Source organism: Algoriphagus sp. AGSA1, assembly GCF_021390545.1.
Taxonomy (GTDB): Bacteria; Bacteroidota; Bacteroidia; order Cytophagales; family Cyclobacteriaceae; genus Algoriphagus.
In genome coordinates, this window is sequence record NZ_JAJUWR010000036.1 from 1 (window position 1) to 48,855 (window position 48,855).

A 48,855-nucleotide genomic window follows, 5' to 3' on the forward strand; every position below is an offset into this window, starting at 1 on the left:
GGGAGAATCCCGATTCCTATAAAATTAAACGGTATTCAAAAAAATAGAGGCCGAAATCAGGAAATCGGCCTCTATTGAATAAAAAAGGCTGTCTTCAATTATCAAACATCAATATGAGACAGCCTCCATTTTGAATTGGTTTAGCTTTACAGCTAGACTTATTTTTTCTCTTCTTCACTTACTTCTTCGTAATCTACGTCAGAGACCCCATCACCAGTTTCTGAAGAACCTGATGCACCAGTATCGGCCCCTTCAGCAGTGCCGGCTCCTTGGGCTCCGGCCGCATTATACATCTCTGTGGAAGCTGCCTCCCATGCTTTATTCAGCCCTTCCATTGCAGTATCGATTCCTTCAATGTTTTGGGATTGATGTGCGGATTTCAATGTTTCCAGTGCTGAACTGATTGCGGTTTTGTTTCCTTCGGAAAGCTTATCCCCGTATTCTTTCAACTGCTTTTCTGTCTGGAACACTAAACTGTCAGCTTGATTGAGTTTGTCTATTTTTTCTTTTTCAGCTTTATCGCTTGCTGCATTAGCTTCAGCTTCAGCTTTCATTCTGTCGATTTCCTCTTGGGAAAGTCCTGAAGAGGCCTCGATCTTGATCTTTTGTTCTTTGCCGGTACCTTTATCCTTTGCAGATACATTTAGGATACCATTGGCATCGATGTCAAAAGTCACTTCGATCTGAGGTACGCCTCTTTGTGCTGGTGGGATGTCAGAAAGTTGGAATCTACCAATCGTTCTGTTGTCCTTTGCCATAGGGCGCTCACCTTGCAGCACATGGATGTCCACAGCTGGCTGGTTGTCAGCCGCTGTAGAGAAGGTTTCAGACTTTTTGGTCGGGATAGTGGTATTGGATTCGATCAATTTGGTGAATACCCCGCCCATGGTTTCGATTCCCAATGAAAGTGGAGTCACGTCCAATAGTAGCACATCTTTCACTTCTCCTGTCAATACACCGCCTTGTATAGCTGCTCCGATAGCTACTACCTCATCAGGGTTTACACCTTTGGAAGGCTTCTTGCCAAAGAACTTCTCTACTTCTTCCTGGATCTTAGGTATTCTGGTAGAACCACCCACCAAGATTACTTCATCTATATCTGAAGGGCTCAAGCCAGCATCAGCCAAAGCTTTCTTGCAAGGCTCCATTGATCTTCTTACCAGGTCTTCGGAAAGTTGCTCGAATTTGGCTCGGCTAAGGGTTCTCACCAAGTGTTTAGGGCCAGTTTGAGTAGCTGTGATGTACGGCAAGTTGATTTCAGTGGATGCTGAACTGGAAAGCTCGATTTTCGCTTTTTCAGCTGCTTCTTTCAATCTCTGAAGAGCCATAGGATCTTGTCTCAAGTCTATTTGCTCTTCTCCTTTGAATTCATCTGCAAGCCAGTTGATGATCACTTGATCAAAGTCATCACCGCCTAAGTGCACATCACCATTGGTGGATTTCACCTCAAAAACGCCATCACCAAGCTCCAGTACAGAGATGTCAAATGTACCACCACCAAGGTCATACACGGCAATCTTCATATCTTGGTGCTTTTTGTCCATTCCGTATGCCAAAGCCGCAGCAGTAGGCTCATTGATGATACGCTTCACTTCTAAGCCGGCGATCTGACCTGCTTCTTTGGTGGCCTGACGCTCAGAGTCATTGAAGTACGCAGGCACAGTGATCACTGCTTCAGTGACTGTCTGTCCTAAAAAGTCTTCTGCAGTAGTCTTCATTTTCTGAAGGATCATGGCAGAAAGCTCCTGAGGAGTATAGGAACGGTCACCGATTTTAATGGCGACAGTATCGTTTGGTCCTTTTTCTACTTTATATGAAGCATGCTTCTTTTCTTCAGAAATCTCAGAGAATTTCTTGCCCATAAATCGCTTAACAGATGAAATTGTGTTAGCTGGGTTGGTTATTGCCTGACGCTTGGCAGGGTCGCCTACTTTACGTTCTCCGTTTCCGTTGTCAAGGAAAGCCACAATAGAAGGTGTGGTTCTTCTTCCCTCACTGTTTTGGATGACTACAGGTTCGTTACCCTCCATCACTGCCACGCAGGAGTTGGTTGTTCCTAAGTCAATGCCTATGATTTTTCCCATGATTATATGATTTTAAGTTTTTTCAGATTGAGACTCTCCCTGCCTTTCTTCAATGGATGTGCCATCTGGGATTTCGGACGTATTTGTGTCACATTGGCAGAAAGTTGACATGTTGTAGGGAGGAATAACACGGAATTGTCATTTTGCAATGGCTGTCATTATAAAAGCTGACATTTTTTATTGAATTCATTTGATGGTTGCAACCAAATGATCAGGATTTGCATCTATTGATTATAATGAAACCATTTTTTAGGGGAAATATGAATGAGAGATGCCGCTGGTGTCTGGTTGTTTTGCTAGGCTGGGGCATACTGGCTGTCAATAGGGAATTGGGAGTAGTGTGTTCGGTGTGGGGTTATCTGAAAGATTTGGCTTCTGTGGCCTTAAGTTTTTTATCTGAATAAAGCATTTTCTACTAGAGTGCATTATTTTTAGGCCATGCCAGAATCTCTAGTTATCCAAGACCTCTATGTTTATCCGATTAAATCTCTTGCCGGAATACGTCTCTCAAAAGCCAAAGTTGAAGAAAGGGGCTTCGAACTGGATCGACGATGGATGTTGGTGGACAAATCCGGTAAGTTTATCTCTCAGCGTAAACTCCCAATGATGGCGATGATACAGGTGGAAATCGGAGATGATTCCCTTAAGGCATATCACATTTCCCATCCGGAGGATAGGATTCGTATTCCCTTCGATGCTGATAGGGGAGAAATTTCTTCGGTAAAAGTATGGGACGATGAGATGCCTGCTAGATTGGTCAATTCCCAAATTGATGAATGGTTTAGTAAAAAGCTTGGAGTAAGCGTCCGTTTGGTGAAAATGCCTGATACTACAGAGAGGAAAGTGGATCCTAGGTATGCTGTGAATGGAGAATCGGTGAGTTTTGCCGATGGAATGCCTTATTTGATGATAGGCCAAAAATCCTTGGCAGATCTTAACTCCAGATTAGAAGTTCCTGTACCTATGAATCGCTTTCGACCAAACATTGTCTTTTCGGGGGGAAGACCTTTTGTTGAAGATTCTTGGGCTAAAATACAAATCGGCGAGGTGGGCTTTCAAGTATTAAAACCATGCGCCCGCTGTATTATGACTACAGTGGATCAAGACACCGGCATTAAAGCCGCTGAGCCTCTGAAAACTTTGGCCACTTATAGGAAAGTGGGTAACAAAATACTTTTTGGACAAAATATGGTGGCTTTGTCAACAGGGGCTATCAAGGTTGGAGACAAGCTTAAGTCAATGTGATTCTGGGTAGATATCCCTCAATGAAGTTGGGGTAGATTGGGGTGAAAAAGAGAAATCCTGCTTCTGGAGAAACAAGATGACTTTGTGTTTGTGGTTAACTCGTTTATTTGGACTAGTGGAAATCCTTCACCGTCTGAATAAACACCTTGACCATTTCTGGGTTGATATCGGGATATACCCCATGTCCTAGGTTGGCAATATGGCGGGTTCCTTTGAACTGCTCCATCATTTCAACAGTAGCCTCACGCACCTGGTCTGGAGTGCCATAGAGTGCGGCGGGATCCAGATTCCCCTGTAGCGTTTTTTCAGAGCCGATGAGTTTTCTCGACTCTTCGATTCCCATGTTCCAATCCAATCCGATTGTCTCACAATTTAATTTCCCCATTTCTTCTCTGGCAAAGAATGCGCCTTTGGCAAAAACAGTTTTAGGGACTGTGGTAATGGCTTCACAAATCTGTGATATATAAGGCAAAGAAAATTCGGAGTACTGTCTTGGCCCCAATATCCCAGCCCAGCTATCAAAAATCTGTACCAATTGTGCACCTGCTTCAATCTGGGCCTTTAGGTAATTGATCGTGCTGTCAGTGATCATCTGGAGTAGCGTATGAGAAAATCTCGGTTGGGTATAAAGCATTTCCCTGGCTGTGGAGAATGTTTTGCTTCCGTGTCCTTCCACCATATAAGAAAAAATAGTCCAAGGTGCTCCTGCGAACCCAATTATTGGTACCCGGCCGTTTAAAGCTGTCTTAGTGATACTGATCGCTTCAGTCACATACTTGAGTTCTGATCCGTCAGAGACATGTAGTTTTTTCAGGCCTGCCGCAGATCTGACGGTATCTGGGAAAAGAGGACCTCTTTTTTCTACCATTTCATAAGGTAATCCCATCGCTTCAGGTATCACCAGAATATCCGAAAAGATGATGGCCGCATCCACGCCCAACAAGTCCACGGGCTGAATAGTAACCTCAGCGGCAAGCTCCGGAGTCTGGGCAAGTTCTATAAACCCACTGACACTTTCCCTTACTTTTCTGTACTCAGGCAATATTCTGCCTGCTTGACGCATCAGCCAAACTGGAGTTCTTTCTATTGGTTCGCCTTTGGCGGCGCGAAGGAGGAGGTCATTTTTCAGCATGGTGCAAAGATAAGCTCCAATTTATTTTTGGAAGATATAAAATGGATATAAAAAACCGGATCCTGTCTGACAGAATCCGGTTATTCGAGGTAATCAGTTGGTTTAGTCTAATGCGTTATTTCCTAGACTCCACTCGGACGAAGTCTTCTTCGGAAATATTTAGTAGATCCATTGTTCCTTTATAGTCAGAGTAATCTATTCGGGCATTAATTAAATCCGAAGGAATAACGATCACCCTAAAAAGAACTCCATTGGTCCAGTAGGGGTCTAATGCTAAGAAATCTATCGGTGAGTTGTCTAGAAATATGCTGACGTCATTTAAAGTGTAGTCGAAATTATAGACCAATATACCGTCTTCAAAATAGAATGTCTGGGGTAATAGTCTCCACCCCGCTGCATCTTCGGTAGCAGGATTTTCTTCTAGCATATATACAAGTACACCATCCCCATCTTCCAGTGGTTCAGTGAATTCCAGAAAGTTTGCGAAATTATTTGCCTCCGTAAAGTCAACTTCAACTTCAAAAGTTTGGCCAACAATAATTATCCCAGGTTCTCCATCCATACCAGGAGGCCCTTGAGGGCCTGCAGGCCCTTCACAGGCCTGGAAAGCCAACATCCCTATTAGAGCTAGAATTACTAAGTTTATGTTTTTCATAGAATTAATTGTTAAAGAGAATATGGAGTTTCACGAATTGTGCCACTAAATGGTTGGATAAAAAATCCTTAACAAAATTTCACTTGATCGGCGCGATTACATGTACTTCCTCATCAGAGATAATCTTATCGATATAAACGCCGCTAAGCTCCAGTTTATTTTCTTTGGCGAATTCGGATAGTTTCTCCTTAACTGTTTCAGGGCTAGGCATGACCCATTTGTTGCGTTTGATGGTGGCTAGTAGGTGGCTTTTGTTTTCGAAAGTGCGAAATTCCAATTGGGGATCTGGGAGATGTTGGTTGATTCCCACGAAGACGATCATTGTGTCTAATTTGCCTGCAGGTTCTATTTCATATAGGGTATGAAGATGGCTTCCGGGATGAAAGCTCTTTTGTCTTTCCATTTTCTTAAAAACCTCACCCAACTCTTTGTTTTGAGGTGTTCCCCTATAGGTTATCCCAGCTAGATTATTTGGGGGTGATTCGAGCAGTTGTATCTCAATGGGTGTATTTCCACCTAGTTTGCCAAAGCCCCAGTACCCTACAAGACCCAGTATGGATAGGCATACAAGAATTATGGCTACGATTTTTTTCATTCTTAGAAAATATAACGTACTCCTATGCCTCCCTGGCCCTTGATATGCCCTATGCGATCAATCAATTCCAGGAAAAACCCTGCTTCGCCGAACAGAGCTATCGGGACATCATCAAAATAGTATTCGGCGCCTATAAACACTTCTGGGCCAAAATCCACATTGGTACGATTGTCATTTTTGATAATAGAGGAACTGAGCCTGTCAGTGTAGGAGTAGGTGACTCTTGTTGTCCTTAATTGAATGCCTGCTCCCCCGTAAGCTAGAAGATATCCTTCAGTGATCCCGAAAACATCGGTAATATCTTCATGATAGGCTGAGCGTACATTGAAAGAAACTCCTTTATTGGCTCTATGGGAAACATAAAATGCATTAGGCTCAGGCAGGTTACGCTCAAAATCCCTCTGGTAATAGCTTGCTCCGTTTATGCCCGCACTTCCGATCATGCCCTCAATAGAAATGTAATCGGTAAGAAAGTCCTTATAGGTTAAGGAAAGTGGTTCGCCAAGGCGAATTCCAATCCCTCTTTCTTGGGCAATGCTGATAAATGGTAAAATGGCTAAAAGAATGATTATGCTGTATTTCACTTGATATATGGGGTTGGTAATAGAGGTCAACAATAAGGCTAGATGGCCATAGTTTTGAGCTGCATCTGGTGGAGTTGCGTGTAATAGCCTCCTAGCTCCAATAAATAATCGTGGGTTCCGGTTTCTACGATTTCTCCTTTATGCAGGACTATTATTTTGTCTGCTTTTTGAATAGTGGATAGTCTATGGGCGATCACAATAGAAGTTCTTCCCGTCATCATGGTTTCAATAGATTCTTGGATCAGCTCTTCAGTTTCAGTGTCCACAGATGAAGTGGCTTCATCAAGAATGATGATTTCTGGGTTATAGACCATTGCTCTCACAAATGATATCAACTGCCGCTGTCCTACAGACAGTGTAGCTCCACGTTCCATTACATTATAATCCAAGCCTCCGGGAAGGCGTTCGATAAACTTTTTGGCACCGGCCAGTTCAGCGGCGTACATCACTTGTTCGCGGGTGATGTCTGGATTACCTAACGTGATATTGTAGAAAATTGTATTGGAAAAAAGGAAAACATCCTGAAGCACAACTCCGATATGTTTCCGCAGCATAGCTAGTTCAAACTCACGTATGTCGTACCCATCAATGGTGATAGCTCCCTTGTTGATTTCATAAAATCTGGAAATCAAATTAATTATGGATGATTTCCCTGCTCCTGTAGCGCCTACTAGCGCAACAGTCTGTCCGGACTCTACTTCAAAACTGATATCTTTAAGCACATAGTCTTCATCCACATAAGCAAACCAGACATTTGACAGTTTTATGTTTCCTTTGACTTTTGCTGGACTATAATTCCCTTCATTGGCGATATGTTCATCACTTTCGAGGAGTTTGAAAATCCTGGAAGAACTCACTACGCCCATTTGAAGTGTATTGAATCGATCTGCAATCATCCGTATTGGTCGGAAAAAAAGCTGCAAATACATAATGAACGAGATTAAGACACCGATTTCTATATCCATGCCCAATACTCCCACTGCTCCATACCAAACAACCAAGCCTATACCGATAGCCTGGATGATCTCCGCCACAGGAAAATAGATAGAGTAATAAAGTACAGAACGTATGTGTGCCCTTCTATGTTCTTTGTTGATTTCTTTGAACTTTTCGAATTCTCTTTCCTCACGGTTGAATATCTGCACAATGTTCATTCCGGTGATGTGCTCCTGAAGAAATGAATTTAGATTAGAAACCGCATTCCGCACATCATTGAAGGTCACTTTGATCTTTTCTTTGAAGACATAAGTGGATATAATCATTAGGGGCAGGGTGGAGAGGCTGACCAATGTGAGCTTCCAGTCAATGTAAAACATGACCCCAAGGATAGTCACCAACTGAAGCAAATCTCCTATGATAGCAGCCAGACCCTCAGAGAATACATCTGCCAAGGTTTCTATATCAGAGATATTTCTCGTGACCAATCTACCTATAGGTGTGTTGTCAAAGAATTTTAATCTAAGCTTCAGTAAATGCTTGTAGAGCTTCACCCGGATGTCCCGGATGATAACCTGCCCAATCCATCCTGAATAAAAAGTGTGAGCCCACTGCACGAAAGCCTGTAGAATCATCAGGCCGATCAACAGGTATATGATCTTCAAAAGGCCATCCACATCTCCCACTGCAATGTAATCATCTATGGCGACCTGGATGAAGTATGGACGTGTAGGAGCTAAAATAGCGAGTGCTACCGTGAGGAAGATCAGAAAATAGAACTGAACCTTGTAGGGTTTTACAAATCCGTATAGCTGCTTGAGTACTTTCGAATCAACGATTTCTCCGGATGATGATTTTTCTTGTTCTAAGCTCAAGGTAAACTAGTCTAAATATATGTCTTCTGAATATGCAATATGGCTCAAAAATAGCCCACACGCAGGAGCTGATTTTCCCGCCTTTTTCCGATTCCTGGATTCTATAATATCATTCAATTCCTCAGGGTTCATTTTTCCCAGCCCTATATCTACAAGTGTCCCTACGATTGCCCTTACCATTCCACGCAAAAATCGGTTTGCGGTTATATGAAATTGCAATTCACCGTCTTTTTGTTCCCAATGGGCTGATTTTATTTCACACCGAAAATGTTTCACCTCCGTATGTACTTTGCTGAAACATTCAAAGTCCTGATGAGCCATGAGCAATTGCGCGGCTGTATTCATGCGCTCCATATCAGGATTGAAGTAGTGCCTCCACGCAAAATCCTCAGTAAATGGATTTTTTTGTAAGATCATTCTATAGATGTAAGATCTGCTTACAGCACTGAATCGGGCATGTGCATCTGCCCTCACTTTACGAATAGAATTCACTGAAATATCTCTTGGCAATATGCCATTGATGCTCCGGATGAATTTTTCTTTCTCTATTTCCTGGTTTATATCAAAGTGGCAGACTTGCATGCTGGCATGTACACCTGTATCAGTCCTGCCACTGCCCATCACACTGACAGGGGATCTGAAATAGGTGGAGAGTGCGGTTTCCAAGGCTTCTTGTACGGTAAAGGCATTCTCTTGGATTTGCCATCCATGGAATCGGGTGCCTTTATAGCTTATATCCAGAAAATATCTAGTCGTTTCACTCATACGGGTGCAAAGATACTATTCCCATTCAAATCACATGGAGAATCCTACTTTCCTTGGTAATGATGCGATAAGACGTTTTCTTTGCCAAAAAAACTACTATAATGATTCAGCGCGTACAATCAATTTTCTTGCTTCTGGTGGCCATAGCTATGGGGTTGACTTTGGGAATGGGCCTCTGGGTACAGGATATTGGCAGCTCAGGAGGATCCTGGACACTCGATGCTTTTTTCATGAAGCAATTAGATGCTTCTGGAGAAATAATGATTTCTACGTCCAATTGGTATATTGGGGCAATAGCCGCTTTTGTGGGGCTTTTGGCCATTATTTCTATTTTCCAGTACCGTAACCGGGCCCGCCAGATGATGATCAATATGATCAATTCCTTATTTATGGTAGGACTGGTAGCCATTGTGTTTTTGACCACCAATGGTGTCAATAAAGATATAGGGGCTATGGATAATGGAACATATCAAGTTGGTTTCTGGGCGATTCTGGCCGCTATGGTCTGTAATATGCTGGCTAATCGATTTATCAGAAAAGACGAGGCACTGATCAAATCGGTGGATAGGATCAGGTGAAATAGAAGCTAGATCCAAGAATCAAGACATTAGACTTTTTCAGCTCCAAACCTAAAAAGTCAGCAATCGCTGGCTTTTTAGGTCGGCTAACCTGCTTCGCCAGAAGCGGGTTTTACAGTGTGATTTTCTACCAAAACCTTACCCCCACAGTAGGATAGAAAGTTTTGAAGTTTTCGGTACTGATCACTCCGACCTGAATGGAAATGTTTTTGCTCAACTTTCTATTGTAATACGTCTGCATAGTGGTTCCGCTGAATAGTTGGCTTCTGTTTTCATTGATCAAATAACCCACTCCGAAAATATTTCTTCTGGATCTCTCCAAGTTTCCAAATTCCCACGCAAATTCTGCATTTGCAAACCAGTTGCTGTTCACCTTGATGTTGTTTTCTATCCGCTCGGGAAAATAAACCGTATTGGTGATGGAGCCTCCAAGTGAGAAATTACGCCAATTGACAAGTGCTCTGAACCCGACTACAGGCGTAAAATCCCCTCCTGTATAGTCCAATCCGACTGGGAAGGTCAATTCCAGACTATCTATATAAGGCACATATTTTTTCTCAAGCTGATATTTCACATGTTTCAAACCCGTGGAGGAGAAGTTTTCACCAAGTCGGTACGCAATGGTAGTGAACTCTGGGAAATCGGTTGCTTTTCGAAGTAAGGGTTCAAATTCCTCAGCCAGCTCCTCTGCTGAGAATTCTCTGTTGTTAAAGTACAGAAGCAATTTACTTTCATTTGGAAAATCAAATACAAGTGTGTCTGTGATAGGCCAATCCCTGTCCAGCCATTCCTGATTGGAAGTGGAAAGTTTGTTTTCTATTGTCTGGGCGGAGGCTTGAAAAGCACATAGCATTGCCAGGAAAGGAACTAGTAGTAGTCGTTTCATGAGGTTTGTAGTTATAAGATTATGCTGAGTTAGTTTCTTTGAAATCTGATTTTGATGGAGTTACCGGTGGGGTTAGCTCGGCTGAATTGAGAATCCGTTGTGCTTTCTGGAATCTGAGATCCTATAGTAGTTTTAAGTTTTATCCTTTCTTGAAGCCCCCAGGAAATTTGAACTTTATGATAGGTTTGTTTTGGAGCCACATCGGGAGGGGGTGGGATGATGGCTTCTGTTATTAAGTTCTCTTCGATATGTACATCCGGTAATTCTACTGTAGGGACCTCGATTGTAGCGGGCGAAATTCTTGTGATTGATTTTTGTTCAGATACATTCGTAGGCGGTTTTATGGCTTCAGTTTGCTTTGTAGCTCCCACTGCTGGTTCAGTTTCAACAGGTGCGGTTAAGTTGCTGGAATTCAGTTCTGGAGCCTTCACGGTTATGCCAGTGGTCAATGGACTTGTCACATCATTATTATTCCCAAATTCTAGATAAGCTATGCCTATCAGGGCTAAAATCATCCCAATCGAGGCAGCTGCGATGCCGTATTTCCACAATGCAATCATCGGTTTTTTGCGATCCATCTCCTTTTGAATTGAACCCCATAGGTCTGCCTTAGGCATTTTCTCAGGTAGGTTTTTCGCATGCTCCCTTACCTGCGAATCGAAATCTTTCCGTTGCTGAATCTTGCTCCACAAATCCGGTTTTGGGCTATATTCTTTCATGCCTGAAGCAGTTTAGTGATGCGCTTTTTCAAGAGTGTTTTCGCATAATTCAACTGAGACTTCGAAGTGTTTTCTGAAATTCCCAGCATACTTGATGCTTCCCGGTGAGAGTATCCTTCTACAGATAAAAGAAGAAATACCGCTCTCGCTCCGGCAGGCAGGCTTGCTATAGCCTGATCCAGCATCTCAGTATCAAACCAAGAGTCAAAATCTTCACTTGACTCTATTTCTGCCTCTTCTATTGGATCAAAATAGATTTTCTTTTTACTGTATAGGATCGCTTTTCTCACCGTGATCGTTTTCATCCAACCGAGAATTGCTTCAGGTTGCTTCAGCGTATGTATTTTTTGGAAAATTTCCACATAGGCATCTTGAAGTGCATCGTTTGCCTCATCCTCATCGTTGACTATTCTGTAACAGGTTGAGTACAGCATTCCTTTGGTCAACTCAAAAAGCCGGAATTGCGCCGACCTGTCGCCGTATACGACATTTGTGATCAGGAGAGAATCTAGTTTTTGAGTATTCATAAAGGTGCTTCTGTCTTAAAGAGTTGGAAAGTGACAAAAAGGTTGGAATTGAAAATAATATTCTTCAGACTTTGAGGCATTTTAAAAATTCTTTTCGTGCTCTTAGGAAATAGTGTAATTTCATGCTCACCCATTTGAATGAAACTACTAGCATCCTAATTTATGAAATCGAGCATGACTCTAAGCGTCACTTATTTAATGCATGCGAGATTCCATCTACCTGCCGAATTTAGGTAGGTGTGGCTTTTGAAAGAAAAATTATAATCATATGAAACTTGAGACGCTCGCCATACACGGAGGAAATATAGTTACTGATTCTGAAAACCCTGTGATACAGCCAATAACGCTGAGCACGACTTTTATACATCAACCGGAATCCATGATCTATGCCAGAGCAAATAATCCAAACAGGAAGGCTTTGGAGCAGCTGTTGGCTGGATTGGAGAAAGGAGTAGATGCAGCGGCTTTCTCATCCGGGAATGCAGCAGGTGTGGCCGTGTTTCAGGCTTTGGAACCAGGTTCTCATATCATTGCCCCTGATGATATGTATCACGGGCTGAAAAACGCCATTCTATCTATGTTCAAAGGTATAGTGGAGGCCACCTTTGTGGATATGACCGATTTGGAAAAGGTAGCGGATGCTTTCAAGCCCAATACGAAGCTTGTTTGGGTGGAGACCCCATCTAACCCTCTTTTGAAGATTACGGATATAAGTGCTGTTGCTAACATTGCTAAAGAGAAGGGAGCCATACTCGCTTGTGATAATACCTTTGCCACTCCTGTTTTTCAGAATCCTATAGATTTCGGTGCGAACATTGTGATGCATTCCAGCACTAAATATTTTGGTGGGCACTCGGATATTATGGGAGGTGCGCTGATTACTAAAGAAAAGGATGAATTCTGGGAGAAGGTGAAAAATGTGCAGATAAGCGGAGGTGCAGTACCATCACCCATGGATTGTTATTATTTGTGCAGAAGTATCAAGACTTTGCCGTATCGAATGAAGGGCCATGCTGAGCACGCCATCGTCCTGGCTAATTTTCTTTCCACACATGAAGCTGTGGAGCAGGTTTACTATCCTGGTTTGAAAACCCATCCAGGTCATTTGATTGCCGCTAATCAGATGACGGGATTTGGAGGGGTATTATCTTTCCAGATAAAAGGAGAAGCGGCAGATGCAGACCGGGTGATCTCTAAATTGAGATATTTCACCAATGCTACGAGCCTGGGAGGAGTGGAAAGTCTGATAGAGCGGAGAGCTGCCTCAGAAGGGCCAGATACCCTGACTCCCCAGAATTTAATCCGGGTGTCAGTGGGGTTGGAGCATTTGTATGACTTGTTGGAGGACTTGGAAAACGGGCTGAAATAAAGGTGCATTTCTCAATTTTGAGGATTTTCTTTACTGGTTTTTCAAAAACTTCCTATTCCCTTTGCCATCAGTCCTGCCAACAGAGGAATGATAAACAAAAGTAAAAGCTCGATTCTAAGTAGCATTACAATAGCCTTTGGAATAGGCACAACTTCCTCGGGATTGCCTCTTCTGTTTTTGGTAAAAAACACGGTCGGGTAAATCGATAGAATTCCTATCGTCGCAAAAAGTGAGATTTTGATATGGAAGATGAAATTCTGGGTGTAAAATACCGATGGCTTACCAAATCCACCCAGCCAAAGAGTAAGTCCGGCAGCCAATAACGTCAATGCCCCCATACCATATACCCCGTCTATGGCAGCAATACGTTTGATTTCTCTTCGGCTCATTGTCTTCCTCAGCAGTAGATGTTCACATACCAAGGATCCTACGATTGCGAAAATACTGATAAAATGAAGGTAGCGGAGGATGATTTCTGTGGTCATATGATCTTAAATATTCTAGTGCCGTACCTAAAGGCGTGGCTGGTTAGTGTCTGCTTATAGTTTTGCCCAGAGCAAGCCCCTAGCGGGACTTGGGTTTAGGAGATGTTATCGTAAAGGTTAGCAAAGATCGGATTGGCAATAAACGAAAAGGCCCAGCATCGTAGCTTTTTAATCCCTGAACTTGTCTCTTATTGTGAATTTCCCCTTTTGGGGCTTACTAAATTTCAAACTTCATTCTCACCCCGCCCATCCTTCACGATCCAAACTTCTATACTGTATCGCCTCCGCCAGATGTTCAACTTTAATTTCCTCACTTCCAGAAATGTCGGCAATAGTCCGTGCCACTTTTAATATTCTGTCATAAGCTCTGGCAGATAATCCCAACCGTTCCATTGCTGTTTTCAATAGAACCTTGCCGGCTTCATTGATCTGACAGATTTGTTTGACCATATGGGAGGGCATCATGGCATTGCAAAATACCTCAGGGTTGTCCTGAAACCTGTCTTTTTGTCTCTCCCTACCTCTGATCACCCGCTCACGGATATCTTTGCTGGATTCAGTTTTGCGGGTAGAGGTCATTTCGTCAAACTTCACGGGAGTTACTTCCACATGCAGATCTATGCGATCCAGAAGTGGACCAGATACTTTATTCAGGTACCGCTGTACTATCCCCGGCCCGCACACACATTCTTTCTCAGGATGGTTGTAATACCCACAGGGGCATGGATTCATGGAGGCGATCAACATAAAATTGGCAGGGAAGTCCACGGATACTTTTGCCCTTGAGATGGTTACTCTTCGCTCTTCGAGTGGCTGTCGCATCACTTCCAGCACAGTACGCTTAAATTCAGGTAATTCATCCAAAAACAACACGCCGTTATGCGCCAAGGAGATTTCCCCAGGCTGCGGATTGCCGCCTCCTCCGACAAGGGCTACATCTGAAATGGTATGGTGGGGAGAACGAAACGGGCGGTTTGCCAGCAAGGAGCCGTTCTTTCCAAGTTTTCCGGCAACGGAATGGATCTTGGTTGTTTCCAGAGCTTCCACCAAAGTCAGTGGGGGCAGAATAGAGGGAAGGCGCTTAGCAAGCATGGTTTTTCCTGCTCCGGGTGGGCCTATCATGATTACATTGTGTCCACCTGCCGCGGCAATTTCCATTGCACGTTTGATGTTTTCCTGGCCTTGCACATCCGCAAAGTCAAATTCTATGTCATCCAGGGAATGATAAAATATCTCTCGCGTATCAGTCACCAAGGGAGAGATGTCAAGCTCTCCTGATAAAAAATCCACCGCCTGTTGTATAGTTTCCACCCCGATGATATCCAGGTTATTCACAATAGAAGCCTCTTTTGCGTTTTCCAGAGGTAGGATAAAGCCTTTGAAACCTTTTTTTCTAGCTTCAATTGCAATAGGCAAAACCCCCTTAATTGGCCTGAGATTTCCGTCAAGTGAGAGCTCGCCCATAATTACATATTCTCCCAATGCCGGGAATTCTACTTGCTCGGATGCCTGTAAGATACCCATCGCAATGGGTAGATCATACGCAGAACCTTCTTTGCGAACATCCGCAGGAGCTAGGTTGATGACAACTTTCTGCCGGGGCATTCTGAAGCTATAATACTTCAAGGAACTTTCTACCCGTTGCTGGGATTCCTTGACTGCAGAATCAGGAAGACCCACCATGTAGAAACTGGTTCCTTGTCCCACGTTGACTTCAATCGTGATAATATTCGCATCTACGCCTGATACCGCGCTTCCAAAAGTTTTAGCTACCATGTCTTATAAAAAAGAAAATCTGAATGGTTGCCTCAATATAAGGTTTTATGAAAATTAAAGCCTTATCAAAGCCTGAAAATTTACTTCTTCGGTCTCATCGTGAATAGGGTGGCTTAGGGTTTTGGGATTACTTTGTTGTTTTTTGCCCAGTTTTGCCATAGGCTATCCAGTTCTGCGACGATTCCAGGGTTGTCCTCTGCTATATTTTTTGTTTCTGTTTTATCTTCCTTGATAGCATAAAGCTGCCAAGGCTCACTGGCGTCCAAAGTCACTAGTTTCCAATCTTTCGTGCGGACAGATCTCCCCCCTTCATGTTCATTAAAAAGGATGGAGTGTCCTTCCCGTTCATGGCCCTGGAATACAGGAAGCAAACTCTTCCCTGCAATCGGTTTGATTTTATTTCCTGCAAAATCTGAGGGGTATTCAGCACCGGCAGCATCAATGAAAGTTGCCATGAAATCCATCACATGTCCTATTTGTTTGGAAATACTGCCTTTTTCAGTATTTATTCCTTTTGGCCAGAATGCAATCATTGGCGTGTTTGTCCCACCTTCGAAGGATTCCATTTTCCAATAACGAAATGGGGTATTGGAAACATTTGCCCACCGCTGGCCTATTGAGGCAAAAGTCGTTTGTGGGCCAGACATCACATTTTTTTCTACTGGGTAAGCGATTGGCTCACCTTTGCGGGTTTGGCTAGGCCGATCAAAACCTGGGCCGTATCGCATACTACTCTCGGAACTGGCACCATTGTCGCTCAGGAAAACAATCAAGGTATTGTCCAGCTCTCCGGTTTCTCTCAGAGTCTCGATGATTCTACCGATTCCCTGATCCATCCGGTCGATCATTGCGGCGTGCACAGCCATAGCTCTGGCATCAAATTCTTTGTCTGGGTTTTCTTCCCAGGTAAGCTCATCCCCCCATCTTTCAGAGAGGGAATAAGAAGCCTTATCGATAATGCCCAAATCAAGTAGTTTGTTGTAACGCTGCTCTCGGATCGCATCCCAGCCCACTTTGTAGGTGTCTTTGTATTTTTCTATATCCTCTGGCAAAGCATGAAGAGGCCAGTGTGGGGCAGTATGCGCCACGTAGAGGAAAAATGGTTTGTTTTGCTTGGTAAATTCCCTGATATATACTGAAGCCGTGTCATTGATAGCGTCGGTATGGTAATAGTTTTCCGGCACTGCTAGCACGGGTTCAGTGCCATTTACCAAGCTGAAAGGGTCGAAAAAATCCACTACTCCCCAGATGTTGCCGAAGTACTTTTCAAACCCGCGATTGGTGGGGTACTGCTCTATCGGCGAAAAAAGCGGATGCTGTTCCTGATGGTTTAGCCAAGCCAATTGCTTTTCCGGTGTGTCTTGAACAACTGTATTGGATACATGCCATTTTCCCACCATTCCTGTACGATAGCCTGAGCTTTTCAATACCTCAGCTATGGTGACTGCTGAGTTTGAAATATGGCCCCGATAGGCTTCCTGTCCGGTGTCAGTAGTCATATGCCCGATTCCAGCCTGATGGTTATATAGTCCTGTCAGCAAAGATGCACGCGTAGGACAACAGCGTGAGGTGTTGTAAAACTGGGTAAAGCGTATGCCCTGGCTTGCCAACCAATCCAGATTTGGGGTTTCTATTTCTCCTCCAAATGAACCCAAATCCGAAAATCCTAAATCATCTGCCAAGATCAGTATTATATTAGGCCGTTCACTTTCCTTTTCAACCGGTTTTGGGTTGCAGGAAAAAATAGAAATGGCTATAAAAATCAAAACAGGGAAACTATCAGAGTTGATTTTCAAAAATGAGAAACTGTCCATGTTTGTGGCGTTTTTGGGAAAATGTTATTCAGGCAAAGTTCAAAAAAACACGCTTGAGATGATGCTATTTTTTAGTCAATTTCTGAAAAGGAAACTCCAAAGTTTTCTGTTTTGGGAAAAATCCTGTTAAGATTTCCAGAAGGTGACAAAAAAAGGAAACTAATACAAGCTTCCTTTTTCACTGTAATTGAACGATACAAAATCTGGTCTAAGTGATGTTTTGTCTCGGGGGGAGATTGCTGGGATCTGTGTCCGATGGTTTTGTAGGTGATGGCTTTTCTGTAGGAGGCGACTTTTGAGAAGAGGGGATTCGAGGATGTTCGAAATCGTAAATTTTTGCCTTTAATGCATTGGTTTCACTTTCCATTTTTTTGATGGTGGAGGAAAGGCTGCTATAAGCAGCATAGCTACTTCCCCAGGCTGCCAGAAATAAAATCAGACCGATGAGAATGATTGTTACCATGGAATCTGATGTGATTTCTTCCATTCCGAAGAGTCCGCCTAAGGTGTCAAAGGCGATGAAGAAAATAAGAAAAGCACCAAAATAGACCAGTAAGGCTATTTGAAGGAATTGGTGAAGTTTTTTCATGGTTTTTAAAATTAGTTTCAACGAATATACTAAACGGACTGAATACTAGAAAGCTTCTGATATAAGCCTTCTGCTTGCATCAGTTCGCTATGGGTTCCGCGTTGCACAATTTTACCCTGCTCTATGACCAGGATTTCATCAGCATGCTGTATAGTGCTCAAGCGGTGGGCAATCACCAGCGTAGTCCGGTTGCTCATGAGTTTAGTCAATGCTTCTTGGACTAGGTGTTCAGATTCAGAGTCCAGTGCGGACGTAGCTTCATCCAATATCAAAATCGGAGGGTTTTTCAAAACTGCTCTGGCTATGCTTAGCCGTTGTCGTTGCCCGCCGGAAAGTTTAGAACCTCTTTCTCCGATAGATGTTTGGTAGCCTTTCTCCATTTTTATGATAAATTCATGGGCATTGGCAATTTTCGCCGCTTCAATCACCTGGTCTTCAGTAGCATGATTCACGCCAAAAGCGATGTTATTATAGACCGTGTCATTGAATAAAATTGATTCCTGGGTTACGATTCCCATCAGACTTCTCAACTCATGCAGATCAAAAGACTTCAGGCTCTTTCCGTCTAAAACTATTTCACCTTCTGTAGGATCATAAAATCGGGGGACTAGATCCGCGAGAGTGGATTTTCCTCCCCCGGAAGGCCCGACTAGGGCAATTGTTTTCCCTTTTTTCAGGGTGAAATCGATATCCTGTAAGACCAATGTGTCTTGATAAGCAAAACTCACATTCCTAAGCTCCACCGAATCGTTGAATTCGGATAAAGGCTGGGGGTTTTCTGGTGGGAAAATTTCGGTAGGAGTGTCCACTACTGTGAATATGCGTTCAGCCGAAGCGATACCCCGCTGAATGCTGCTCACTGCCCTTGAGATTTCCTTTGCGGGATTCAGCACCTGGGTGAAAATAATGATATAGGTAATGAAGTCAGAAGCACCCAGATCTGAATTTCCGCTAAGAACCAAACTGCCCCCATAGACCAGGATTCCCGCTACTACAAATACGCCTAAAAACTGGGAAATAGGTGAGGCTAACTCATTCTTTCGTGCCATATTTACATTCACCCCGGCATAGAAGTCGGTTTCCCCGTCAAACTTGGACTTCATAAAGCCCTCTGCATTGAATGCTTTGATCACGCGCATCCCTCCAAGTGTTTCATCCAGGATATTGACGATTCTTCCCAGAGATTGCTGACTTTGTACCGCTTTTTTCTTCAATCTTCTGGTAATGCCTCCTATGATGGCCCCAGAGATAGGGATGATCAAAATTGTGAAAAGGGTCAGTTTCACAGACATAAAGAAGAGCACTGAAAAATACAGGATAATGGTCGCAGGTTCCCGGAATACCACACGAAGTGACTGTACTATTGTGTTTTCCACTTCCTGCACATCATTGGTCATTTTTGACATGAGATCGCCTTTCCTTTCGTTTGAAAAGTACCCGATGTGAAGGCTACTTACCCGCTCAAAGATGTCCATTCTCATCCGCTTGATCACAGTAGCGCGGACTTTTGCCAAGACCACGCCTGCTAGATAAGTGAAGAGATTGGATAGGAACACCGAGATCACTATGATGGCACACACATAGTAAAGCGTGCCCATTTTCCCATATTCTTCGGCTACCTGTAGAAAATTGTAATTGAATAAGTGGGTGAAATAATCCACTGAAAAGCTAAAGTCAGGCTTGTTGGCATAGACTGTCAAAGATTCCGGATCTACCTGCTCAAAAATCACATCGAAAAGAGGCTTGAGCAAAGTGAAATTCAACAGGCCAAAAACGATGGAAAAGAAGGCGTAAAATATATAAACAGGCACGAATTTCCCGTAAGGTTTGGCATAGGAAAGAATCCGCAGATAGGTCTTCATAAACTAGTATTCTTGGAATAATCCCGCAAGTTACGCAAAAATGCCAGTGTGGTTTCCCGATTAGTAATTGTAATCCGGGCGGATAAAGTTCCAACGAAAAGCCAACTGAAGGTAATTTGTGGTCTCCGGACTGTCCAGATCCTGGGCGGTTCTCTTGCGGAAAGAAAGGGAAGCATCAATGAAGAAATTATGCTTCAGCATATAGCTGGCATTCAGGTTCGTTTGGATCACTCTGTTTTCTATGCCTTGCCCTATTTCATTCCCGAAAAGTCCTGTAGGACTGCCTTCAAGTCTGTTTTTCAATACATCACCACCCCAATTTGTCTCTGCGTCTGGATCTGCTCCGTGGAACTGATACATTCCCATGAGAGTCAGGTTCAGTCTCGGGAGAGGCTGGTATCGAACAATGCCTATCATTTCACGGAAATTGGCCCCTCTTGGATGAGTGAGCGGAGTACGCCAGTTGCTGTACGATTGGTAATCGACCTTTTCCTGAAAAGTATAAGGTCTTGCGGTGTTAAACTCCAACTGCAAATCCAGATTAGATACTTCAAATACATCCATGTACTTATAGCCGGTCTGAATTGCGTATTTGTTTCGTTTTGAGCCTTTGCCATCCTGCCCAAAAAACTCAGAAAACACGAATTCATCCAACGCAAACTGTCCATAAACCTGCATTCCGGGAAAGAAATTCCACTTCCCATCTATTCCTAACATGACTTTGTCAGGTGTTCCCAGTGACTGCTCCACCCAGCGGTAAAATACAATTGGATTGAAATAGTTGAAGTCGGCCTTATCGGTCATTACGGATTCAAAAAAACCTAGATTGATATTCTTTCCGATGTTGAATCCGAGGCGGTGAAAGGAAAACCACTTTTGGGGATATCTGCCATCAGTAGGGCGACCACGGTCGTAGTCCACATCAGCGGTCATTTGTGTCCAGATGTTGGTCAACTGGAACTTCCATACTCTTGTGTTGAATTTGACAAACATGTATGGATTGGAGAAGTCTGAAAGCAAGAAAGAGCGATAGCCCTCTCCTATGAAATTCCGGTCATGGCCTACTTCTACTTCTATGTGTTTGGTGATATTATAGCTCACATGTCCCAGAGCTGAGAAATAACTGTAGCCGTTATCATTGTATTGCTTCCAAAAACCTTCGCCTGGCACCGCACCGTTATGAACGGCATAGTCTTTTACCCAGCTGGGGAAAAATGCTTCTGAAGTGGTAAAATAAGTGTAGAAACCGACTTTTTTGTCAATAGAACCTCTTAGCACCAATCCTCTGGAAAGTCGGTTTGGATTCTGCTCATTGCTAGGCTCTACCCCCCCATTCAGGTAGATGACCGGACTCAGGTGAATATCAAAATCCTCGCTGTAATAATGTGCAAAATCCCCAGGCCTGCGGTAAAGACCTTTCAGGAATGGCTTTTTCGATTCCGGGGTTTCCTGGCTGACGAATTCCCAGTTGTCCTGACTAAGATAAGCCAGATTGAATTCATCGGATCTGGATCGGGACACAGGCTCATTTGCTATGCTGTCCAGAAACGCTGCCACGTCATCGCGCCGGTAAGGTTTTGTAGCTGTCCGGTACACCGGATTGTTTTGCCCTCGAAGAATGTCATAGCGATCAAGTATGTGATAATAGTCTCTATTATATGGTAAATAACTTCCTTGTGCTTGAGAAAAAAGGGGGATGAGGAATGCCGTTATGAAAAAGAGCAGTTTAAAGCTGATCTGTGGGGTATAAGGTGTTTGCATCAGCTAAATCTAAAAAAGATTCCTGAGATTGAAATACTGGCCAGGAAGTTTGGAAATAAGGAAGTGTAACTATACGATGAGATTCAAATCCCAAAAAGTAATCCTGAAGTTCGTGAAAAAGTGGGGTTTTAGAGGGGAAAGTTTCTTTAATTTGTCTTTCAGAAACTACTTTTAAAACCTTTTGATCAATTGAAATAGAAATACTTGTCAAAGATTTTGCGGATAATGTGAAAAAGGGTAACTTTGTGCCTCATTTGAAAAAGGTACTATATAACTAGCAATAATATGAAAGCTGATATCCATCCAAACTACAGAGACGTCGTTTTCTACGACACGTCAAGCGAGTTTAAATTTCTTACAAAATCGACTATCGAAACAAGCGAGACTATCACTTGGGAAGATGGAAAAGAATATCCTTTGTACAAAGTGGAAGTGAGCTCTCAGTCTCACCCGTTCTATACAGGTAAGAAAATGATGCTTGATACTGCGGGTCGTGTTGAGAAATTCAACAGAAGATACGCTAAGAAGTAATTCTTATAATCTCAGGCTAAAAAGTCTCCCGGAGCATGGATTCCGGGAGACTTTTTTATTTTTGCCTCATGGATTCAATTTTATTGTTCGATGATCCCGCCATCCGCGGTTCATTGCTTCCTTTTACTTTTACCAGACCTGTGGGGGATATCCGTGTAGGGATACTAAAAATAGCTGAGAAGTGGGAGTTGATTACAAAAAGTACTGTCTCTTACCTCACCCAGGATTACTTACAGAGCAAATTTCCTCGAAAATCGGGGAATGCTTTAGCGATAAACGGTGCATGGCTTCCAGACAGCCAAAGTCTGAGTATTATAAAAGCGCTTGCTCCGAATCAGGTACTTTATTCCGGAAAAACACTTATTGCCGCTTATATAGGTGAAACAGAAAAAAATCTGAGTGGGGTGAAGGGTAAAGAAGTCATTCAGATGGAGGCTACTCCTTCACTTCTGTTGAAGACCTGGAATATTTTTCAATGCAATGGGACTGAAATCCGAAAGGATTTTGAGCTGGTTACCAAAGGCAGGAAATCTGCACCAATCAATGATCCGCACACGAAATTGTATTCACCCCAAAACATATTTGTGGAGGAAGGAGCGGTCATCCGGGCCGCTGTTCTGAATGCCGATGGTGGACCAATCTATATCGGTAAGAATTCAGAAATCCAAGAAGGAAGCATTATCCGTGGCCCTTTTGCCCTTTGCGAGAGCTCCACAGTGAACATGGGGGCAAAAATAAAAGGGGATACTACCATAGGCCACCATTCCAAAGTAGGAGGGGAAGTGTCCAACTCTGTGATTTTGGGCTATAGTAACAAAGGGCATGACGGATTTCTCGGCAATTCCGTGATCGGTGAATGGTGTAATATGGGAGCGGATACCAATACCAGTAATTTAAAGAACAATTATTCTCCTGTGAAGCTATGGGATTATACCATTGGGAATTATTCCAACACGGGTTTGCAGTTCTGTGGGCTAATGATGGGGGATCATGCCAAATGCGGCATCAATACCATGTTCAATACAGGCACTGTGGTCGGAGTAGGTACCAATGTGTTTGGTCCGGGCTTTCCACGTAAATTTATACCTTCCTTTGCCTGGGGTGGAGAAGAAGGGTTCTCAACCTTTTTATTTCCGAAGTTTCTGGAGACGGCAAAAGCCGTAGTGGCAAGAAGAGGTTTGGAGCTGGATGCAGAAGAACAGAAAATCCTGCGGGCAATTTTCGAACTATCTAGAAACTATAGAATTTGGGAAACCACACCCTAATCAAATAATCCATGCAATTCGCAGCTATACCGGGACTGCCCGAAACCAAAGAGAACCTGATCAACGCCGTCAAGAACAATCATTTGGCGCATGCATTATTATTTCATGGGCCTGAGGGCTCGGCTAATTTGACGATGGCTTTAGCGCTGTGTACTTATTTGTACTGTGAAAATCCAGGGGTCACTGATTCATGTGGCACCTGTGTCTCCTGTCAGAGAATGAGCCGTTTGGTTTTGCCGGATCTTAATTTTGCCTTTCCCACCATCGCCACTACCAAGGAAGATGATAAGGAGGATGATGAAAAAGTGGATCTATTGACCAGCTGGAGAAAGTTTGCTACCGAACAGCCCTATGGCAATGTTCACGATTTTATCTATTTCAATAACTTCGAAAAGAAACAGCTGAATATTTCCAAGGGTGCGGCGCGCAAGATAATCCAGGCACTTTCGCTTAAGTCCTTCGAGGGAGGATATAAGATAATGATGATCTGGGCGCCGGAATTTCTTCACCCCTCAGCGGCAAATGCCCTGCTGAAGATCTTGGAGGAGCCTCAGCCAAAAACACTTTTTATACTGGTGACGGGCCATGCGGATCAGTTGCTGACGACGATCCTTTCCAGAACGCAAAAAGTGACCATACGTGGGTTTTCAGATGAAGAGGTTAAACACCATCTCCTGGAGAGAGGATTGTGTGATGAAGCCTCGGCAGATCAGATAGCCATGCTTGCAGACGGGAACTTACGCGAGGCTTATAGAATGGTGGATCAGGTGGAGGATCTGCAGGTGAAGAAAATCAGAGAATGGTTTTTGTTTTGTTATAAAGCGGACTTCAAAAGTATTTTTAGTCTAGCGGATGATTTTCATAAATCTGATAAAGAGGCTCAAAAATCACTTGTCTTGACAGGCTTAAATGTGCTTCGTGAGATTCTTTTGAAAAACGCGGGACTTGATGAGTTGCTACGGACACATGATGAGGATAGGACTTTTGTCAATAACATCAGCGGGAAAATCCTTAAAGAAGAGCACGTAGGCAAGCTTTACGGAGTTTTTAACATGGCACATTATCACTTGGAGAGAAATGGAAATGCCAAGTTTATCTTTACTGATCTATCCATGAATGTGACACGATTGATGGCGAAAATCAGCTGATATGGATCAAAAAATAATCGGAAGGAAAGAAAAAATCTCTCTCCCGGAGTTGGGGTTGAACCTAGTATGGGCCAAAGTGGATACTGGTGCCTACACTAGCAGTATTCACGCGGAGAATCTGGAAGTGGTGGAAGAAGAGGGTAAACGAGTGCTTAAGTTTCAGCCTTTGCTCCCCGGTCATAAATCCTACACAGGCCAAGTCGTGACTTTTGAGCATTTCAGGGAAAAAAAAGTGAAAAATTCCTTTGGGCAAGCTGAGGTTAGGTATTTGATCGAGACTACCTTTGAACTTGCCGGAGAAAGCTATTCTGCCGAATTTACACTTTCTGACCGCTCTAAAATGAGAAACGCTATCCTTCTCGGACGGAAAATCCTCAGAAATCGTTTTCTTGTAGATGTTTGTAAAGTCAATTTGGCTAGACCATATAGAAGTAAATAGACAACTACTGCCTTACTGATCAAGTCTTTTATCAGACTTACACCTTCAAATGATTTTCTTATGAAATCAAGCATGACTCAAGCTTCAAACATTGGTATGACTTTACGCCGCGCGAGATTCCACCTGCCGGCAGGCAGGCAGGTGTGATCATTGAAAAATAATTATAAACACATGAAAATTGCAATCCTTTCGAGGAACCCAAATTTATATTCTACCAAAAGACTCTTTGAGGCGATTCAGAAGGCTGGGCATGAGGCAATAATTGTAAATCACAGTATTTGCGATCTGATTATTGAGCAAGACGGGCCATCTATTATTTACAAAGGTGAAAAGCTTACAGATGTGGACGCTATCATCCCTAGAATCGGAGCTTCAGTTACTTTTTATGGTACTGCGGTAGTCCGACAGTTTGAGCTGATGGGGGCTTTTTCGGCCGTCCATTCCCAGGCCATCGTCAGAAGTAGGGATAAGCTCAGGAGCTTACAGATCCTCTCCAGCGCAGGACTTGGTATGCCAAAAACGGCATTTACCAACTTTTCCAAAGGAGGGGAAAAGCAAATCATCGAGCATGTGGGCGGAGCTCCCTTGATTATCAAATTGCTGGAAGGTACCCAGGGACTTGGGGTGGTTTTAGCCGAAACAAAGAAGGCCAGTCAATCTGTGATTGAAGCATTCCATGGGCTAAAGGCTAGAATAATTGTTCAGGAATTCATCAAAGAGGCCAAAGGAGCTGATATCCGCGCTTTTATCGTCAACGGCAAGGTGGTGGGAGCCATGAAGCGTCAAGGTGCTGAAGGGGAGTTTCGATCTAATCTGCACCGTGGGGGAAAAGCAACTATCATCAAACTCAGCCGAGCGGAAAGGCAAGCTGCACTTGGTGCCGCCAAAGCACTTGGCTTAGATGTGGCAGGGGTAGATATGCTTCAGTCAGCCAGAGGACCATTGATATTGGAAGTGAATAGCTCTCCTGGGTTGGAAGGTATAGAGAAAGCTACCGGGATAGATATTGCAGGTGCTATTGTGAAATTTATAGAAGAAGGGGTAAACAAGCGCCCTATGAAAATATCAAGTCAATGAGCCAGTTAGTGAAAATTGGAACCCGTGGAAGTAAGCTTGCGCTGTGGCAAGCCTATCATGTAGAGGAACTTCTCAATAGTGCGGGGCTTCAGACAGAGATTGTGATTATCGATACCAAAGGGGATCAGGTGCTGGATGTCTCAATAGCCAAAATCGGAAGCAAGGGGGTTTTTACCCAAGAACTGGAAGATCAGCTGATGGATGGGCGCATTGATATTGCGGTACACAGTGCAAAGGATATGCAGTCAAATCTTCCCGAAGGTTTCGAGATCATTGCCTTTACCGAGCGCGAAAAAGAGAATGACGTGATTGTGTCCCATGATCAAACGATTTCTCTGAAAAACAATATTGTTCTGGGAACTTCGTCCACACGGCGTGTTTCTACTTTAAAGCATTTTTATCCTCATGTAAAAACAGTGGAGGTTCGCGGGAATCTGCAAACCCGTATCCGTAAGATGGAAGAGGGACTTTGTGACGCGTTGCTGCTCGCTTATGCAGGTGCTCACCGTATGGAATATGATCATATGATCGTGGCAGAACTGGATTTGGATGAGTTCACGCCGGCTGTAGGACAGGGTTCTGTGGCCATAGAAATAGCGAGCAATTTGGATTCTGAGTTGAAATCAAAAATCACCGCAGCCTGTAATCATCATGAAACCTCCCTGAGGTTGCGTGCGGAGCGTGCCTACTTAAGGGTTTTGGAGGGAGGGTGTAGTATTCCTGTTTTTGCCTTGGCAGCACTCTCTGGAGATATGCTTACACTCAAAGGTGGGATAGTAAGTCTGGATGGGAAAGAACGAATCTCCATTCAGGTAGAAGGAAATGCCGAACAGCCTGAACAATTGGGTCAGGAGCTTGCGGACAAGGTGTTTTCCGCAGGTGGGAAAATAATACTGGAACAAATCAAAACAACCCTAAATAAATGAGAAGTTTAAGAAATTTACTTTTTATTGCCTTATGCGCCAGCTCATTTGCCTGCGCTGCAAAGAAAGATTATGTGGTCACCATAGAAACCAGTCATGGGGATATCGTGGCGTTATTGTTTGATGACACTCCCGAGCATAAGTCAAATTTTATCAAACTGGCAGAAGATGGGAGATTCGATTCCACCGAATTCCAGCGTGTGATCAAGGATTTTATGATCCAGGGTGGGGATGTGTTCACCAAAGAGGATATGCCTGCTCAGGAATGGCCGACTTTACCAGCTGAAATCAGACCAAACCACTACCATAGAAAAGGGGTGATTGCTGCCGCCAGACAAGGTGATGGGATCAACCCGGAGAGAAGATCCAGCGGTTCCCAATTTTATATAGTGCTTGGGAAAGTTTATGATGAGTTGGAGTTGACCACAGATATGGCCAAGCTTCAGAAGGCCTTTATGAAATATATGGAGCTGGTAAGTGAAGCTGACCTCAAAAAAGAATACACCAGGCTATATAATGAGCAGAAATATGACAGCCTGACTTCTTTGATCCTTTCCAAAAGGGATGAATTGGAGAATTCATTGAACCTAAATCTAAGGAAGGATTTTACCGCTGAACAGATAGCTACCTATACCACAGTAGGCGGTACCCCACACTTGGACAAAGAGTACACGGTTTTTGGGGAAGTGATCAGAGGGATCGAGGTCGCTGAGGAAATCTCAAAGCTGCCTACGCAGCGAGATCGTCCGATTGAGCCTGTTTTCATGAAGGTGACAGTGGATAAAAAGTCCCGTAAGAAAATTGAAAAGGAATATGACTACAGCTATACCGATGTCAAATAGAAGGAAAGTTTTTATCACAGGAGCAAATGGTTTGTTAGGCCAGAAGCTCGTTGCTCAATTACTGGAGAAGGATGGGTTTTTAGTGGTTGCCAGTGGGAGGGGAGAATGCAGGCTTCCGGGAAATGGATTTGACTATGTGTCCCTGGATATCTCTGATGAAAAAGAGGTAGAAAAAGTGTTGTCGGAGTTGTGTCCTGATATCATTATTCACGGTGCTGCCATGACGCATGTGGACGAGTGCGAGCTCAATCAGGAGGCTTGCTACGATGCCAATGTGAATGCAACCTCCTATTTGGTAAATGCCGCCGAAAAGATAAAAGCACATTTTATTTTTGTTTCAACTGACTTTATTTTCTCTGGAGAGGAAGGGCCTTTGGATGAAAATGCAGCACCGGCGCCGGTAAATTACTATGGGGAAACCAAGCTGGAATGTGAGCAGTTGGTCAAAGCCTGCAATACCAAATGGGCTATTGTGCGGACCGTATTGGTGTTTGGGATAGCTCATGATATGAGCCGGACTAACATTGTGCTGTGGGTGAAGTCATCACTGGAAGCAGGCAAGGAAATCCAAGTGGTAGATGATCAGTTTAGAACGCCTACTCTTGCGGAAGACCTTGCTACGGGATGTATTTTGATTGCGGAGAAGGAAGCGGAAGGGGTGTTTAATATCGCCGGCCCGGATTTTTTGACTCCTTATGAGATGGCCAATATCATTGCGGAATACTTTGGGCTTAACAAAGGATTAATCAAACGTGCTGATTCCAGCACCTTTTCCCAGCCCGCGAAAAGACCGCTGAAAACAGGCTTCCTTATTGATAAGGCACGGGAACAGCTTGGTTTTGAGCCGAAAACTTTCCAGACGGCAATTGGTATTTTGGCAAAACAAATTAACTTAGCCCGCGATTAAAAGCAGTTTATACACCCTTATAATTTAACTTTAAAATAATTTATGGCAGTTAGCAACAATACCGAAGAGAGAGGTCAATGGGGATCGAGTCTTGGGTTTATCATGGCCGCAGCGGGTTCCGCTGTAGGCTTGGGAAACATTTGGAGATTCCCTTATCTGGTCGGTGAATACGGAGGAGGAGCCTTCGTTTTTGTATATATAATATGTGTGTTGTTGATCGCGCTGCCTTTGTTGTTTAATGAAATAGCTATAGGGAGAAAGTCAGGGAAAAACCCAATTGGAGCTATCCGCCAGACTGGTGGAAACCGCTTTTGGCAGTCTGCGGGCGTACTTTGTGTATTGGTTTGTTTTTTTGTGTTCAGTTATTATTCCGTTATAGCAGGCTGGACTGTAGGTTATATTTTTACAGAGATTATCAACATACCAGTTGATTTTGCGGTGTTTGTAGAGACACCTATGTATGTCATTCCATTGACATTCATATTTATATTGATGACTATCTTGATTGTATTGGGAGGAGTCTCCGGTGGTATAGAAAAGGCATCTAAGTTTCTAATGCCTGTTTTATTTATTATTATCATTTTTATCGCTGGACGTTCTGTCACATTGGAAGGGGCTTCTGCGGGTATTGAATATTACCTAAAGCCAGATTTCAGTAAAATAGACGGAGGGGTAATCCTTCAGGCTCTTGGGCAGGCTTTCTTCTCCATGTCAGTGGGATGGGGGCTGATGATCACATTTGGCTCTTACTTGCCGAAGAAATCCAATGTGATCCAATCTGGTGGATGGATCGCAGGTATGGATACTTCTGTGGCTCTTTTGGGCGGTTTGATGATTTTCCCGGCTTTGTTTGCCTTACTTCCGGGGAAGGATCCTGCTGCCGGTCCTGCTTTGGTTTTTGATGTGCTTCCAAAAGTATTTGATGCTATGCCCGGTGGCAATATCGTCGGTGGGCTTTTCTTCATCCTGCTTATGGTAGCGGCTTTGACTTCCACGATTTCCATGCTGGAAGTACCGGTAGCATACCTGATTGATGACAGGAAGTGGAATAGGAAACGCGCTACCTGGACTGTGGGCATTGCCGCGATGGCACTGTCAGTACCTTCTGCACTTTCGCAGATTCAGGGTACGTTCTTTTCCAATTTACATATCAATTTCTTTGGGAACAGGTTAGAAGGCTTCTTTGGAATAATGGATTTTGTCTTTGGGACTTTCGCCGTTATAGTGATCTGCTTGATGCTGGCTTTGTACACGGGCTGGGCTTCCAAACTTTCGGATTATGCGGATGAGTTGGCTTCTGGTGCGCCGGGATTCAAAGGCCCATTTCGTGCAGGATGGATGTTTTTTATTAAGTACGTGTGTCCGATTGTAATCATCCTTCTGATATTGAATATGCTGGGCGTAATTGGTTTTGAGCAGGCAGCATAAATCCATTATTTAATTCATGTTGTAGTGTAAAAGGAAGTCTCCGGGCTTCCTTTTTTAGTTCCCATGTAGTGAGGTGGGGATTGAGTGTTTTGCTAAGCATGTTCTTTAGTTTAACATATGCAAGGGCATGTGTTATTACTCTTGGCAAGAGAATTGCTAATTTTTCTTAAATCCCTACGTTAGAGTGTTTACCGCATTGATAAAAACAAGACTAAACCATAAATCTTCATACCATGAAAAAACTCATTCTTTCTCTTGCCTTACTAGTGCTAGCCTTTTCAGGCTACTCTCAGGGAATTGCCTTTGGGCCTAAAGTAGGGCTAAGCCAGACCAAGCTAGACCTGAAAAGCGATGCTTTCAAAAATGGTGAATCCAAGTTTGGATACCATGTAGGGGTATTTGCCAGAATAGGACTTGGAGGCTTATATCTGCAACCTGAGCTTCTTTATACGCAGACTCAGGGTCAATTTTCATTTGATGAAGGTGTTGGAGACATGAATGAATACGAGGCGGATTTTAACCGCGTGGATATCCCGGTTATGGTAGGTTTTAAGATGTTTAACCTACTTCGTGTGCAAGCTGGGCCCATTGCGAGTATCAATGTGAATTCCGAGATAAAAGATGCAATGAATACAGTGCAGGACGTAGAATACAAAAATGCCACGATCGGATATCAGGCTGGTCTTGGAGTGGATATAGGCAATTTGTACATTGATGCCAAATATGAAAGTTCTCTGGATAAGATCTCAGATAATGTGGGGAACTTCAGTACTGATCAGCGAACTAATCAGTGGATTCTTTCTCTGGGATTTAGGTTGTTTTGAGCTGTCTCGGAGTATATAGAAAAGCCCGATTGATGAGATTATCAATCGGGCTTTTTAATGAATCATTTGGCGACCAACCGGGTTTCTTGTTGTGCTGCTTCTCCAGAAGCAGTACGGAAGTGGTAGTAGGACTGAGATCAATAATTTGTGTTTATTTGGTTACCAACCGTGTTTTATAGATCACCGAATAGTCGTTTTCCGCTTCTGAAAAATTAAGCGAAAACCAGATTTCATCTTTGGAGACGTATTTGTTCATATTGCCTAAAATAGTAGGCTTTTCTATCGGGGAACTGATCTGATTCCCGTCGAATAGTACGTGACCACCCGTGTTTAACTTTTCGGCAAAGGGCCAGATTTTATTAGGTTGACCTTCAGCTTCCTTGAGTGCTTGATCGTATTTTTCCTTAGTTAATCCTCCCGTATAATCGATCAAAAATCCCCCTTTTTGCAAAGGGATAATGTTATTGATAGTTCCTAGTACAAGATCTTCAAAATTAAAGCCATTAGAGAGTTCTTTTCCTTCTGATGACTTTTCTATGAATTCTCTGAAGGGAATATTTCGTACTGATGCAGGACTTGATAGGTCACTGACCGAGTAGGTGAAAATTTTCGGTTCATTTCTAAAACTCAGATACAAAGAATCACCGAGTATCCTGAAACTAGGATAGAAGAATAATTCTTGATAGGCAAGTTCTGAACTACTGAATTTTGAAGTTTCGGGAAATGGTATAACACCAGAAAAATCTCCAGTCTCTAGGTCTAACACTTCTAGTTGAGTGGATTTTTGTTGATAATCTATTCCGTTTCGTCCGAATTCATCATTATATCTTCCGCCATAATTGGTATATGCTTTTCCATCTTTGACCTGTAAACTATTTCCTGATGTAATAATCAGAGTTGGGAAATACTCAAATTCCGGCTTGTACTTCTTGACAAAATCTCCATTTAGCGAATATCTATAGATTCCCGAAGTACTTGGAATCAGGAATTCTTGATTGCTTGCAAACACAGCGACTCCATAGCGATCTCTAGTGTAATTACCTGGGGCGTCTCCGTATTTTTTAAATTTATAAAGGATTTTTCCAGACTTGTCACTGACAAAAATAGTATCCGTATTCATATCAATCATCAAGATTGAATTGCCGTCTGGACTGATATCCATCATCGATAGGCTCCCCAAATAATCCACCACAAGTGAATCATAAATCTCAAATTCTAAGGATTGCTCTGAGAGTGGGGTGGAGATTTCAGCTTCCTCCTTTTCACCTGAGCAGGCTAGTATGCTGAACGCTAGTGGAAGAAGGTATAGGTGGGTTAGGTTTTTCATTTCTGTACCAATTGAATTTTATAAAAAGTCAGATATTCCTGCTCTTCGCCTAGGTATTCGTCATTGCGGAGAGCGAAGAAGGGTCGGATAGGATCCTCAATAACAAAGATTTTATCTATTTTTTTAGGAAGGGGTATCTCATTAGACCAGCCTTTCTTTGTGTTATAGATTTTAAAATAGGATTGGTTTAGTTCAGTCAGTTTTGGGAAATCCTTTGGGAAATCGAATTCGTTTGCGCTAAAAACATCCTCCGAAATTCCTTGTGAATAATGTGCCACCAAGTAGTCTTTGCTCGCAAATACCCCAAAAATATTTCCTTCGACTAATTTTTCATAGCCATAGTGTTCTGTTTTGTCTTTTAATTCAGGAGCTTCGATAAATTTCGTAGGGTTAAGATCTAGGGTTTCTATATGCTTTCCAGAATCAAGCAGACTGAACCTGTGGATCTTGGGTTCATTGTTGAAGTAAAGCAATACGTCATTTTCGGATATTGTAAATGATATGGCCGGTCTTTCATAGAGTAAACCAGTGCTGAATTTCGAGGTTTCAGGAGTTCGGATTAAAGGGCTACTCTCTCCAGTAGCAGGATTTAACTTTTCGAGCAAAAAATTGTCAGTCAGATAGGTTTCGGTGTAAGGGCTTACTTCATCTCTTCCCGGAAAGTGAAGTATAATATTGTCCTCCCAGAGTTCAAAGCATTTCTCATCCATCAACCCGCCGAAAGACTGCGATGGAAAAGGCATTTCAATTTCTCGTTTAACTGAAAGATCCTCATTTAATTCATAAAAAGGTGCTCTGTAGTGTCCAATATAGGGTTTGCCTTCAGAATTCATTTTGACAGTGGAAATAAACGAAATTGAATTTGGGCCGTCTTTTGGGAATGCTTGGGTACCAAGCACATTTCCTTCATAATCGATTTTAATTAAGGTGTTGGCTGTATAGTCATAGATTAAACCCAGCCCCTCTCTAAAATCTCCAGTTGAGATATTTCCCAAATAATCCACCTGAACAGAATCCAAGATCCGCAGCTCCCATTCATTTGAATTTGAAGCTTGGGGTGAGTTTGATTCAGATTTATCCGCAGATGAGCAGGAGAAAAGACTGATGATTGCCATTATGGCTAAGAGATAAATTCTTTTCATTTTTGTACCAATTGAAGTTTATAAAAAGTCAAAAAATCCTGCTCTTCGCCTATGAACTCGTCATTTCGGAGAGCGTAGAAGGGTTTGTCAACAGACTCTATATTGAGTAATAGCTTCACTTTTGAGGGGATAATCATTTCATTTGACCAACCAGAACCATATTGATAGATTTTGAGATAATCCTTTCGGAATTCTGAATAGCGATGAAAATTTTCTCTCTCCTTCAAATTATTATTGACAAATGTGTCCCCATCGATCCCACCATGGTAAGCAATGATAATGTGGCTTTGATCTGAGTAAATTCCATGTATTCTTGCCTCATTCATTTGCATTGATTGGGTGTACGTTACTTCTGTTTTTTGTCCAGGAATTAGTTTGAAATCAGTAGGGGAGAAATCTATACTTCGTGCCCATTGAATGCTATCTCCCATCGCATAAATATGGACTTGGGCTTCATTGGTGAAAGTCAGGTAAAGACTATCGTTTTCAATTGTGAAATTTATATATGGACGCTCAAAAAAATCATCTGTACTGTATTGCGAAGTAGGAGGGGTGCGTACGACAGCTTTAGCTGTTTTGGCAGTAAGATCGTAAAGTTCCAATAATGGATAATCTCTGTAAAAATGGTCAATGTAAGGGCTAATCCCATCACGTCCGGGATACCAAAGGAGTAACTTGTCATTCCAAACTGCTATATTTCTCCTATTGTACGCACCACCCCTCGCCTCTCCCATAAATGGCATTTCCAAAGTTCCAATTGGATTGAGGTCTAGATCAAATTTGTAAATATTACTAAATGACGATGTCCCATAGATTACGTCGTTATGCATCAACAAAGTCTCCAACCACATCACCGTTCCAGGGCCTTCTTTAGGATATTCTTTTTTAGCCAAAATTTTCCCCGTGGAGTCAAATTTCACCAAGGTTGTACCCATGATGTCCTTGATGATTCCAATTCCCTCATTAAAAATACCTTCCCTGACATCCGCTAAATAATCCACCTGAATAGAATCCAGGATCTGTAGTTCCCATTCATTTGAATTTGAAGCTTGGGGTGAGTTTGATTCATATTTATCCGAAGATGAGCAGGCGAAAAAGAAGGTGGTAGCCACCAAGGTTAAGAAGTAAATGCTTTTCATTTTTCCACTAATTTCATTTTATAAACTCTCAAAAAATCTTCTTCCACATCCGGATCAGGAAGCTTTTGAAACCAGGCAAATCCTCCGCCACTGGCGTAAGTCCTTCCTCCTGTTTTGTCCGGGGGAGATACTGATCCTATATAGCTAAGGTCGGCTAGATTATAGAGCAGGGTTCCTTTGCGCGTGTTTTCTTCGATTTTTTGAAACATGACCCGACCCTCCTCTTCCTTTCCCGCTTGCCACACGGCTCTGGCCTCTTGTGCCTTGAGTGGATCCTGCCCAGAATAAAAATCGAGCAAAAGTAACTCACCTAGAATATGAATGTTTCTGATTGAAGCACTTCCGCCACGGACCTCGACATGGCCTTCTTGAAATTCTGCTCTGTCTTTTCCTTCAGGAGTTAAGAAGCCAGGGATATCCATTTGAATCGTAGTGTCAAGTTTCGCTCCTTCGGGGCTAAGCAGGTACACATAGAGCTGGGGATCACCTCCGTGTACGATGTAAAGTTTGCCGTCTTGAGCTTCCAGTGCGGGTGAATAATCACTCTGGATATATCCCTTACCATTGAGGAAGTGGCTCCCTTTTTCAAAAGGAATGATTTCCCTCATGGGTTCTTCTATATTTACTAGCTCCAGAGCGCGGTAATTATCGTAGAATTCCTGCTTTCCGGGAAAGGAATTACGTGGTCGGATAGATTTTGGAAGGAGATAATCGTGGCCATCAAGCTCTACAGACTCTGTGGATTTGCCTATGTAGTTCATCGAAGCAGCGCCATTCAGGGATTCTGGATGTGGGATTTTCTTTTGCATAGTTCCATCCAAATCATAAATAAAAAGCCCGTTCATACCATATACAGCGATTTTGTCTTCCCCGTAAAATCCAGGGGATTCCAGCATAAAACCATACGCATCTGGGGTGTCTTCATTTTTAGAAAAACTATACTCAATTTTTCCACGTGAATCCGTTATTAAAATTTCCGAACTAGGAGGGTCAAAAAAAATCAATTTACCTCCATCCCGATGTACATCTGTAAGCATGGGATTGCCCAAAAACTCTAAGTCTAAGGAATCTATCAAAGACCATTCGTAGCTCTTTTCTTCTTGGACAACCTGTTCTTTTTTTTCTGAACAAGAAATGAGGATGGAAATCAGGTAAAAGGAGCAAGTGATTAAAAGAAGTTGTTTCATAAAAAGTAGGTCGAAAGTCATTTGCTTAATAAGATAGTGGTTAAAAAAGAGAGCCACAAAAAAACTCGGCTATTTTGGCCGAGTTTTTCTGATATACTGTTTTAATTAAAAATGGCTACAAAGTGAGATCTACCGTGCTTGGCTATTATCCGCTACTCAATCTCATTCTTTATAAAGGGCCAAATCGTCTCAAATACTATCTGATGCCCTTCTTCCGTGGGGTGGATACCATCTGGTAAATTAAGTCCAGGAATTCCGCCTACGTTTTCCAGCAGAAAGGGTATAAGTGTCACCTCTTTTTCTTCCGCCACAGCAGGATACATAGCGGTAAACTCGGCCGCATAGGCTTGCCCCATATTTGGTGGTATCTGCATCCCGGCCAAAATAATCTTGGTGTCAGGGAATTTTGACCTGACCTTGTCGATGATCTTGATTAAGTTGTTTTTTGTTTCACTTAGCTCGATTCCCCGTAGTCCATCATTTCCGCCAAGTTCCAGGATGAATACCTCTGGTTTTTCCTCCAGAAACCAGTCGAGCCTACTTAATCCTCCTGCGGTAGTCTCTCCGGAAAGCCCTCCGTTGATTACTTTATAGTCCAACCCCAAACTGTCAATGCGTTGCTGCGTCAGCCCTGCAAATCCATCTTCCGGGTCGATGCCGTAGGCTGCGGTCAAGCTATTGCCAAAAAATAAAATGATTTTCTGGTCGGATTTTACATCTACGGCTTCTTCGGTCGTATGCTGTTCTTTGGTGGTTTCCGTTTTTTGCTCCGAACAGGAAATGACCAGAATAGCTAGCAGAAGCAGGAAAGAGTGGCTGAAAATCCCTTTGAATGTCAGGTTCATGTTGTTCATTTAGATGTGGGGTAAAACTATATAGGCAAATGGAAATTTTGACAAAAGGTTCGGCGAATTTTTCATTTCGTTAATTTTTTACTCCTTTTTCTATAGTATTTGCTGCTTTCTCAGGGTATTGCTATCTTCAAATCAACCATAGTAAGGGTTTCACGTTAAGCCTTTTCAAACCCTTTATCGTCTCCCAACTCAACACATGAATATATTATCAGTATCAAACCTGAGCAAGGTTTACCAAAGCGGCAGTAGGAAACTGACTGTTCTTGATGCCATTAATTTTGATATACAGGCAGGAGAAATCATCTCCATAGTAGGGCCTTCTGGCAGCGGGAAAACTACTCTCTTGGGGCTTTGCGCAGGGCTTGACTCCGCAAGCACCGGTAACGTAAGCCTGAACGGAGCGAATCTCCAGACCATGAATGAGGATCAGCGCGCCGCAGTTCGAAATCAACACGTTGGCTTTATTTTTCAGAATTTTCAATTGCTGCCAACCCTGACCGCTCTGGAAAATGTGATGGTGCCACTGGAGCTGAAAAAGAGAAAAGATGCACGTGCCAAGGCGCAGGAGCTTTTGGATAAAGTAGGGCTGGGTGATCGTGGGACTCACTATCCCACTCAGCTTTCTGGAGGGGAGCAGCAGCGTGTTTCTATTGCCAGAGCGTTTGCCAACGAGCCCAAAATACTTTTTGCTGACGAACCGACTGGTAACCTCGATACCGAAACGGGTGAGATGATCGAGAAACTGATCTTTGACCTGAACAGAGAGCAGGGTACTACGCTTATTTTGGTGACCCATGATTTAGAGCTGGCGGCCAAGACCCAGCGGATTATACATATCAAAGGCGGTAAAATACAGGAGGATGCAGATGCCTGATATCGGATGGATCATGAAGATGGCTTTTCGGGATTTCCGGAAAAACATCTCTAGATTATTGCTTTTTGTCAGCTCCATAGTTGTGGGTATAGCTGCTTTAGTGGCAATCAGTAGTTTTGGTGAAAACTTGACCAATGACATAAATAATCAAGCGAAGGAACTTCTTGGGGCGGATTTGGTATTGGAAAACAATCGGCCTCTAGGGGATCAGCCAATTGACTCTATAGCGATAGAAACGGCTTCCGAGGTGAATTTTGCTTCGATGGTGGCTTTTCCACAAACGGGGGCTAGCCGTCTGACACAAGTACGCGCTTTAGAGGGGGCATTTCCCTTTTATGGATTATTAGAAACCATACCGGCATCAGGAGATAAGGATTTCCGCTCTGGAGGCAAAAAGGCCCTGGTAGAAAAAACGCTAATGGCACAATTTGGTGCAGAAGTAGGGGGGGAGATTAAAGTTGGGAATCTAGAGTTTATCATCGCGGGAGAGCTTCAGTCTGTACCAGGTCAAACGGGGATTACAGCGACAGTAGCACCAGCTGTATATATTCCTATGGAATACTTGGAGGAGACAGGCTTGGTGCAGTACGGAAGCCGGGTGAATTATAACCGCTATTATCAATTTGCTCCCGGTACCAACGTAGATGAGCTTATCAAACCCTTTGAAGATCAGTGGGAAATCGACCGTATAGATGCAGATACGGTAGAAGACCAGAAACGATCCACAGGAAGGTCATTCTCGAATATGTCAAATTTCCTTAGTTTGGTAGCATTTATTGCCTTGCTGCTGGGGTGTGTGGGGGTGGCCAGTGCGGTCAATGTTTTTGTGAAAGAAAAGCTTGCCTCTGTTGCGGTATTACGATGCTTGGGTGTTTCTTCCAGGGATGTATTGTTCATTTATCTGGCAGAGATCAAAATCATGGGGTTGATTGGTGCAATATTAGGGGCTTTCTTTGGTACCCTGTTGCAATACGTGTTGCCCTCTGTTTTTGCCGACTTTTTGCCTGTGGAGGTAAGCTTTGGGATTTCCTGGCTTTCAGTAGGCTTTGGAGTCATCACTGGATTATTTGTATCCGTACTGTTTGCGCTTTTGCCCCTGCTGAAAGTGAGGAATGTGTCTCCTATGGCTACACTGAGGCCGGAAATAGCAAATGCCACTTTGTTGAGGGACCCGCTCCGTTGGTTGGTGATCTTGGCTATTTTGGCATTTATCTGGGGCTTTAGCTTTTACCTGCTGGATCGGGTGGACTTTGCTTTTGGATTTACTGGGTTTGTGGTTTTAGCCTTTGGGGTTTTATGGGGAGTGGCACAGGCTATTATTTGGGCAGTTCGGAAGTTTTTGCCTATCTCTTTTTCCTACCCACTTCGTCAGTCCTTAGCTAACCTTTATCGGCCCAATAATCAGACTGTTTCTCTTATTGCCACCATAGGATTGGGTACAGCGATGATATCCACCCTCTTTTTTCTCCAAAATCAGTTGCTGGAAGAAGCCAGGTTTGCCGATAAAGAGGATCAGCCGAATATGTTGTTGTTTGATATTCAAACGGCACAGCTGCAGGATGTGAAAGAAAAAATTGAGCAGAGAGATCTGCCTATCATGCAAGAGGTGCCTATTGTGACTATGCATTTGGCAGCTATAAACGGAATTGACAAGCAGGCAAATGAGGAATTGCCAGAGGAGGAGGATTATTCCCGCTGGATTTACAACAGGGAGTTTCGGGTGACCTATCGGGATACGCTGATATCCTCTGAGACATTAGCGAAAGGGGTGTTGAGCCCAGTGGGAGCAAGAGGGGACAGTGTCTTTGTAAGCTTTGAAAAAGGATTTGCTGAGGGAAATGGGCTTAAAATCGGTGATGAAATCGAGTTTAATGTGCAGGGAAGACCGATCAAGACTTACATCGGGAGTTTCCGGGAAGTGAAATTCAATCAAGTGTCCACCAATTTTCTAGTGTTATTCCCTAGCGGTGTTTTGGAGCAGGCACCAAAATTCCATGTACTGATCACCAAGACTAAAAATGATAGGGAATCGGCAGATGTGCAGGCCGATATTGTACGGACTTTCCCGAATATATCTGTGATCAACTTAGGCACTATAGTGGCAACGTTAGAGGAGATTTTAGGGAAAATCAGTTTCGTGATCCAATTTATGGCATTCTTTAGTATAGCCACAGGGATCTTGGTACTGATCAGTTCATTGATTATTTCCAAGTATCAGCGGATGCGGGAAAGTATTCTGCTCCGGACGCTGGGCGCAAGTTCTGCGATAGTCAGTAGGATCAATACCTTAGAGTATTTCTTCTTAGGGAGTTTGGCCTCAATGTCAGGAATACTGCTGTCCTTTGGGGCGACTTGGTTGTTAAGCAAGTTTGTCTTCAATATCACCTTTAGGGGAGCTTGGGCGGAGGCTTTGGTTCTTTATGTGGCCATTACAGCATTGACGATCGTCTTGGGTTGGCTGAATGGGAGGAAGATTATTAATCAACCACCGATGGAGATATTGAGGGGGAATTAAAGGATGAAATAAAAAATATAAAAGCTGAAAAGGCTCGCAGGAATGCGGGTCTTTTTCATTAATAATGATGTCTGCACTGGGCGATTTCTAAAGTTCCGTTTTTGACCACTTCGGTCATCCGTCTTCGGTCTTCCAGCAATTAAAACAAAGGAAATATGGCTACTGCATTATTGCTGATTATCATATACTAAAATATACTTAGATAATCTATTCATACCTAAGCAATTTAGCGGGATTAATCATGGAGGCTTTAATAATCTGGAAGCCTATGGTGAAGCAGGTAATCAGTAAAATCAGGGCTATTGGAAGCAGATAGATCCACCAGGTAATTTCAATCCGATAAGGATAGTTTGTCAGCCATTTTTCCGTAGTAAACTTAATAATCGGAACTGAGAGCACCCCTGCCACTAGCACTAAAATCATGGATTCCTTCGAAAGCAAAGCGACTATCTGAGACACTGAAGCACCCATGATTTTTCTTAATCCCACTTCCTTAATTCGCTGAGAGATGGTAAGTAGAGTAATTCCATAAAGTCCTAAACCTGCTACTGTAAGAGCAAGAAAAGTAAAGGCGCTCAGCAGCTGCCCAAATTTCTGGTCAGCTTGATACTGGCGGTTGAAAAAATCATCCAGGAAGAAAAATTCGAACGGTTTGTCGGGAAAAACTGAATTCCAACTATTCTGGATCATCGCTACATGCTCTGTTGCATTCGCTCCACTGATTTCATCAAATTTGATAGAGACAAATTTATAGGGGAAGAAAGTAGAGGTGTAAGCCACTGGATAGTTGGATTCTTTATACGAAACTGCCCTGAAATCCACCACTCCTACAATTTCAGCTTTGGATAGCGTTCTATTTCCCCAGTTGACTTCCTTTCCTACGGCGTCTTCCGGGGTTTCGAAACCTAAAACCTGAACAGCTTCTTTGTTTAGGATCATGGAATACTGATTGTCCACTCCCTCAATAAAGTTTCTTCCAGCGACTAAATCCACATCAAATGTTGGGATAAAATCGTAATCCATACGGGTGAAATAAAGCGTAACGAGCTCATCCGTATTTCTGGAATGTCTAAAATTGGGCATCATACTCAAGTGTTCTTTTCCAGGTATATCGTGTGTAGCAGTGATGCCTTTTACCTTTTCATTAACATTGAGCTTGTCTCTAAAGGCGACAAGTCTTCTGGTAAAGAGAGAATCAGACCCTGGAGGGCCAAAAGTGGCTTGGGTATTAATCACTATCGTGCTTTCGATATCGATTCCTAGACTGCTATTCTTCATTAAGCTGAGTTGACGATAAGCCACAGTGGAGGAGGCAATTAAAGCAATGGAAACCACAAACTGAAATACAATCAGACTATGTTTCAGACTGAAAAGTGATCCCTTGTGATGATTTGTGTAGCCACCTTTCAGAGCAAGTACAGGCTTAAAGGAAGAGGTGACAAATGCAGGGTAGATACCCGCCAAGGCACTGCCTATGAGTATAAGTAGTATAATTCCTATAAGAAAATCAGCACTGGAAAAAAGTGAAAGAGCTGATCCTCCGCCGATGAATGATGAAATGTATGGGTCAAGCAAATACAAAAAAATGCATGAGAGGGAAATTGCCAGTAGGTTCATTACAAGCGATTCAGTTAGAAACTGCTTTATAAGCTGCAATCTGCTGGATCCGATGACTTTTCGGACGCCAACTTCCTTCGATCTTTCCAGTGATCTGGAGATTGATAGATTGATAAAGTTGATCCAGGCAATGATCATCACAAAAACAGCTATAGCCAATAAGGTATAGACGATTTTTGCCTCACTGTTGGGCTCTGCCTCAGCCAGTAAGTTGGAATTTAGATGAATGGATGTCAGCGGCTGAAGAGAGAATACCGAACTGATGCTGGCGTTTACATTGTTTGCTTTATATTTTTCTACAAATGAAGGGAATTTCGCCTCTAATACTGGAATATCAGCATTAGGAGTTAGCAAAAGATAGGTGTAGAACCCGTCCCATCTCCAGTTTTCATCATCGCCTCCATCTGCTTGACTTGATACCTCCTGCCAAGCAAAGAGGAAGTCAAATTTCATATGGGCATTTTCGGGGACATCCTCAAAAACACCTACTACCCTATAATTCTCTGCGTAGTTGTGACTAATGATTTTTCCAATAGCCGACTCGTTTCCAAAATATTTAGATGCAGTGGATTGGGAAACCAAGACCGTCTTTGGCTCCAACTGTTTGATTTCTGAATTTCCTTCTATGATGGGAAAGGAAAAGACCTCAAAGAAACTCCCCTTCACATGGTAAACTTCCTTTTCAGCGAATCGAAGCATTTCTCCATCATCGGTCAAATGAGTCATGACTATATCTGATTCCGCACTGATTCTGAACATGGTGGTGTAATCCTCAACCTCGGGATATTCATTCATCATAGCTTCGCCCGTTGGGATAAAGGTTTGGGCTTTTCTGTACTGGAGTTCACCGTCAATATACCGGTTGTGTTGGACTCGATAGATTCGGTCTGACTTTTCGTGAAAGCGGTCATAGCTCAATTCAAACCTCACATACTGTAGAATGCAAAGACAGGCCGTCATGCCAATTGCAAGTCCGAGAAGGTTGATCACGCTAAAAACTTTATGCTTGAGAAGATTCCGATAAGCTATGCGTAAGTAGTTTTTCCACATTTTACTTGGAGCTTGGTTGAAAGTGCCAATGTAATTACTGTTATCATGCCAGAAAAAGAAGGGTGAAAGGGTTGATAAACAAATGTTTTTCTTTAATTGAATGGGGTATTCGAACAATAATGTTCGTTTACGGACAAAAGTCAGTTAGAAGGAACACTAGATTTTGATGATATGCAAGCTTACGTCAACCAACTTTTAGAGGATATAGCGGAAGGGCATCGCCCATCTGATTATTTTCAAGAATCAAGGGAGAAAACTGAAGAAGAGCAATTGGAGGAATCACTCGAAGAATCTGAGAAATTTGTTAGGCAAGAGGCAATGCCCGGCTTTTCGCGCTATTGTGGTCTTATGCGCGAGAGCTTCCCACCTAAAGAAATGCTTTCTGAAAGTCAATTAAAACAAGTTACAACGGCGTTTGTGGCGATGATGAATTCTTGGAATTTAGAGGTGGCATTTCCGGATGACCTCCCTCAACAAAGGAGATATGATCTTCTTATGGATATTTTAGTGCGTCCAGTGATGATCTTTAAACATGGGTTTTATTGCTTTGATTTTTGTACCGGCAATCCTGAAGGCTGTGAGTTAGGGGAATATTGCTCTTGTTTGAAGAGTGAATAGTATAATCCTTGAAAAAAATGGGTTGGCTTGATAACTTTTCCAAAGTTTAGAACTTTGGAAAAGTTTCGATTATAGAATATGGAGGTCAAGCAACTTTTCTCATTCTGCCTTAGCGATCATTCCCAGAAACTCGACCAGTCCTACGGTCTCTATGTCTCCTCTCATCGGGAATCTGTCGGTACCTGAATAAACGACATATTTTTTGGTTGCGCCTATATCTTCACAGGCTCTGTGAAAACCTGATCTGATTGTCGGGGCACTGGATTTTTTGATTTCTATTCCCCATACTTCTTTTGATCCAAATTCTAAAACCAAGTCTATCTCTGCTTGATTACTTGAGCGATAATAACTTGCCGTCCAGTCAGCAGGTAATTGGTTCAGAATGTTCTCCATAACGAATCCTTCCCAGCTTGCTCCAACTGCCGGGTGCCCCAATAGCTGATCAAAAGAAGAGATATTTAATAAGCTATGCAATAAGCCTGTGTCTCGAATATATACTTTTGGAGTTTTTACCAGCCGCTTTTTGGTGTTGCCAGACCAAGGGTGTACCTGTCTCACCATGAAGAAATCCTGAAGGATATCCAGGTAATTTCGGGCAGTGGTATGGCTTACTTCCAGACTTTTGGCAATCTCCGTCAACACTGCCTGCTGTCCGTGATAATGAGCAAGCATGGACCAGAAGCGTTTCATTCTTGTGGCCGGAACTTGCGGGCCAAAGAGCGGGATGTCTTTTTCCACATACGTGGAAATAAAGTCTCGGCGCCAGTTCTGACTCTGAATTTCTGATTCTGCTAGATAGCTGTCCGGAAAGCCACCACGAAACCATAGTTTCTCTACGTTAAATCCTAGAGGATCATTCAGAGTAAGTTCATTGACGGAAAATGGATTCAGCTCCAAGTACCGAATTCTTCCTGCAAGAGATTCAGAGGATTGTTGCAAAAGGTCTCTTGAGGCAGAGCCTAACAGAAGAAAATGACCAGCACGCTCTCCATTTCTCCTTCGCAAATCTACCAGAGCTCGGATCACAGGGAAGAGTTCTGGTTTTCTTTGTACCTCATCGATAACCAAGAGCTGATTTTCAAAGCGTCTTAAATAGCCTTCTGCATCATCGAGCTTGGCCAAATCAGAAGTTAGTTCCAAATCCAAATAATGGATGGGCTTGCCTAGAGTAGTCTTAGCCAGATCTAGGGCTAGTGTGGTTTTACCTACTTGTCTTGGGCCTAGAATAACTACAACCGGCATATTTCTTAGACTTTCGATAAGCTTGCTTTCCAATGTTCTTGTGATCATCTTTTCTTCATTGTAATTTCAAATTACATAAAAAAATAATAAAAACCATGTAATTTGAAAGTTAAACTTTCAAATTACATGGTTTTTTAAATAAAGTATGAAGATTATTTTTAGTGCTTTTTCAAGTTTTCGAGTATATATTTCTGTCCATAATGAGATAAAGGTTACCATTTAAAGGGCTATGCTAAATCAATTGGTTTTGTTACTTTTAGTTAATGGCAGAAAAGAAGAAAAAACAGGGCAATAACAGCTTTCTAAAAGGAATTGCTTGGTTGCTTCTAGGCATAATTGTTTCCATTTTTTTAGTCCCACTATTTCTTCCAGAGAGATTCTGTTTTGCTTCAATCGATTATGCAACTTTTGTTGGAGGACTAGCAGGGCCTTTGGCTGCTTTGGTAGGCTTTATTTATGTGTATCTAACTTTTCTAGGTCAGCAAAGACAATTGGATGAGCAGAGAGAAAGGCTTGATAAGGAAGATTTTATAAAACAAAGTGAGAATGCATCAAAGCAGTTTTCAGAATATCTGACTATCTGGATTGATATAAGATCAAAAATACAATACTCTACAGGCTCTATTGGAGATCAGGCATTTGATGATTGGTGGGGCAATGTCAAAGGAGCTGTACAAAAAGGATTGGTTTCCATTGGTGAAGATGTAAATAACCCTGTAGCTTTAACCAAGAGTCTAAAGAGACACTTTTATTCCAAAGGCTTTAATGGAAAGAACGACCAGTACGATAATTTTTTAAGAGTGATCTACTTGTTATTTGAGATTGCAGAACAGAATGATTTTCAGGATAGGGTAAATATCCTTGAAAGTTTTATGACTAGAGCTGAGAAAGCCATTCTTGTTTATTCTGCAACATTCATTGATCAAAATAAATCTGCTATCAAACTTTTCAAATCTGGATTTTGTCAAAGTTTACCCGATGATTATTTGATTTCTCCAGATCACAAAAAGATGATTTTCTGAAATGTTTGCCAATAGTTTGCCAAAAAATGCAAAAACCCCTTCAAAATTGCTTCTGAAGGGGTTTTGTGTACCCAGAGCCGGAGTCGAACCGGCACGCCTTGCGGCATTGGTGTTTGAGACCAACGCGTCTACCAATTCCGCCATCTGGGCTTTTGGTAAGTCTGGCCTTCCACCTGACTTGGCCCCATCACTTGCGTAACGGGATGCAAATATGAGGAAAGAATTTTTTTTCTACAAACTCATTTTTCTACTTCTTCTATCTTTTTTGAACTGAATGCTATAGGCTTTTCAGAAAAGAGTGTTTTTGTAAATGCCCAAATAGATTTAAAAAGGTCAGAATCACGGTATTGATTTAGCTTTTCCTCACTTTCCCAGTGGCTATGAGTCAGGAAAATATTTTTATCATTTTCATCCTGCCATAGTTCCAGGAGATGACAGCCGGGGAAATTCCTGATTAATTTCTTATTTGAATTAAAATTCTCCAAAAAATCTTCTACAGCCTCAGGCTTGAAAGTCATCCGTACTATACGTATCAGCATCAGGCATGAAAGGTTACATATACAACACTGTCATATTTCAACCCGAGCAAATCTCCTCCGTGCCCATGGTTGATCCCGATTTCCAATAAATCAAGACTGTTGAAGAAGGCAAAGCAGTCACCAGGTTCCACCTGATCGTACCCTTTGTGAAGCTTGCTAACCGATTCCCGGCCGAATTCTATAGTGAATTTGCCAGGGTTTAATTTGTCGAAAATGGATTTGTTGATGTTGGTGATCAGATTTCCATAGCGATCTACCCGGAGTACATGACCGATAATGTTCTCCCGCGTTGCTTTTGGATGACGGGACATTAGCTTTCGGAAGTTTTTCAAAGGCGCCCCAAAATCATGGATCGCTGCTCCACTGGCAACTTTTGCGGCGATCGGCGCTAGAATGTCCTTTGCCGGAAATGTAGAATCCTGCAAGTGAATATCTGCAAACTGAACAAGAATTCCCGGATCATGGTCAGCAAGGAGGCTTAGGATTCCGTTATTTGGGCCGATAAAAATATGTTCTTCCAATTTAACCCCGATATAGCCATGGGTAATACTGCCCGTTGTATTAAGGCATACCAAGTGTACGGTTCCCTTAGGGAAATCCCTGAACGTGGCACGTAACACAAATGCAGCGTGTGCAATGTCAAACGTGTCGATATTGTGCGAAATATCGATGATGTTAAGCTGAGGGTTAACGGCAAGCATTTTAGCTTTTACCGTCGGTACGTAGTAATCTTTGTCCCCGAAATCTGAGAGGAATGTAACCAATGCCATAGAAGCAAGTCAATTAAATTTATGTACTTTTGTTTAGGAGGGGTTGGAACAAAAATAGAAATTTTATCCTTCTGCCTTCAATGAAAATCTAATCAATAAAATTAGTTTGGTCGAAAAAGTAATCACATTAGAAAATGTCCCCTTGGCAGAATTTTTAGGCGAAGCCAATGAGAATATCCGGCAAATTGCCGCTGCCTTTCCCCAGAGTAAAATCATTTCCAGAGGCAATGAAATCAGAATCCAGGGTGGAGCCCCTGAGATCCTGAGGATTAATGATGTTCTCAACCTCCTGCTGGAACACATGGATAGATTTGGTCATCTCACTCCTGAGAATGTGAAGGACTATCTGGATGTAGAAGGAGTGCCTTTTGAGGATGCGAATCGTGATCAGGTAATAGTATTTGGCAATAAGGGGATCGTCATCAAGCCTAAATCCGCCAATCAGCGAAAACTCGTGGAATCTGCCATGACCAACGATCTGGTCTTTGCTTTAGGGCCGGCAGGGACGGGGAAAACCTACATAGCAGTAGCCCTGGCAGTAAGAGCTTTGAAAAACAGGGAGGTTAAGCGTATTATAATCACCAGACCTGCGGTAGAGGCCGGAGAAAATTTAGGTTTTCTACCTGGAGATCTGCAGGAAAAACTGGATCCATATCTAAGGCCTATTTACGATGCACTGCAGGATATGGTGCCGGCAGAAAAACTGAAATACTACCAAGAAACCCGTGTAATCGAAATAGCTCCCTTGGCATATATGCGCGGACGAACGCTTCATGATGCATTTGTGTTGTTGGATGAAGCACAGAATACCACTAATGAGCAGATCAAAATGTTTTTGACCCGTATGGGGCCAAACTCCAAAGTGATCATCACCGGAGATCAGACCCAAGTGGATCTGCCAATAAGGCAAAAGAGCGGATTATCAGAAGCCTTGAAAATACTCAAGGACGTAAAAGGGATAGGAATGGTGTACCTGAGTGGCAAGGATGTGGTAAGGCACAGGCTGGTGAAATCAATAATAGAAGCATACGAGAAAGACCATTATAGAAAAGAACAAGAAAGAGATGAGTCCTCAAGTAGAAAAAATAACGCATGATGAGCAGCTTAGGGCGGCATACAAGATCAGGGAAAAAGTCTTTGTAGTAGAACAGGGCGTTGATCCTCTGGACGAATATGATGAACATGAGAAAGAGTCCAGCCATTTCATAGCTTATCTTAAGGGGGAGGCAGTAGGCACTGCACGGTGGAGAGTAACCCCTAAAGGCATCAAATTAGAAAGGTTTGCGGTATTGAAAAGCGCACGGGGCAAAGGAGTAGGCCAAGCGCTGGTTGATGCGGTTTTGAAAGACATACATGCCACTCCCGGAACTGCTGGCAAAACCAAGTACCTTCATGCGCAACTAACCGCAGTTCCTCTATATGCAAAATTCGGTTTTGAGAAGGTGGGGGAGGTTTTCGAAGAGTGTGCAATTTTGCATTACAAGATGCAATTGGCCAAATAATTGAGTGTGACTAAATCCAACTTATTTAATATTTTGAAATCAGGTATCTGGAAGCTTTCACTCAGGTGGGTGTTTTGCACATACAAGGTTTCAAATGAGCATTAAAACATTTAAAACATGAAAAAGGTAATTTTTACTTTAATCCTGCTGGGAGGTATAGCCTCATTGGGTTATTCGCAAGCAGTGGTCTCATCTAGCAGCCAAAGATCCGGTGATTTCAGCAATGAGGTGAAGGCGAATTTTCTTAACCTGATTTGGCTGGGCTCTGTGGAACTAGGATATGAGCGATATTTGAGCCCAGATCATTCCCTAGATCTGCAAGTGATGATCAATGACAGATTTGGGTTCAATAATCAGAAAAACGGCAAGACATACAAAACGAACGCTATCCAGGCTTCTATGAACTTTTACTTCGGAGATAGCAGAAATGGAAGGATTTACATTTATCCATTGGCCAAAATCAGGTTCGGGGATTTTGAAGAGCCTGCTGACAATGGTGGTATAAGTACCACTGATATGAATGCCTTTATTCTTGGTGCAGGCGGTGGGTACAAATGGGAGGTTTCTAATAATTTCGCCTTTGGCCCTTACCTAAGTGTTGCAAGGAATTTTAGTTCTGAAGTGTCTGATAGGTTCAGTAGTGTGGAGCTGAATGGTGGCTTTAGCCTAGGCTACAGGTTTTGACAAATCAACTATTTATTATGTAAAGGAGGCTGTCTCAAAAGTAGCTAGTTTAAAAGGCTAGTCGATTTCTCGGCTAGCCTTTCCTGTTTTAACTCAAAACATGTATTTTGAGGTGTGCAAAAACAAGACTTAAATGTAGCCTTTAAGGACTA

General features: G+C 42.8%; 46 protein-coding genes and 1 tRNA gene. 20 read left to right on the forward strand and 27 right to left on the reverse strand.

Annotated features, from left to right (window positions below):
* Window positions 1–158: 158 nt before the first annotated feature.
* A complete protein-coding gene (gene dnaK, locus LZF95_RS22075) occupies window positions 159–2,084 on the reverse strand; it encodes a molecular chaperone DnaK (protein WP_233757444.1) in 1,926 nt (641 codons plus the stop codon).
* A 438-nt stretch (window positions 2,085–2,522) separates the two neighbouring features.
* On the opposite strand from dnaK, the gene LZF95_RS22080 reads away from it, so the two are divergent.
* On the forward strand, window positions 2,523–3,329 hold the full coding sequence (locus LZF95_RS22080; RefSeq protein ID WP_233757445.1) for an MOSC domain-containing protein: 807 nt from the start codon (window positions 2,523–2,525) through the stop codon (window positions 3,327–3,329).
* 112 nt (window positions 3,330–3,441) lie between these two features.
* Here the strand turns inward: LZF95_RS22080 and hemE are convergent, their stop codons facing one another.
* From hemE to truA, 6 genes are all read right to left on the reverse strand, one after another.
* Window positions 3,442–4,461 (reverse strand): uroporphyrinogen decarboxylase, encoded by a 1,020-nt coding sequence (gene hemE, locus LZF95_RS22085; RefSeq protein ID WP_233757446.1) that lies wholly within the window; start codon window positions 4,459–4,461, stop codon window positions 3,442–3,444.
* Window positions 4,462–4,576: 115 nt separating this feature from the next.
* Window positions 4,577–5,116, reverse strand: a complete 540-nt coding sequence (locus LZF95_RS22090) for a hypothetical protein (protein WP_233757447.1) — start codon at window positions 5,114–5,116, stop codon at window positions 4,577–4,579.
* A 79-nt stretch (window positions 5,117–5,195) separates the two neighbouring features.
* On the reverse strand, window positions 5,196–5,711 hold the full coding sequence (locus tag LZF95_RS22095; RefSeq protein WP_233757448.1) for a hypothetical protein: 516 nt from the start codon (window positions 5,709–5,711) through the stop codon (window positions 5,196–5,198).
* A 2-nt stretch (window positions 5,712–5,713) separates the two neighbouring features.
* On the reverse strand, window positions 5,714–6,295 hold the full coding sequence (locus LZF95_RS22100; protein WP_233757449.1) for a hypothetical protein: 582 nt from the start codon (window positions 6,293–6,295) through the stop codon (window positions 5,714–5,716).
* A gap of 38 nt (window positions 6,296–6,333) precedes the next feature.
* Window positions 6,334–8,106, reverse strand: a complete 1,773-nt coding sequence (locus tag LZF95_RS22105) for an ABC transporter ATP-binding protein (RefSeq protein WP_233757450.1) — start codon at window positions 8,104–8,106, stop codon at window positions 6,334–6,336.
* 6 nt (window positions 8,107–8,112) lie between these two features.
* Window positions 8,113–8,871, reverse strand: coding sequence for a tRNA pseudouridine(38-40) synthase TruA (gene truA, locus LZF95_RS22110; protein WP_233757451.1), 759 nt, complete (start codon window positions 8,869–8,871; stop codon window positions 8,113–8,115).
* 101 nt (window positions 8,872–8,972) lie between these two features.
* Here truA and LZF95_RS22115 point away from each other — a divergent pair, with 101 nt between their 5' ends.
* Window positions 8,973–9,449: a DUF4293 domain-containing protein gene (locus LZF95_RS22115; protein ID WP_233757452.1), complete on the forward strand. Its 477-nt coding sequence runs from the start codon at window positions 8,973–8,975 to the stop codon at window positions 9,447–9,449.
* Window positions 9,450–9,576: 127 nt separating this feature from the next.
* Here LZF95_RS22115 and LZF95_RS22120 read toward each other — a convergent pair whose 3' ends face one another.
* Genes LZF95_RS22120 through LZF95_RS22130 form a run of 3 tightly spaced genes read right to left on the reverse strand, consistent with a single transcriptional unit; the run spans window position 9,577 to window position 11,581 of the window.
* Window positions 9,577–10,335 (reverse strand): hypothetical protein, encoded by a 759-nt coding sequence (locus tag LZF95_RS22120; protein ID WP_233757453.1) that lies wholly within the window; start codon window positions 10,333–10,335, stop codon window positions 9,577–9,579.
* Between the two features lie 29 nt (window positions 10,336–10,364).
* Window positions 10,365–11,054, reverse strand: a complete 690-nt coding sequence (locus LZF95_RS22125; protein ID WP_233757454.1) for a hypothetical protein — start codon at window positions 11,052–11,054, stop codon at window positions 10,365–10,367.
* On the reverse strand, window positions 11,051–11,581 hold the full coding sequence (locus LZF95_RS22130; RefSeq protein WP_233757455.1) for an RNA polymerase sigma factor: 531 nt from the start codon (window positions 11,579–11,581) through the stop codon (window positions 11,051–11,053). The genes LZF95_RS22125 and LZF95_RS22130 overlap by 4 nt, the downstream gene beginning before the upstream one ends.
* Before the next feature lie 268 nt (window positions 11,582–11,849).
* Between LZF95_RS22130 and LZF95_RS22135 the strand changes: the two genes are divergently transcribed.
* Window positions 11,850–12,950, forward strand: a complete 1,101-nt coding sequence (locus LZF95_RS22135) for a PLP-dependent aspartate aminotransferase family protein (RefSeq protein WP_233757456.1) — start codon at window positions 11,850–11,852, stop codon at window positions 12,948–12,950.
* A 41-nt stretch (window positions 12,951–12,991) separates the two neighbouring features.
* On the opposite strand, the gene LZF95_RS22140 is transcribed toward LZF95_RS22135, so the two are convergent.
* From LZF95_RS22140 to LZF95_RS22170, 7 genes are all read right to left on the reverse strand, one after another.
* The gene (locus LZF95_RS22140) at window positions 12,992–13,435 is read right to left on the reverse strand and encodes a DUF2214 family protein (protein ID WP_233757457.1); all 444 of its coding nucleotides are present in this window, start codon (window positions 13,433–13,435) and stop codon (window positions 12,992–12,994) included.
* Window positions 13,436–13,672: 237 nt separating this feature from the next.
* A complete protein-coding gene (locus LZF95_RS22145) occupies window positions 13,673–15,211 on the reverse strand; it encodes a YifB family Mg chelatase-like AAA ATPase (protein WP_233757459.1) in 1,539 nt (512 codons plus the stop codon).
* A 113-nt stretch (window positions 15,212–15,324) separates the two neighbouring features.
* Window positions 15,325–17,025 (reverse strand): arylsulfatase, encoded by a 1,701-nt coding sequence (locus LZF95_RS22150; protein ID WP_233757461.1) that lies wholly within the window; start codon window positions 17,023–17,025, stop codon window positions 15,325–15,327.
* Window positions 17,026–17,233: 208 nt separating this feature from the next.
* Window positions 17,234–17,614, reverse strand: a complete 381-nt coding sequence (locus tag LZF95_RS22155) for a hypothetical protein (protein WP_233757462.1) — start codon at window positions 17,612–17,614, stop codon at window positions 17,234–17,236.
* Between the two features lie 29 nt (window positions 17,615–17,643).
* Complete coding sequence (locus tag LZF95_RS22160; protein ID WP_233757463.1) at window positions 17,644–19,476, reverse strand: ABC transporter ATP-binding protein; 1,833 nt, start codon at window positions 19,474–19,476, stop codon at window positions 17,644–17,646.
* 60 nt (window positions 19,477–19,536) lie between these two features.
* Window positions 19,537–21,237, reverse strand: a complete 1,701-nt coding sequence (locus LZF95_RS22165; RefSeq protein ID WP_233757464.1) for a hypothetical protein — start codon at window positions 21,235–21,237, stop codon at window positions 19,537–19,539.
* Window positions 21,203–21,448 (reverse strand): hypothetical protein, encoded by a 246-nt coding sequence (locus LZF95_RS22170; protein ID WP_233757465.1) that lies wholly within the window; start codon window positions 21,446–21,448, stop codon window positions 21,203–21,205. The genes LZF95_RS22165 and LZF95_RS22170 overlap by 35 nt, the downstream gene beginning before the upstream one ends.
* A 74-nt stretch (window positions 21,449–21,522) precedes the next feature.
* On the opposite strand from LZF95_RS22170, the gene LZF95_RS22175 reads away from it, so the two are divergent.
* The 10 genes from LZF95_RS22175 (at window position 21,523) to LZF95_RS22220 (ending at window position 30,621) form a co-directional block, all read left to right on the forward strand.
* Window positions 21,523–21,768: a type B 50S ribosomal protein L31 gene (locus LZF95_RS22175; RefSeq protein WP_233757466.1), complete on the forward strand. Its 246-nt coding sequence runs from the start codon at window positions 21,523–21,525 to the stop codon at window positions 21,766–21,768.
* Window positions 21,769–21,836: 68 nt separating this feature from the next.
* Window positions 21,837–23,033, forward strand: coding sequence for a GlmU family protein (locus tag LZF95_RS22180; protein WP_233757467.1), 1,197 nt, complete (start codon window positions 21,837–21,839; stop codon window positions 23,031–23,033).
* Between the two features lie 11 nt (window positions 23,034–23,044).
* A complete protein-coding gene (locus LZF95_RS22185; RefSeq protein WP_233757468.1) occupies window positions 23,045–24,181 on the forward strand; it encodes an ATP-binding protein in 1,137 nt (378 codons plus the stop codon).
* Window position 24,182: 1 nt separating this feature from the next.
* Window positions 24,183–24,620, forward strand: coding sequence for a RimK/LysX family protein (locus LZF95_RS22190; RefSeq protein ID WP_233757470.1), 438 nt, complete (start codon window positions 24,183–24,185; stop codon window positions 24,618–24,620).
* Window positions 24,621–24,791: 171 nt separating this feature from the next.
* Window positions 24,792–25,697 carry a 30S ribosomal protein S6--L-glutamate ligase gene (gene rimK / locus LZF95_RS22195; RefSeq protein ID WP_233757471.1) on the forward strand — a complete coding sequence of 302 codons (906 nt, stop codon included), beginning with the start codon at window positions 24,792–24,794 and terminating at the stop codon, window positions 25,695–25,697.
* Window positions 25,694–26,623 (forward strand): hydroxymethylbilane synthase, encoded by a 930-nt coding sequence (gene hemC / locus LZF95_RS22200; protein WP_233757473.1) that lies wholly within the window; start codon window positions 25,694–25,696, stop codon window positions 26,621–26,623. The genes rimK and hemC overlap by 4 nt, the downstream gene beginning before the upstream one ends.
* Window positions 26,620–27,462: a peptidylprolyl isomerase gene (locus LZF95_RS22205; protein WP_233757475.1), complete on the forward strand. Its 843-nt coding sequence runs from the start codon at window positions 26,620–26,622 to the stop codon at window positions 27,460–27,462. The genes hemC and LZF95_RS22205 overlap by 4 nt, the downstream gene beginning before the upstream one ends.
* Window positions 27,434–28,369, forward strand: coding sequence for an SDR family oxidoreductase (locus LZF95_RS22210; protein WP_233757477.1), 936 nt, complete (start codon window positions 27,434–27,436; stop codon window positions 28,367–28,369). Before LZF95_RS22205 ends, LZF95_RS22210 begins: the two co-directional genes overlap by 29 nt.
* Before the next feature lie 42 nt (window positions 28,370–28,411).
* Entirely contained in the window at window positions 28,412–29,797 is a 1,386-nt protein-coding gene (locus LZF95_RS22215) for a sodium-dependent transporter (protein ID WP_233757479.1), read from the forward strand.
* A gap of 233 nt (window positions 29,798–30,030) precedes the next feature.
* Complete coding sequence (locus LZF95_RS22220; RefSeq protein WP_233757481.1) at window positions 30,031–30,621, forward strand: porin family protein; 591 nt, start codon at window positions 30,031–30,033, stop codon at window positions 30,619–30,621.
* 151 nt (window positions 30,622–30,772) lie between these two features.
* Here LZF95_RS22220 and LZF95_RS22225 read toward each other — a convergent pair whose 3' ends face one another.
* The 5 genes from LZF95_RS22225 to LZF95_RS22245 form a co-directional block, all read right to left on the reverse strand.
* Window positions 30,773–31,948 carry a hypothetical protein gene (locus tag LZF95_RS22225; protein ID WP_233757483.1) on the reverse strand — a complete coding sequence of 392 codons (1,176 nt, stop codon included), beginning with the start codon at window positions 31,946–31,948 and terminating at the stop codon, window positions 30,773–30,775.
* Complete coding sequence (locus LZF95_RS22230; protein WP_233757485.1) at window positions 31,945–33,090, reverse strand: hypothetical protein; 1,146 nt, start codon at window positions 33,088–33,090, stop codon at window positions 31,945–31,947. Before LZF95_RS22230 ends, LZF95_RS22225 begins: the two co-directional genes overlap by 4 nt.
* Entirely contained in the window at window positions 33,087–34,229 is a 1,143-nt protein-coding gene (locus LZF95_RS22235) for a hypothetical protein (RefSeq protein WP_233757487.1), read from the reverse strand. The genes LZF95_RS22230 and LZF95_RS22235 overlap by 4 nt, the downstream gene beginning before the upstream one ends.
* Entirely contained in the window at window positions 34,226–35,416 is a 1,191-nt protein-coding gene (locus LZF95_RS22240) for a hypothetical protein (protein WP_233757489.1), read from the reverse strand. Before LZF95_RS22240 ends, LZF95_RS22235 begins: the two co-directional genes overlap by 4 nt.
* Window positions 35,417–35,568: 152 nt before the next feature.
* Window positions 35,569–36,261, reverse strand: a complete 693-nt coding sequence (locus tag LZF95_RS22245) for an arylesterase (RefSeq protein WP_233757504.1) — start codon at window positions 36,259–36,261, stop codon at window positions 35,569–35,571.
* A 205-nt stretch (window positions 36,262–36,466) separates the two neighbouring features.
* On the opposite strand from LZF95_RS22245, the gene LZF95_RS22250 reads away from it, so the two are divergent.
* Together LZF95_RS22250 and LZF95_RS22255 are read left to right on the forward strand one after the other, a co-directional pair.
* Complete coding sequence (locus tag LZF95_RS22250; RefSeq protein ID WP_233757491.1) at window positions 36,467–37,144, forward strand: ABC transporter ATP-binding protein; 678 nt, start codon at window positions 36,467–36,469, stop codon at window positions 37,142–37,144.
* Window positions 37,137–39,659 (forward strand): ABC transporter permease, encoded by a 2,523-nt coding sequence (locus LZF95_RS22255; protein WP_233757506.1) that lies wholly within the window; start codon window positions 37,137–37,139, stop codon window positions 39,657–39,659. Before LZF95_RS22250 ends, LZF95_RS22255 begins: the two co-directional genes overlap by 8 nt.
* A gap of 207 nt (window positions 39,660–39,866) precedes the next feature.
* Here LZF95_RS22255 and LZF95_RS22260 read toward each other — a convergent pair whose 3' ends face one another.
* Window positions 39,867–42,326, reverse strand: coding sequence for an ABC transporter permease (locus tag LZF95_RS22260; protein WP_233757493.1), 2,460 nt, complete (start codon window positions 42,324–42,326; stop codon window positions 39,867–39,869).
* A 171-nt stretch (window positions 42,327–42,497) separates the two neighbouring features.
* On the opposite strand from LZF95_RS22260, the gene LZF95_RS22265 reads away from it, so the two are divergent.
* The gene (locus tag LZF95_RS22265) at window positions 42,498–42,944 is read left to right on the forward strand and encodes a hypothetical protein (protein ID WP_233757495.1); all 447 of its coding nucleotides are present in this window, start codon (window positions 42,498–42,500) and stop codon (window positions 42,942–42,944) included.
* Window positions 42,945–43,043: 99 nt separating this feature from the next.
* Here LZF95_RS22265 and LZF95_RS22270 read toward each other — a convergent pair whose 3' ends face one another.
* Window positions 43,044–44,234: an ATP-binding protein gene (locus LZF95_RS22270; protein WP_233757496.1), complete on the reverse strand. Its 1,191-nt coding sequence runs from the start codon at window positions 44,232–44,234 to the stop codon at window positions 43,044–43,046.
* 215 nt (window positions 44,235–44,449) lie between these two features.
* On the opposite strand from LZF95_RS22270, the gene LZF95_RS22275 reads away from it, so the two are divergent.
* The gene (locus LZF95_RS22275; RefSeq protein WP_233757497.1) at window positions 44,450–45,208 is read left to right on the forward strand and encodes a hypothetical protein; all 759 of its coding nucleotides are present in this window, start codon (window positions 44,450–44,452) and stop codon (window positions 45,206–45,208) included.
* A 68-nt stretch (window positions 45,209–45,276) separates the two neighbouring features.
* Here the strand turns inward: LZF95_RS22275 and LZF95_RS22280 are convergent.
* The 3 genes from LZF95_RS22280 to LZF95_RS22290 form a co-directional block, all read right to left on the reverse strand.
* Window positions 45,277–45,358 (reverse strand) — tRNA-Leu (locus tag LZF95_RS22280).
* Between the two features lie 89 nt (window positions 45,359–45,447).
* Window positions 45,448–45,747: a putative quinol monooxygenase gene (locus LZF95_RS22285; RefSeq protein ID WP_233757498.1), complete on the reverse strand. Its 300-nt coding sequence runs from the start codon at window positions 45,745–45,747 to the stop codon at window positions 45,448–45,450.
* Window positions 45,747–46,517: an S-adenosyl-l-methionine hydroxide adenosyltransferase family protein gene (locus LZF95_RS22290; RefSeq protein ID WP_233757499.1), complete on the reverse strand. Its 771-nt coding sequence runs from the start codon at window positions 46,515–46,517 to the stop codon at window positions 45,747–45,749. Before LZF95_RS22290 ends, LZF95_RS22285 begins: the two co-directional genes overlap by 1 nt.
* A gap of 106 nt (window positions 46,518–46,623) precedes the next feature.
* On the opposite strand from LZF95_RS22290, the gene LZF95_RS22295 reads away from it, so the two are divergent.
* The 3 genes from LZF95_RS22295 to LZF95_RS22305 all read left to right on the forward strand — a co-directional run bounded on the left by LZF95_RS22295 (window position 46,624) and on the right by LZF95_RS22305 (window position 48,703).
* Window positions 46,624–47,613 carry a PhoH family protein gene (locus LZF95_RS22295; RefSeq protein ID WP_233757500.1) on the forward strand — a complete coding sequence of 330 codons (990 nt, stop codon included), beginning with the start codon at window positions 46,624–46,626 and terminating at the stop codon, window positions 47,611–47,613.
* Entirely contained in the window at window positions 47,582–48,019 is a 438-nt protein-coding gene (locus tag LZF95_RS22300) for a GNAT family N-acetyltransferase (protein WP_233757501.1), read from the forward strand. The genes LZF95_RS22295 and LZF95_RS22300 overlap by 32 nt, the downstream gene beginning before the upstream one ends.
* A gap of 117 nt (window positions 48,020–48,136) precedes the next feature.
* Window positions 48,137–48,703: a DUF3575 domain-containing protein gene (locus LZF95_RS22305; RefSeq protein ID WP_233757502.1), complete on the forward strand. Its 567-nt coding sequence runs from the start codon at window positions 48,137–48,139 to the stop codon at window positions 48,701–48,703.
* The last annotated feature ends 152 nt before the right edge of the window (window positions 48,704–48,855 follow it).

Coding starts and splice junctions, on each gene's coding strand:
- dnaK (WP_233757444.1), bottom strand. CDS start 2,084: ATGGGAAAAATCATAGGCATTGACTTAGGAACAACCAACTCCTGCGTG.
- LZF95_RS22080 (WP_233757445.1), top strand. CDS start 2,523: ATGCCAGAATCTCTAGTTATCCAAGACCTCTATGTTTATCCGATTAAA.
- hemE (WP_233757446.1), bottom strand. CDS start 4,461: ATGCTGAAAAATGACCTCCTCCTTCGCGCCGCCAAAGGCGAACCAATA.
- LZF95_RS22090 (WP_233757447.1), bottom strand. CDS start 5,116: ATGAAAAACATAAACTTAGTAATTCTAGCTCTAATAGGGATGTTGGCT.
- LZF95_RS22095 (WP_233757448.1), bottom strand. CDS start 5,711: ATGAAAAAAATCGTAGCCATAATTCTTGTATGCCTATCCATACTGGGT.
- truA (WP_233757451.1), bottom strand. CDS start 8,871: ATGAGTGAAACGACTAGATATTTTCTGGATATAAGCTATAAAGGCACC.
- LZF95_RS22115 (WP_233757452.1), top strand. CDS start 8,973: ATGATTCAGCGCGTACAATCAATTTTCTTGCTTCTGGTGGCCATAGCT.
- LZF95_RS22120 (WP_233757453.1), bottom strand. CDS start 10,335: ATGAAACGACTACTACTAGTTCCTTTCCTGGCAATGCTATGTGCTTTT.
- LZF95_RS22125 (WP_233757454.1), bottom strand. CDS start 11,054: ATGAAAGAATATAGCCCAAAACCGGATTTGTGGAGCAAGATTCAGCAA.
- LZF95_RS22130 (WP_233757455.1), bottom strand. CDS start 11,581: ATGAATACTCAAAAACTAGATTCTCTCCTGATCACAAATGTCGTATAC.
- LZF95_RS22135 (WP_233757456.1), top strand. CDS start 11,850: ATGAAACTTGAGACGCTCGCCATACACGGAGGAAATATAGTTACTGAT.
- LZF95_RS22140 (WP_233757457.1), bottom strand. CDS start 13,435: ATGACCACAGAAATCATCCTCCGCTACCTTCATTTTATCAGTATTTTC.
- LZF95_RS22145 (WP_233757459.1), bottom strand. CDS start 15,211: ATGGTAGCTAAAACTTTTGGAAGCGCGGTATCAGGCGTAGATGCGAAT.
- LZF95_RS22150 (WP_233757461.1), bottom strand. CDS start 17,025: ATGGACAGTTTCTCATTTTTGAAAATCAACTCTGATAGTTTCCCTGTT.
- LZF95_RS22155 (WP_233757462.1), bottom strand. CDS start 17,614: ATGAAAAAACTTCACCAATTCCTTCAAATAGCCTTACTGGTCTATTTT.
- LZF95_RS22160 (WP_233757463.1), bottom strand. CDS start 19,476: ATGAAGACCTATCTGCGGATTCTTTCCTATGCCAAACCTTACGGGAAA.
- LZF95_RS22165 (WP_233757464.1), bottom strand. CDS start 21,237: ATGCAAACACCTTATACCCCACAGATCAGCTTTAAACTGCTCTTTTTC.
- LZF95_RS22175 (WP_233757466.1), top strand. CDS start 21,523: ATGAAAGCTGATATCCATCCAAACTACAGAGACGTCGTTTTCTACGAC.
- LZF95_RS22180 (WP_233757467.1), top strand. CDS start 21,837: ATGGATTCAATTTTATTGTTCGATGATCCCGCCATCCGCGGTTCATTG.
- LZF95_RS22185 (WP_233757468.1), top strand. CDS start 23,045: ATGCAATTCGCAGCTATACCGGGACTGCCCGAAACCAAAGAGAACCTG.
- LZF95_RS22190 (WP_233757470.1), top strand. CDS start 24,183: ATGGATCAAAAAATAATCGGAAGGAAAGAAAAAATCTCTCTCCCGGAG.
- rimK (WP_233757471.1), top strand. CDS start 24,792: ATGAAAATTGCAATCCTTTCGAGGAACCCAAATTTATATTCTACCAAA.
- hemC (WP_233757473.1), top strand. CDS start 25,694: ATGAGCCAGTTAGTGAAAATTGGAACCCGTGGAAGTAAGCTTGCGCTG.
- LZF95_RS22205 (WP_233757475.1), top strand. CDS start 26,620: ATGAGAAGTTTAAGAAATTTACTTTTTATTGCCTTATGCGCCAGCTCA.
- LZF95_RS22210 (WP_233757477.1), top strand. CDS start 27,434: ATGACTACAGCTATACCGATGTCAAATAGAAGGAAAGTTTTTATCACA.
- LZF95_RS22215 (WP_233757479.1), top strand. CDS start 28,412: ATGGCAGTTAGCAACAATACCGAAGAGAGAGGTCAATGGGGATCGAGT.
- LZF95_RS22220 (WP_233757481.1), top strand. CDS start 30,031: ATGAAAAAACTCATTCTTTCTCTTGCCTTACTAGTGCTAGCCTTTTCA.
- LZF95_RS22225 (WP_233757483.1), bottom strand. CDS start 31,948: ATGAAAAACCTAACCCACCTATACCTTCTTCCACTAGCGTTCAGCATA.
- LZF95_RS22230 (WP_233757485.1), bottom strand. CDS start 33,090: ATGAAAAGAATTTATCTCTTAGCCATAATGGCAATCATCAGTCTTTTC.
- LZF95_RS22235 (WP_233757487.1), bottom strand. CDS start 34,229: ATGAAAAGCATTTACTTCTTAACCTTGGTGGCTACCACCTTCTTTTTC.
- LZF95_RS22240 (WP_233757489.1), bottom strand. CDS start 35,416: ATGAAACAACTTCTTTTAATCACTTGCTCCTTTTACCTGATTTCCATC.
- LZF95_RS22245 (WP_233757504.1), bottom strand. CDS start 36,261: ATGAACCTGACATTCAAAGGGATTTTCAGCCACTCTTTCCTGCTTCTG.
- LZF95_RS22250 (WP_233757491.1), top strand. CDS start 36,467: ATGAATATATTATCAGTATCAAACCTGAGCAAGGTTTACCAAAGCGGC.
- LZF95_RS22255 (WP_233757506.1), top strand. CDS start 37,137: ATGCCTGATATCGGATGGATCATGAAGATGGCTTTTCGGGATTTCCGG.
- LZF95_RS22260 (WP_233757493.1), bottom strand. CDS start 42,326: ATGTGGAAAAACTACTTACGCATAGCTTATCGGAATCTTCTCAAGCAT.
- LZF95_RS22265 (WP_233757495.1), top strand. CDS start 42,498: ATGCAAGCTTACGTCAACCAACTTTTAGAGGATATAGCGGAAGGGCAT.
- LZF95_RS22270 (WP_233757496.1), bottom strand. CDS start 44,234: ATGATCACAAGAACATTGGAAAGCAAGCTTATCGAAAGTCTAAGAAAT.
- LZF95_RS22275 (WP_233757497.1), top strand. CDS start 44,450: ATGGCAGAAAAGAAGAAAAAACAGGGCAATAACAGCTTTCTAAAAGGA.
- LZF95_RS22285 (WP_233757498.1), bottom strand. CDS start 45,747: ATGCTGATACGTATAGTACGGATGACTTTCAAGCCTGAGGCTGTAGAA.
- LZF95_RS22290 (WP_233757499.1), bottom strand. CDS start 46,517: ATGGCATTGGTTACATTCCTCTCAGATTTCGGGGACAAAGATTACTAC.
- LZF95_RS22300 (WP_233757501.1), top strand. CDS start 47,582: ATGAGTCCTCAAGTAGAAAAAATAACGCATGATGAGCAGCTTAGGGCG.
- LZF95_RS22305 (WP_233757502.1), top strand. CDS start 48,137: ATGAAAAAGGTAATTTTTACTTTAATCCTGCTGGGAGGTATAGCCTCA.